Raw genomic sequence first — 57,671 nt, 5'->3', positions numbered from 1 at the left:
CCATCAACAGAACGAATTCCAATATGTCCTAGTGGTAGCATATCAGCATCAGGCCAAAATCCTTGACCACAATTTTTACTCCATTTATAGCATCGATCGAACATGTTATATAAAAGCTCCCAAAGGTCCCAAAAATCATCTGTCATTCTCCACATATTTGCATTTTCTTCTAATAAGCTTGCATGCTCTAATGGAGCAGGTCCGGGTGATAAACTTAACACCATTGGTCGCCCGCAACGATCGATTGCTTTTCTAATCATTTTTATTTCTTCTGTCTGTGCTCCGTAAAGTTTTGAATCGGCAATATCATCTACCTTAACAAAATCAACTTCCCACTCAGCATAAAGCTTAAACAGGGAATCATAGTATTCTTGCGCACCTTCTTTTGTTTCGTCTACACCATACATGTCTGTATTCCATGGACAAATAGAGTTAGGCTTTGCAATCTCTCTTGCTGTTTTATCACTTCCAAGTATTTTTGTATTTTGATGAACAGCTTGTCGAGGAATTCCTCTCATAATGTGGATACCAAATTTCAAACCAAGGTTGTGTATGTAATCTGCTAATGGCTTAAAGCCGTTTCCATTCTCAGCAGACGGAAACCGATTGATTGCGGGAACTAACCTTGAATATTCATCCATTTCTAACGGAACAAACGGACGATAAGCGGAAGAAACAGCTCCCGGCTCTGACCATTGAATGTCGACCACAACATACTCCCATCCATATTGAAGCAGATGCTTCGCCATGTAATCTGCGTTTCCTTTCACCTCATCTTCTCTTACTGTAGCACCGTAACAATCCCAACTATTCCAGCCCATTGGAGGTGTTAATGCATATTGATGATGCTTCAATTTCATCCATCCTTTCTAAAATATTTGCGATTAGTTGAAAAGGTATAACCTCTTGATGATGAGAAGTTATACCTTTCTAATATTTTAAAACAGCAGTTTTTTCGGTTATTTTTTTCTTTTTAAAAAGATAAATAGGCCAACGCCAAAAACTATAATTAATCCACCTATCATTACTAGATTTAATGAATTCATAGCAGTAAATGGTACATTCTCACCATCATTTTCTACTTGGCTTCCCCAAATAGAAACCCCCTCCGATGATTGTGCAGTAAACGTCATGCGGTAACTCTCTGATGTTGGCTCCCATTGACGCACAAATACTCCGTTATACGTTTTACCATCTAGTTTCAATACTGCCTCATGATCACCATCTAAAACCCATGTACCTTCAGCTCCACCAGTAATCGTGCCATCCTTATTTAGACTAACGGAAACCGATTCTTTTATTTCTGAACTAATATCCTTACCGTGGTTAATAAAGAGATAATCACCGTTTAGCTCTGATTTCTTTACTGTTTCTAACTCTTCCCCTGCATAACGATATGGTGAAACAACCGGCCAGCCTTGAGAATTTATATACATTTTGTGTACGCGCACCTCATGTTGTTCTCCTCTTTCTGGGAAACGGGTATGAAAAATTAAATATTGCTCACCTGTTTTTTCATTATAGTAGACAGAATTATGACCTGGTGAAACATATCCAGTTCCACCTTCATCTTCTTTACTTTCAAATAAAAAGTTTCCCATTAATTTCACACCGTAAGGCTCAATTGACGCATCATCAAATAATGGGAGTGATGGATCCGCTTTCACATGAATCATGTCATTGCCTTCTGCATCCACGTACGGTCCATCAGGGTTTTCAGACCTAACAACTCGCATGTTGTAGCCCCCTATTGCATCAAGGCCACCAAATGATAAATACATATAATAATAGTCAGTTTCTTTGTTGTATTGTATATATGAAGCTTCTATTCTACTGTGATTTCCTCCAAGGAGCTTCTTACCATATCCTTGATCTGGCAGAGGCTTACCTGTTTTCGGATCCATTTCTAGGATGAAAATTCCTCCTGAATAAGAGCCATAGGTCATCCACAGTTTTCCATCCTTATCAAAAAATGTATCCGGGTCAACTGCATTTGGATGAACAGTTGCATCGTAAATTGTTCCATCTTCACTTTCTTCATCCCACATACCTGATTTAAGAATAATGCCCTTGTCTTCATAAGGTCCTTCTACTGAATCAGCAACCGCCACTCCAAGTGCTGAGCGTGGCGAATCACCTTTACATGCATTGTAATACATGTAGAACTTACCATCCTCAAGCTGAATAACATCGGCAGCCCATAATGTATCTGATTGTGACCATTCAAACGTTTCTTTCAATTCTTCTACAACGTTTTCAAATAATGGATTTGCGGGATTCACTTCAGATGAGATTTGCTCCCATTTCATAAAGTCTTTTGTTTTTGCCGCAGCTAAATGAGATCCAAATATATAATAAGTGTCATCTACCTTTAAAACAGATGGATCATGTACAGAAACTTCTTCAAAAACAGGAACTTCGTTTGCCTGAACTTTATGACCTGAGGTAATGGCAGTTCCTGATATAACAAGACCAACTGCACAAAATAACACTAAAAATCTTTGATAAATTGACCTTTTCATTCTCCCCTTCTCCTCTCTCTCTTATGATGAAGTTACATCATCTTGTATGAACATGCTTAACTTTCTACCTTTCAAAACAATATAACTTTTTAATAGAAATTAGCTTAACAATCTTATATGTAAGCGTTTTTAACATTATTTTAATCATATTATACATATACGTACATGTCAATTAATTTTGTTAATTCGTATGTACAAGATGAACAAAAAAGAAACTTCAATCCTTATGTAAAGATTGAAGCTTCTTCTCATTAATTAAGTATAACTTCTGCCGGAAGAACGAGAGAATCCACTTCCATCATAGCAAAGCTTCAGTTCCCGCTTGATCAGCATCCATTTTGATTCCTTACTTTAATTCCTGCCATTTTTCGATCATCAGTTCTGCTTGATTTGTTAAAGTTGATTTTGCATTTGCAGTGATTTGATCTTTCTTCTTTCTATGATCTAGTTGTTTGACAAACTTCTCGATAAACTGAATACCTTTTTTATAAGATCCCTTCTCTGCATGATGCTGAGCTTGTTTTAACGAGTTTTTTAATTGTGATTTAACTGATCCAGTTATTTCTCCGTTTTCAATATAGAGATTCAATGTATAGTTCAGCTCATTTAGTTCACCTGGCACATTTATCTCTGGTACTGAAACATCTTCCCAGTTAGTGTCCGAAGCAAAATAATAGCTGGTATAAGATGGTTGATTATAACCAACGTTTTGCCACGCGATTCCAGTCCGATATTGTGGATCATGCATAAGTGTGTGTAGCTTACGATCTGTCACCTCTGTACTTAAGTAAATTCGAATTGACTGACTATCTTCTGTTCGAACTAGAAGTTCTTCTCTCCAGTCACCAAAAATATCAGCAACTAAAGATGGATTTCCTTTTGTGTGGTTGTTTGTTCTTGTACCAGAAGCTGTTAGCACTGTTCCCTTTTGCCAATCATCAATCGTAGGTGTTTGATCAATTGCCCCATTTATAATTTGAGTGGTCATATCAGCAGCCCATTTGATATTCATATTTGTTCCAGGAATCTTGTTACTCTCTATCTTTTCTCCTTTTGCTGTCCGTAAATCAACAGCCCAAGTTTCCAAACCTTTTTTAGTTGGATCTACATCGCCAACCATCCCTCGACCAGTATCTCGACCAGTATAGCCGCCATATATCACTTCACCTGTTTTAGCATCTCTTAACGCATAACCATATGGGGCGTATCGTCCACCTTCGTGCACCATAAAGATCTCCAGTCCGTCTCGGTTTGGATCAATATCCCCAACATGCAATGCATCACCATGACCTAACCCTGCTGTAACCCCGGGAGTTGCACTTTCTGGTGGCATGACATCACTTGAGCTATATAATAAAGAGCCATCATGATCAATCGTAGATGAACCATAGATAATTTCTTGTTTGCCATCACCGTCTACATCTGCTGTGCTTAATGAATGGGCACCTTGAGTTGTTAAGGAACCAAACTCCTCATTCGTGCCAAGACGTCCATGTGGCCCATCATTAAATGGATTTGTCATTGGTGTCCAACCACTATCAACATCCCATTCTTCTTTAAGGTGCTTTCCATCCCAAGTATAGGAAACCATTGTTGCTCTTGTATAGTAACCACGTGAGAAAATAGCAGCCGGATTCTCTCCATCCAAATAAGCAACACCTGCTAAAAAACGATCAACACGATTTCCTGGCTCGATGCGTGACATTGCATAATCGCCCCACATAAGTCCATCATCATGGCGTTCATATTTGTAACGGATGGTTTCCATCTCTTCTCCTGTTTCACCATTGAAAACACTTAAGTATTCAGGGCCTTTCACTATAAAGCCTTCAAAGTCTCTTAAATTATTACGACCGCTTCTACTAGGGGCATATTCGTCAATAAAGTAATCTGCTAAGCTTTCGGCATCCTCTGTAGAAAGTGGATAATCATATTGCTTTTCAATTCCAAAGCACTCCTCCAACGTTTTAGGCCAGTTACCATTTACAACTTCTTCATGATTATGCCAATTTTTAAACATCTCTACTACATGATCATAATAGTCTTCACTGCTCATTCTGTAATCGTCTGAGTTGCTGTAACCGGCCTTTTTATCTTCTTTAAGCACCGTAATAAATTTCTCTGATTTTATTTTTCCATTTTTATCATACTGAATCACTTTCGTACCTGGAGCTGTTTTAAACATTAATTCAGATTTACCGTCTCCATCAAAATCGTATACTAAGAATTGTGTGTAATGAGCTCCTGAACGAATGTTAACACCTAAATCGATGCGATAAAGCAAAGTGCCATCCATTGTATAACAATCTATATAGGTATTACCTGTATACCCCTTTTGCGATACATCCTTTGAGTTTGTTGGATCCCATTTCACAAAAAACTCGTATTGTCCGTCACCGTCAACATCGCCAACACTCATATCATTTGCCTTATATGAATAGGATTCTCCACTAGGAGTAACCCCGTCTGCTGGCTTTTGAAGTTTTAAATCAACATAGCCTTGGCTCCAAGGTGTTGCTTCTACGCTTTGATCAATTTCTTTTCCATCCTGAACAGCCTTTACATAATATTTAGAAGATGCTGAACCACCTTTATCTACAAAATTCGTACTATCCTCGACGGTTGCAATTTTCTTACCATCTCGGTAAACATTAAAATCCACTCCCGTTAGCCCCTTATCGGAACTTCCATCAACTTCTGTCCCTAACAGGCGCCAGCTTAAAAAGATTCCTTGTGATGTAGTTGCGGCAACAAGTCCTCTATCAAGATACTCTAGTTGAACGCCTTTACTCTGCTCAAACTGTTTATTTGTCTGTGAAGATGCAGCCGAGGCATCACTTTGTAATCCTGTTAAAAGTAGTGGTGTTGCTAGTGAAAGCGTTAATAGTTTATTCGTAATAGAACGTTTCCTCATTTTCTTCATCACCTTTCGATATTTTAATAGAATAAGTGTGTTGTAATTGAGGCAGGATGATTACGAAATAGTTAAGATGAATATGATAGGATGTTAAGATCATTACAACAAAAATTTTCTGCTCAGTGAGTAACTCTTAATGAAAGTTGTTACACGAAATTAACTAACCAATTCGTCAAAACCTACTTTACCATCACACCTCCTCACTATTAATGTAACCCCTTACATTTTTAATCAACCCAAGCTTTAAATCTCTTACAGTTTAATGCAAATGCTATAGAGAAAACATGTAAATAACAGGGTTAAACGTATAAAAAACAGTGATGATCACCATAGGGAATCTATGTTTTTTTATAAGTGATTCTTATGTACCTAGTAATTTTTTTAATGGGTAGAAATGGACTATGTGCCTACTCCCGCAGTTTGTCAGATTTTGTCCCCTTTCACAAAACAAAAAAGACGCTCACTTAAACATAAAAGTGAAACGCCTAATCTAATCCAATCAATGCTGATCTTTCTCTATCAGTTTACTACCCAGTACATTATCCATTAATTGCTTTGTTTTATTTGTTAGCAGCATGACCTTTTTTTCCTCAGGATCTGTTAGGTATTCCTTTTCCCAATTGTAGAATGATGGTCCATCACCAAACATTCTTATCGTTCTTTGAACTGTTTCTAACGTATATAGAGTTAATGACACGTTCGTTAAACAATCATTATCGTAAAATCCAACCCACTTCTCATTCATTGGCTTTTGCATGATGTTCATTGTTTCTTTGAGTTCTCCTATCGCCTGATGAATAAATAAATAAGCATGACTATACTCTTTTGCTCGAAACCTCTCAAATGCCTTAGAAAAATAGTAGAGTGCAAAGCAGCCATTTTTATGAAACTGCACTTGAATAAGGAATTGATCACTAATTCTTTTTTGTTCGATACAATCTACTTTTTTTACTAATTCCTTAACATTTTCAGTTAACGTCTCCCACTCAGAAAGTTTTGACTCGACTTTCTGCTTAAACCACTCAAATTGTTCTGTTATTTCAATTTCCCCTGTAGCCCACCATAAATTTTTACTGCTCTGTTTTCCATGAGAAACGATCCATTGATGAGCAAGGTTACGAATTGTAAAATGATAGAATTGCTCACCTGCCCGTTCATCTTCAGCAATTCCGTACTGAATAATAGCGTCGAAATAAGCCTTTATATAATGACTCATTTCATCACTAGAGGCAGGATAATATTTCGAAACATATTCGTTTAAAAATGCATCACTATCCACTCTACCTTTATTCCACATGCGGCTAACGAATTCGAGAAAATAGATATGAGGTCTAATATTCCCACAGTTTACAATTAAGAATTCACTCATATGATGATCAAAAGCTTCACCCAACTCACTATTAACAAAAGCTGTAGTGTTAGGCAGCATCGTTAAGTGGTTTGAAGCTTGCAGATCATAGAAGGTTACATGATAGTAAATACCATGTGGACCTACATCTTGATGCTCTGGTATAGAAGGGATCCTAGGATTATGGTTTCCTTGTCTTCTAGACACCATTTTCCCATACCCACTGTCAGCCCATATTTTGATCACTCCTGGGGGTAATTCTAGCAATCCTTTTTTATATAATTCTGTTATCTCACCGTATAAATTCACACAGCAAATTGGATCCTTTTGATAGTGTGCAATCAATTCGTATTGATCACTCATAATTTTAGAAATGAGTGACCCACGTTTGTCGTCTGTATCGAAAGTAGGATCATCAGCCCAAAATGGACGATCCCCCTGTCCTCTAAAGCCAATATTCCAGATGACCTTATCATTCTTCTGCTCAATGATTGCATCCTTCCATAATTCCTTAAATAAATCACCATTTTCACTATAAGAAGGATTTTTATCTGGATACACCCTAGAAAACATGTGAGCTCCAAGGGGCTCTGCATGGTGATGCGTGATCCAAAGCCCCATCTTCCTGGCAATATCTTTATAAAGAGGATTTTTAATGTCTGTTCCAGGAATGACCATATTTCCATTGCATCTTAACAATGCCTCAAAAACCATTTCCCATACGTACGTGTTGGAATGATGGTATTTCCACGTTGAAATAAGTACTTCATCATTGATAAACCAGCCCCTGAACTTAACCTCCGCCACATCTGATAAATAAGGAACAGCTTTTATCTTAACGTTTGCTTTTGGTTTAGGTTCACAATCATTCCAAAACCAGAACTTATCGACACCAAGATAAGCTTCACTTATATGAAGAATAGCATAGATCATTCCTAATTCATCTGCAGACATCACGTTCATTTGTGAAAAATCAGCAGAAAATTGAATGGAAAACTGCTCTGTAGTTAGGTTGTCATGATTCTTCTCATCTAGAATGAATATAATAGTTGTACTTTCATTCCCTGTTTCCTCTTGAAATACTTTGTTTTTATCTCGAATTAACACACTTAAAAAATACTCTATACTTTCTAGTTTTGGACCATTATACTCGATACAAGTTTCTTTACTGAAAAGAAAGAAAGGATCTTTAATCATTGGCTGTTCCACTCTAAATAGCCCACCCTGGTAAATATTTCATCGTGTTACTAAGCATCTCATTAAACAACTTTTCCGCTTCTTCGCGACTAATGGTCAGCAATGGCTCGTTTACAAATGTATTCAATGCCAACTGTTTATCTTTTGTTAAAGCAGCTTGCAAAATAGACTCTTGATTTAACACATGACGGTGAACCATATTGTGAATATCAGGTGGAAGCTTCCCTGCAAACACAGGTTGAACTGAGTCATAGCGGAATAATGCATTTGTTTCTACAATCGCTCCTAAAGGCAACCCTTCAATCTGGCCTTTATTAGGATAATTAACATTCGTGACAACCTCTTCAACACCTAACAACGCTAAAATAATCTTAACTCCTTCTTCTCCTGAAGAATTGATCTCAAACTTCTGATTTCCTGCAGCTAGCCCCTCATTCTCACTGATTCTCTTTTTCAAGTTCTCCTTACGAAAATCAACTGATGTTAAATGAAACTTCCAAGAAGAAACTGTTTCTGGATCTTTTAAATAAATAGGTGGCATAAACTCAGCTAAATGACGATCACCAGCAGCAGCTATAACCCCATATTTCCTAAACAAATCAAACTTCACTCGTTGACAGGAGGAAAAAACACTATGCTTCCAGCTTCCTTCTTCTTTTTCGAAGCCTGATTCAGCATACTTCTCTACAAACTGCTGATAATACGGGATTAAGTCAATATTTTGATAGCTTGCTTGATTAACCCATGTAAAATGATTGATTCCAAGAACGTTTACTTTAATGTCTGAACGCTGTGATACCTCTTCGTTTAAAAATTCCTTTACAACCTCTGCTAAAAGATTTTGGGTTTCAAATACTTCATGACAGCAACCAAATGCCTTAATCTCCGGAAACACCTCATATAGTGTCCGAGTACAAAGTGACATTGGGTTCGTATAATTAATTACCCATGCATCTGGTGAATGTTCCTTAATAGAATTTGCTATTTCAACGTACATTGGTATCGTTCGAAGTGCTCTGACGAAGCCACCAGGTCCGACTGTATCGCCAACAGATTGATAAATACCATATTTTTCAGGGGTATGAACATCGGATGCCATTTCCTCAAAAGAACCAGGTAAAATTGATATAATAACAAAATCACTTTCAGACAGTGCTTCTTCCATAGTCGCAACAGCTTCATATTTCCAATTACTTTTTGCTTCTTCAAGCTGTGAAATTTGATTTCCGATTTGTGCATTTTGAACAGCCGCCTCATAGTTTATATCATAGAGAGCTACTGTGCCTGATATTCTACTTTCTAAAGCAAGATCATTCATCAGACTACGTGCCCAGCTTTTTGAACCCCCACCGATATAAGCAATTTTAAGTGAATCTAGATTTGTCATTTTCCCTTTTCCCCTTTGCATGTATTTGTTAGAGTTGAATCACTTTGTGTTCATATGGACCGATGATGCATCTACCCTCGGAAACTATTCTTCCTGTGATAGCATCCTTTCCATCGTTTGGAAGGGTAACAGCCCCCCCCTTGCCGTCCATATTAACAATCACCCAAAGAATTTCACCCTTTTCCCCCACTCTTGGTGCTACAATTGTTCCCTCTGTAACGTCTGTTTTTACTAAAACATTAGCTTCTTCCGCATAATGAGTTACACATTTCTTCAGTAAAATATCTCCTTCATCACCAATTGGTAATGATCCAAGCATAACTATTTTTCCTTTGCCACGCTTATGTTCAGTTATAAAAGCATGACCTTCTGAGATTCCGTCTTGTATTCTCCCGACTATTTCTGCTTCCTTAGGTTCAAAAACTGAGCTCCATAAGCTTAACGGAGCTACCGATCCCATAAATTCTCCTTTAGACTCTGTCCCATCCATTGGATACGTATATAAAGTTTCAACACCTGCAAATTTCTCTAATGTGCCCAACGCTGCATTAGTATGAATTGTATGGTTGGCGGTTCTTCCCCCAGTAAGAGGGCCAACAATCCAAATACCTCCACTCTCAACAAATGCTTTTGCTTTCTTCAGATAGTTTTCTGATAGGTAGTGGATGAAGGGTGTGAATAATAGTTTATAACCTTGCAAACTGGCATTCTCAGGTAGAAGATCTCGATGGAAGCCTGCTGATAGTATTTTTTCATAAAAATCAATGACAAGTGACCGATAATCTAAACCAGCATGTGGCTCTGTTTTTAAGAAGGCTTTCGCGACATCTGAATAAGTTATGGCTACTTCTGCTTGTAAAGGTGTTGAAGTCAAAATAGTAGATTGAATTTCCTTCCTAGCTGCTTCAACCTCTTTAACATTTTCAAACCCAACAGTTGGTTTCCCCCAGGCACTGATTATCGATCCATGTGGTTGTTCACAGCCCGTTCGCTGCTGTCTCCAAAGCCAATAACAAAATGCTTCTCCTCCTAATGCATAAGCTGCAACTGCTTCAGCTTTTAAATAACCATTTTGATGCGGTGCTGCGTGACTTTCAAGTGATGCACTGTGTGAAGGACTTGTTTCCATAATCCAGTAATCTCGACCAGATTTAAAATTTCTCCATAAATCACAATTAAATAGATATGAATGGAAATTTTTTCTCTCTGCATACGTATCAAATGATGCAAAATCAAGGTTTTCATATAATCTCTCATTATTAACATGAAAAAATGTAGTGCTATTATGGGTGATTGGTGCTTGTGAATATCTTCGGATAATGGCAGCTTGTTCATCAGAAAATTCTGCTATTTTTTCATATGAAAATAGTTGATACATCGTTTTCAAAGATGAATTATGAAGAAACGGTGTTGTAACAGGTTGAGGAACTTGCTCAAATCGGTGATAATATTGACTCCAAATATGAGTACCCCAGGCTTCATTCAGATGATCAATTGTTCCATACCGCTCTTCCAACCATTGATGCCACAATCCTCTGCAAGTTTCACACATACACTCACTAACATGGCATTTAAACTCATTATCAAGCTGCCATGCTATTAAACCAGGAAGATGACTAACCGCCTTTGCGATTTCCTCCGTAATAATCGCTGCTTTTTCACGAAAGTAAGCATTATTTGTACAAATATGCTGCCGTGATCCATGTCCCATTACACGACCATTTTCATCAACAAACATCCGCTCCGGATGATTATGAGTTAACCAGATAGGTGGTGTCGGTGTTGGGGTACACATCACAGTCTCAATTCCATGTTCATTAAGTCTTTCGATGATTTCCACAAAAAAATCAAGCTCTATCTTTCCCTCTTCCTTTTCCATTGAAGACCAAGCAAATTCACCTATTCTAACAACATTAATGCCTGCTTCAACCATCAGCTTTAGATCTTCTTCAATCGCTTCTTCATTCCATAGTTCAGGGTAATACGCTGCACCATGATATAATTTTTTTCTCATTCTACCGAACTCCTACTATAAGAATTTTTTCTTCTTTCTTAGACTGGTGTGTTTTATTTCTTCTTAATCCATCATTTCTAAAAAGTAAAAACCACGAAAACGTGGTTTAAAATTATTGTTTTAAATGAGAAACAACAGGCAATTGAAGCTCCTTAATGCCTTCTATAACCAACTTCCCAATTTCTAGGGCTCCGACTTCGCTAAAATGGGTGTTATCTTCAATCCCATCTGGATAATTATGATGAACATTAGGTAGTAAAATTGTGAATAATCTTTTAGAATCCTCTATCCCTAACCGTTCGTATAGTTCTTTCGTTTTTGCCGACATATCGATTAAAGGTACATCTAACCTTGCTGCTAATTGCCTCATCGCATCTGGGTAATCTCCTAATGTATTCTCAATTTTTCCATCTGCGGAAAATTTCCTTCGTTGGACAGAAGTTAGTAAAATAGGAATCGCTTTCTTTTCCCGAGCACCGAGAATATAATGAGATAAATGTTCCTGATAAGAGGTATAAGGCTCTGTTCCATACGACTTTTGATCGTTATGGCCAAATTGAATAAATAAATAATCATCTGGCTGAATCTGTTCCAAAATAGCTTGAAATCTTCCTTCCTCTATAAAACTATTAGAACTTCTTCCTCCCATCGCTTCGTTGCGAATTCTAATGGTGTTCATGAAAAAGGTGTGAAACAATTGTCCCCAGCCAGCCATTGGTGCCTCTTGCTCAGGACAACTAGCAGAAGTAGAATCTCCTGCTATATAAATCGTTTGTTTATCAACAGTCACTTTTTCAGCCCTCCTCCCTGACATTTCATCTCATTAGCTATAGACCTTTTTATTACTTTTCACTAATTCGGCTAAAAAGACGAGTGTTAACCCTTGGCCCCAACCTTGAATACGTTTATACGGAACATTTTTATATCCGTCTGCATCATTCATAACGGCTGTTCCAGCTGAAACCTTTGAGACCTTTCCATCTTCTTCAATTTCGTTGACAATACCCTCGATCGATTTTTGAATATACTTATTATAAAGACTTCCTCTAGTAAGAAGAGCAGCTGCAATGGCTGATGAACCCGAGATTTCATAGTACGAAGAAGGATCATCAACAATTGTATGCCACAATCCATTTTCACCTTGAAGCCTCACTAACGCACTTAATTGATCTCGTAACGAGCAGTCAATAATCATGTAAGAAGGATCTTGAACATCAACTAACTCTAATGCTTTCGCCATCGTCAATGCTGCCCACCCATTACCACGAGCCCAATAGATTGATGACATATGATTTTTTGCAATATTGTCCCAGCCATGATAATAAAGATTTGTAACAGGATCTTGTAGAAAATCTTCATGGCCATGATATTGCTTCAGCCCATCCCTAAAGTAATCTTCACGGTCTAGCAATCTACCAACTTTTAGTAGAAATAAACCTGCCATCATCATCGTATCAACCCAAGCCTGTTCTGGAAAAACATGCTTTACTGAATTTACTGTATGTTGAAAGATTCCATCAGCAAAACGTGGCGCATCATGTTGAAGGTATTCTGCCATCTCTTTTATAACAGTTAAATATTTTTCATCTTCTGTTACATTGTACAAAGTAATAAGACAATGACCGATCGACACTCCGTTTATAGAAAGTTTCGGTAAACCATCTTCTAGCCACTCATCAACCCAATTCTTTAATAGATCAATATATTCTTGTTTTTCCGTTGCTTCATACGCTGCTGCTACACCATAAAAAGCAACACCTCCCGGCCAATCCCAGCTAAAATCCATTTCAAATGTACGTTTGACGACTCTATCTAGCAACTCAGTTATGTTTGCTTCCTCAAATTGTAGTTTTGGCATGTAAAACCCCTCCGTTAACTATTGATTAATTTGTAAGATTTCGTTAGCTTGCTTTCTAAATTTTTTTGCTCCTTCTTCAGGAGTTATCTTCCTAAATAAAATCTCATCAGAAATATCTTTCAACACCTTCATTACTTGTGAACTCCCTACCGGATCTGGTGGGTAAAATTCATCTGTCATTGCCTTTGCTTTCTCTACATAGTTGAGAATCTTCATTTCCCCCTCAGTAAGAACTGGTTTAATGGCTTCAGATACTTTTGATGAAACCGGCACTCCTCGTTCGCCCTTCATTAATTTATTCGCTTCAACATTAGAAACGAAATAATGAATAAACTTCGCTGCTTCTTCTTTATGTTTTGAACTTTTTGGAACGGAAAATAACATACTAGGTTTTAAGAATAATGCCTTATTTTCAAGGTGTTCAGGTGGCAAGTGCAGCGTTAACGGTGCATTTGTTAACGGATCAAAACTAGCATATTGATTGGAATAATTCCAGGTGATTGCTGTACTTCCGGTTACGATAAAATCTGTTTCCATCGTTCTTCCTGCAGCGACCACCTCATCAGGGGTAGGAAATGCACCTTCATCAATTAACCTTAGTTGTCTATTAAAATAATCAATAAACAATTGATCATCAGAATAAGCAAGAGCTGTTCCTTCAATATTGTAGAATTGCTCTCCTTTTGTTCTTAAATAATATGGAAAGAAAATATCTGGTGGGTGCATGCCATTAGAGCCATAAACTCCTGCTGTTTTCTTTATATCCACCGCAATCTGCTCCATATCATTCCATGTCCAACTATCTTCATCAATCGTAACGCCAGCTATATTCATTAAAATGTCATTAGAAATAACAGATAAAACATTAATCCCTATCGTAAATCCGAATAACTTATCACCTACCTTACCGCTGTTAACTATGCTTTCATCAATGGAAGAAACATCAATGATTCCCTTCTCGACATATGGAGATAAATCTTCTAGTAAGCCTTTCTCACCATATTGAGACAAAAACGCCATATCCATCTGAAGCACATCTGGAAGTTGATTCCCCGCAGCCATCGGTTCTAAATTATTCCAATAGTCATCCCAGTTTGCAAACTCTGGTTCAATATTAATGTTTGGGTGTTCAGCTTCAAACATTTCAATAATCTTGGTTGTATATTCATGTCTGGGCTGACCTCCCCACCATGCTACTTTAATCGTAATATCCTCTTCCTCCGTTACACCTCTTTGTGATTGCTCCTCTTTACTGCATGAAGTGAGGGTAAACATTACTATAAAAGCTAGGGTAAAAGATAAATATTTATTCACTAAGACCACCCTTTTTGTAAGTGTTTACAAAATATAGTTTAATTGGTTTTCTATCTACTTTTAATGTAATTTCTAGAGAAGAATGTTTAAAAAACAGAGTAATATGAAGAAAACCTATTATCATTGTAAGCATTTACATTAAGTAGGTCTACTTGAAAAGAACCAATTATTCCTAATTGACAAGATCCTGCCTCTTCCCATTTTGTGCTATACGTTCTTGTTGCTTGACATTAATTTTCTGAAAAGCATTCATTGCAGGCTTTGTCATAAGAAGAGCTAACAAATTCCCACTGCAAATAAGAAGTAATGGGGGAGCAAAAGACAGCAAGATCACCAAACCGACTCCACACACTAGCATCATCAAAGTTGATAATGGATTCATAATCATAACAAAAAAAGAGTTTTTTATAATTTGCAGGACCTTCATCTCATAATGTACGTACATAGGAAAAACATAAAGCAACATACATAAAAATAAAATAGAAAGAATTAAAAAAGGAACGGATAATAGCTGTTGAATTGTTAAGGAAGCCTGCTTCAGATAGTACACATCTATTATGAGTACAATACCTATCAATGTGAGAATCATCCCAAGAATATTACTTTTTATAAACTCTTTTTTATATGCCTTCCAAAAGGTTGAAAAGATGGAAAAGTCCATTTCTCTTAATGACCACCTTCTCACAACCGAAAACATAGCAGCCGTTGCTGGAAAAAAACCAAAAATCCCTAATCCAAGGATAGAAAAGAAGATCCATAAAATATTTAATAGCGCTAATCTTGAAATCCATTCTAATACATTATGAACACCACCTAAAAATCCATGAGTCTCCATTCTAAATCGCTCCATTCCTTTTTTAATACTTTCATAAAAAGTGTTAGAGGGTTAGCTACTTTAGCTTAACCCTTTAATCCACTTGTACTGATCCCTTCCACAACATGTCTTTGGAATAAGAAGAAAACAACGAATACGGGTACTAATGTGACAATAGACATCGCAAACATGGCACCCCAGTTTGAAACAGTTTCATTACTTAAAAACATATTTAATGCCATGGAAACTGTATATTTATCAGGGCTGTTTAAATATAAAACCGGTCCTAATAAATTATCCCAAGTCCAATAAAACGAGAAGATTGCTGCTGTAGCCAAAGCTGGTCTAATTAATGGAAGGATAATCTTATAAAAGATTTTAAATGTACTACACCCATCAATTGTCGCTGCTTCATCAAGCTCTCTTGGGATAGTCCTGATAAATTGGACTAGTAGAAAAATGAAAAACGGATGTCCGAAATAGGCAGGTACTGCAATCGGCTTAATTGAATCAAGCCATCCTAATTTAGAAAAAATAATGTATTGCGGAATCATAACAACCTCATAAGGTAGCATTAATGTGACCATCATAATCGCAAACCAAAACTTCTTCCCTACAAACTCTAATCTCGCGAAGCCAAACGCGATAAAGGCAGATGATATGACTTGACCAATCATCGTTAAAATAACAAGTACTACTGTGTTTTTAATAAAAACGCCAAATGAATTACCACCGATTCCTTCCCAGCCTTGACTAAAGTTAGTTAAGATCCAAGGATCAGGTATTAAAGATTGTGCTGTTACAAAGATTGTTTCACTTGGTTTAAAGGAGCTCATTAACAGCCAAATCACAGGATAAAGCATTAACAAAGCAAATCCGCCAACCAGGATATGATAAATCCACCATTTTGGTTTTTTCATCTTAGGAACAGAAACCCCTTTTGTTTGAGGGACTGTTTTTACATTCGTATTTGTTTCCATAAAAGTTATTTCCCTCCCTCAGATTCATAGTGAACCCAATACTTCGATGAGAAAAATATGAGTGCAGTTAATAGTCCAACAATAATTAACATCACCCAGGCCATTGCAGATGCATATCCCATATTAAAAAATTCGAAGCCTTGAATGAAAAGATAGAGTGAGTAAAGAAGTGTACCATCTAACGGACCACCTGTACCCTTTGAAATAATAAAGGCAGGTACAAATGTCATAAATGCAGCAATTGTTTGCATAATTGTGTTAAACAATATAACTGGACTTAGCATAGGCAGTGTTATTTTTGTAAACTTTTGCCAATGGCTTGCACCATCTACGCTTGCAGCCTCGTAATATGTTACTGGAATGCTTTTCAATCCAGCTAAGAAAATTAGCATCGATGATCCAAACTGCCATACAGATAATAAAATCAACATCCAAAGTGCAGCTGTAGGATCGCCAAACCAACGAACATCGGGAATACCTAAAAACCCTAAAAGTAAGTTAACAATTCCCTCATCACCAAATATATTTCGCCACATGATTGCTACCGCTACACTACCACCTATTAAAGAGGGTAAATAAAACAACGAGCGATATAAACCAACTGCTCTTGATGCTGTATTTAAGATCATAGCGATCATAAGAGCGAATCCTAAACGTAGCGGAACACCTGCAAATACATAGATAAGAGTAACTTTAAGAGATTGCCAGTATCTTGGATCCGCTGTAAACATTTTTTTATAGTTTTCAAGCCCAATCCAAGTTGGGGGAGCAAACAGATTATATTTTGTAAAAGAAAAATATAATGAGGTTAAGATTGGGATAAACGTAAACGCTAAAAACCCAATGATAAAGGGACTGATAAATAAATAGCCTTTTACACTTTGCTTCATAGCGCGTGCACTCATAGAATCATTTCCTTTCTCCAGAACTGAATTGGCAGTAAGACTGATAGCTGATCGTACAATTGATCAGCTATCCAGTCATTAAGCACTATTTATTTTGAGCTAAAATGCTTTCTGCTTGCTGTCTAAATTGTTTAGCTGCATCTTCTACTTTTAACTGACCATAATTCATTTGTTCTGATAAACTGTCTAGCATCTCAATAATTTCACCTGCTCCAACTGGATCTGGACCATCAAATGCCGAGCTGTTTTGTTCAGCCCACTCAACACTATCAAACACTTGAACTTGTTCAGGAGAAAGTACTGGTTTAAGAGCTTCTTTCACCACAGATGAACCAGGGATACCACGGTCACCTAAGATTAATTTGTTTGCTTCCTCATTGTTTACAAAGAAATCGATAAATTTAGCTGCTGCTTCTTTATGCTCGGAGTTTTCAGCAACAGACCAGAACATACTTGGTTTCAAATATAAACCGTCACTTGTGTTAGGCCCCGGCATGTTTTGAATTTTCAAAGGTCTGTTTGCAACTTGTTGTAATCCTACGAATTGATTTGACCATTGCCAAATACCAATTGCTTCTTGTTTTACAACAGGATCATCTTCAAGACCTTTTAACTGAGCTAAGTAGTCAGGAGTAGGTGCTGCACCATCTTTCACGATATCAGATGTCATCGTAAAGAAATCAACGAACATTTGATCATCATCATACCCTAAAGATGCGCCATCTTTACCGAATAATGATTTTCCTTGCGTTCTTAAATAGTAGTTAAAGAATACGTCTGCTTTCATCGTTGTATCTACAAATATTCCAGCATCTTTTGCTTTTGCTGCTAATTCCTTGTAATCATCCCAAGTCCAATCTTCAGCTAAAGAATCTACTCCAGCTTTCTTTAATAATTCTTCATCATAATGGAAACCAACAACGTTAACCCCTAAGTTAAAGCCGTATAACTTGTCATCAAGTTTTCCACCATTGATATAATTGTCCGTAAAATTCGTTGTATCAATTTGATTTCCAACATAAGGCGATAAATCAGCTAACTGACCGTTTTCAGCGTACTGTGAAAAGTACGAAAGATCCATCTGAATAATATCAGGTAATTGTTGAGCAGATGCCTGAGGTGCTAACTTCTTCCAATAATCATCCCAGCTTGCATATTCTGCTTGAATTTTGATACCTGGATTTTCCTTTTCAAACATTTCGATTACTTTTAGAGTGTAATCGTGTCGTGGTTCGGAGCCCCACCAAGCAATACGAAGTGTTACTTCCTCATCTTTACCACCTTCAGATTTCGTACCTGAGTCTGAAGAAGATTCACCAGAAGTACTACCGCTACAAGCAGCTAATGTAAATACCATAAAAACCGACATAAAAATTGCTAACCACTTCTTCATTTAACATCCCCCTTGTATTCATTCTTTGAAATCTTTGTTAACGCTTACAACCTTTATTTTATAGGGTTTACAAAGCTATTAAAATGTAAAAAACAGATAAGAGTGTTTAAAAAACAGTGAACTCTTACTACTTTTTTAAACAAAAAAGGACTGTCTACTCAAAGAGACAGCCCTTTTACCCAAATCTATTAATTTACTTTTTTATATTCAGACGGAGAATATCCAGTAAACTTCTTAAACACCTGACTAAAGTATTGGGGATTTTCACCGAATCCGATCATCTCAGCAATTGCAAATACCTTTACATCATCCATTAATTGAATTTGTTCAATCGCCTTCTTAATTCGTTCTTGTGTAACATAGCTTGAAAACTTCTGCCCTGTTTCTTGCTTAAACAGTTTACCTAAATAGTCCGCATTCATATAAACCTTATTTGCCACCCACTTTAGGGACAGCTCTGGATTTCCAATATTCTCTTCTACAAGATCAATCATCTTATGAATAACAGCTGAATGATTTGATTTATGTCTTTCATAGTGACCTTGTGTAATTTCTTTTGCTGTAGAAAGAAAGAAATGTTTCATTTGCTGGATTGTATCCATATCTACTAACACAGACATTTTATCCATATATTTTTGCATGCTCACTGAGTCTGATTGTTGAATCATCACTAAAAAAATCTGCATCACATAAGAACGCACTAAACTAATTGATAATCTACTTTCTGTTAGCTCATTGAAAAATTGAGAAATTTCACTTTCCACTTTTTCTAAATTGCCCGATTTTATAAACAAACATAAACTTTGACCATCATATTCATAGTCATTTATTCGATTTTCATGTGTTATGTCATTTTTCGTAATGATGCTTCCTTCACCTAAATAAAATCTATGCCCTAGACATTCAAGTGCTTCTAAATAAAGCCTTCTTACTTGTGTAATACAATCGACTTCACTTATTGCTACCGTCATATCCATTTTATAAATATCAAAAAAATGATCTCTTAATTGCTCAATTTTTTCCTGAAGATTATGAAAATCTTGCTCGTTTACAAGAAAGAGAACATTTTCTCCTATACTCGTTGATAGGACTGATTCTGAAAAAAGATCTTCACCCAGGTTTTCAATAACAAACATATGCTCATAATGATAATCACCTTCTATACGAAAGATAATTAACCTTATAAAATCTTCTTCGAAATTCACTCTTAATAGCTTTTCATAAAAATGTATTCCTCTATTGCTGTCAAACTTGCTTGTGATAAACTCTTTTAATAATTGCTTTTTTACATAAGGCTGTACTTGATCGAGACGACTTTTTGTTTCTAATAGAAATTGCTCTCTCTTTGCATCTCTTTTCAGTTCATCAATCACTTTGTTCAAAGCATCCATAATACTATTTTCATTACATGGTTTTAATAAGTAATGCTTGACTCCATATTCCATTGCTTGTTTGGCATAGTTAAATTCATTAAAGCCTGACAAGATAATAAACTTTATGGAAGGTTTCTCTACTGCCATTTTTTCTACTAATTGAAGTCCGTTCATTCCTGGCATTTTAATGTCACATATCACGATGTCAGGTTGTTCTTTCATGATAAAGTCATAGGCTTCCAAACCATTTCTGGCTGTACCAATTAAACTTGTTCCCAATTCCCCCCAGTTGATGATCCTTGAAATTCCCTCCAAAATAATTCTCTCATCATCAACTAATAACACCCTATACATAATCCCACCTCGTTTGATATGGAATAACGATGCATACCTTTGTCCCTTTGTTTACCTCACTGTCAATTTGCAGACCATACTCCGAGCCAAAAACAAATTTAATTCTGGAGTCTATATTACGTAAGCCGATTCCATTTCCTCTAGTCTTTATTTCACCTTTTTTAACTAATTCGAGCTGCTGCTCATCCATACCAGGTCCATTATCCTCAACGACCAGACGGAGCTTATCTCCTTCTTTGAATGCTAACAAACGAATTTCACATGGCTCTATCATCATTTCCAGCGCATAATGAATGGCATTTTCAACAAGTGGCTGCAAAATCAACTTTGGTAGCTTAGCATTTTTCACTTTATCGTCCATTACTAATGAAAATTCCAATCGCTCTTCAAAACGAAACTTTTGAATTGTCACATAGTGTTCGACCATCTCTACTTCTTGCTCAACTGTAATCACATCATCTTTTAAGCTAATAGCATTTCTTAATAAATAGCCTAAAGATTCAACCATTTTGGATATTTGCTGCTGCTGATTTACCTTTGCCAGCCAGTTAATAGATTCTAGTGTGTTATACAAAAAATGAGGATTGATCTGTGATTGCAATGCTTTAAATTCTGTATCTTTTATTAATAACTGTTTTTCATAATTTTCATTAATTAACTGGTTAATCCGTTCAATCATAACAAAGAAATTTCGATGTAACATTCCAACTTCATCCTGATATTGTGAGGGCTTAAAGTTTTCAGTAAGTTTAAAATCCCCTTTTTGAACAAACTTCATCGCTGAAACTAAGTTTTCAATTGGATTCGTAATTCTTTTAGAAAAACCAATTATTAAATATATAGAAGAAATAGAAATAGCTAAGAATAAAAAGATAACAAGAAACTTAATCATCGTAACCTTTGCAAACATTGTTCCAAAGGGTAGGACATTCCAATATGTCCAATTTGCATATGGAGATTCTGAATACGTAACAAAAAAGCTTCTTCCATAAATATTTTGTATTTGATATCCTTGTTTATTGCTGGCTGTAAAATCCAACTTATCAACATTAGTAGAATTTCCTTCTGAAAAGAAAATATCGTCTCCTTCTGAGATGGCAATATAACCTTCTTGATCTTCCCACTCTTTTGGTAGCTCTTTAACAATCTCGTGTAACTTAACATCAATTACTAATGTTCCGACCTTTTCAAGACTTAGATTTTCATAGGATTTTAGCTGTCTTACAGAAAAAATAGAATTTTTTGAGCTTTTTAGTGAAATCCATACATTACTTCCATTTCCTTTTGCAGCCTTTTCAATCATTTCATCTTTATGATCATACAAGTTTGCGGAGGGTACTCCTCCTGCACGATATTCCTTCCCAAAACGGTCAAAAAGATGAATGGATTGAATATATTTTTCGGAGCCAATATAGCTAGTAAGGGTTTCCCAAATTTCCTTTTCTATTTGATATTGATCATACTTTGTTAGGCTCTCGTCCTTTGAACGAAGCAATGCGTTTTGAATAACATCATCGCCCATTATTTTATAAGTAACTTCTTCAATATTCTTTAGCTCATCTTCTATTCTATTAGAAGACATAATTAAAACTTGTGAAGATTTACGATAAATTTGTTCATCATAACTATTAAATGCATATTGAAATCCAATGATAATAAACGTTAAACAAACAATTAATAAAATAGAAATAAAGACGATTAATTTATACTTAATTCTTAAATTCTTATATCTTGTTGAAATTCTTCGGTTTAAGTTCCTCATATATTAGAACTCCAATATCATCATTTTAATAGTAACCGCTTTCAATTCATTTCAAAGGATATCCCATTGTAGACATTAGCGCCAATCCTGGTTGAGTTGAATCTAATCGACTATACTGAACAATTATTGGCAGATCACTTTCCACTTCAATTGAATAAGGAACCCCTGTTGGAATAGTTTCCCCATTGTGCTCCAATTCTGTCGTACGTAAATGTTTACTTCTCTTCCCCTGAATAATGACAGGAATTTTCTCGATTGGATCACGGTCCTCAAAATAAATCGTAACTTCAAGTTTTGCATCTTGACCATTGCAATTTAAAATACAAATAGATTCATGGCTAATAAGTTCTCCTGAGCTTAATGGTGGTATATATCCATCTGGTATGATCCAATGTTTCTCGCCTTTTTGATTATTCAATAATATAACCTCCTGTAAGTTAGTATACTTTTAATATTTTTTCTAAAAACTTTAGGATGCGTTTGTCTCAACTTTCTTAACTACTATATTGCGCCATTTTCCTTGTCTCCACCTAAAAAGCATGAGAACTCCACGTAACCATTCATCAACAATAAAGGCAATCCAAATTCCAACAAGTCCTAAACCAACATGTATTCCTAACATATAAGCTAATGGAACACTTATCCCCCACATTGAAAGAACTCCAATAAAAACAGGAAAATTCACATCACCTGCTGCTCGTAAAGAGTTGATGACTACAGCATTAAAAGCACGACCAGGCTCGACTAGAGCAGTCAATAAAAGAAGGATACTCCCTAATTCAATAATATCATGATTGGTACTAAATAAGTGTAGGATCTTGCTACTAAATACATAAATGATAAGCCCTACTACTGACGTGATGCTAATAGCGATAATTAAACTATCTATACAACGCTTATAAGCATCATCATATTGTCTTGCACCAACTAGGTGTCCGACAATAATTTGTGTTCCTTGCCCGATAGCAAGTGAAAAAAGCAAGATAAGCATTCCTATATTCTGTACATAAACCTTTGTTGTCATAGCTTCTGTTCCAATCATCACAATAAATGCTGTGATTACAAGTTGAGAACCATTAAAGGAAAGATGTTCTCCAGCAGATGGAACACCGACCTTGAGTAATTTTTTTAATTCATCACTTGGGAATTTTCTAAACATAGTAATTGGGTATAGATCTTTACTCAATCGTTTATGAAATAGGAATAAAAGAATGAATAAGCCAATTGTTCTGCTAATAACAGTAGATATGGCCACACCTGTTACACCAAGCACTGGAAAACCAAAAATACCGAATATAAAAAGAGAATTCCCTATTATATTCACAAAATTAATTCCAAGTGTGACAAGCATAACATCTTTCGTAAAACGATAACTTCGCAATATTGCTCCGATTGTCATCATACCCGATTGCAAAAAAATTCCTCCGCCTACAATTTGTAAATAAAGAGTGGCATCATGAAGAATATTTTTTGAAACACCCATATACATTAACAGTTTACTGCCAAAGAAAATGAGAATAAAGCTAATCATAACTCCTAATAAGACATTGAAAAAGAGCGATACAACTGCAATTCGACGTGCGTCTTTTGGAATTTTTGCACCAAGAAACTGAGCAATTAATACACTTGTTCCTGTTACAATGAAGCCAAACATAACAATCATAATAGATAGAATTTGATTTGATACTCCAACAGCTGCAACTGCTTCATCTGAATACTGACTAAGCATGAGTGTGTCTGCATTTCCCATCAGCATATGCATGGTGGTTTCTACTAGAATAGGCCAAGTAATTGCAAACAGAGAGAGCTTTTGCAGTGAGTTATCCTTATTCTTCATGCAGATCATCCTTTGAAAAATTATTGCACCATTCTTCTCCTGTTTGCTTAAACAATTGTAATGTTTAGTTATGTTTCATTATAATAGAAGCACTTTCATTAAAACATTTAATTTTCCGACGATAATGATTAGAAAACAGTGTTCATGATAAATAAAATCAAAAAAAATCTCCTCCAAAAGAGAAGACTTCCAACTTATAAAACAAATGCAAAATAGGCAATAAAAATAAGTGCTAAAACATAGACAATTGGACTGATTTCCTTCTGCTTTTTCATTGCAATCATTGTAATCGGGTACATGATAAAACCAAGACCGATACCAGTTGCTACACCGTAAGTTAGTGGCATCATGATGATCGTGACAAAAGCTGGAATCGCAATCTCAAAACGCTCCCATTTAATATGACGTACTTCACTTGCCATTAATGCACCAACAATAATCAAAGCAGGTGCTGTTACCTCTGACGTAACAATAGAGAGTAGAGGCGCGAAAAATAGTGCAATAGCAAACATGCCTGAAATCACAATAGATGTAAAGCCAGTTCTTCCACCGGCTGCTATCCCTGCAGATGATTCAATGAATGATGCTGTTGTTGATGTACCTAGAACTGACCCTGCAACAGATGCTGAGGCATCTGCTAATAGTGCTCGTCCAGCATTCGGAATTTTGTTGTCTTTTACTAATCCCGCTTGGTTAGCAATCGCAATCAATGTACCTGCTGTATCAAAAAATGCTACAAATAAAAACGTAAACACAACAGCTACTAACTCAATTGAGAAAATATCTCCTAGCTGCATGAAAACAACCCCGAATGTTGGCTCCAAGCTAGGGATCCCACCAATAATAGCTTTTGGCTTATCAATGATCCCAAAAAACATTCCTAAAATAGATGTAATCACCATTCCGTAAAAGATGGCTCCGCGTACATTTTTCACCATTAGAATAACGGTAATAATAAAGCCAACAACCGCTAATAAAGTTGGACCAGAGTGAATATTTCCTAACATAACAAAAGTTGCTGAATTTGCGACTACAATCCCTGAATTTTTTAAACCAATAAACGCAATAAAAAATCCAATACCGCTTCCGATTGCATATTTTAAATCCTGAGGAATCACTTCAATGATTTTTTCGCGAATTTTAAAAATACTTAGCAAAACAAACAGAACACCTGATATAAATACACCTGTTAAAGCTGTTTGCCAAGGAATGCCCATCCCGATGACAACTGAATAGGTAAAAAATGAATTAAGCCCCATACTAGGTGCTATCCCTATCGGATAGTTTGCTAAAATCCCAATTAATAACGTACCGATAATCGCTGAAACAGCTGTTGCTGTAAAAACAGCCCCTTTGTCCATACCTGCTTCTGATAGTACAATTGGGTTTACAACTAATATATAAGCCATTGATAAAAAGGTTGTAATACCAGCAAGAAACTCTTGGCGATAAGTTGTTTGTCGATTTGAAAACTGAAAGAACTGCTTCATGTTGACCTCCTGAATTATGCTAAAAAAGCTTTAGAGTTGGATTACCCTAAAGCACACATAACAAGAATTACATATCGACAATTCATATGTAATCCTTGTAGTCATGCTATTTAAGGTAGCTTGGTAGAAACGTTTAGGCCATATCCCTAAACATATACAAGGTTGATATATTATATTAATATAAGTTGATATTATAGAGAAAAATAGCAGATGCGTCAATGTAAATATTTTGTATTACACGTCAACTAGAGCTACGTGACTTTGACTTTGAACAATAACAAAAACCTCAGACGAGCCAAAACTCATCTGAGGTTTTTCAGTTTTTTATTTATTTTATTAACAGAGTATAAATCAACAATGAACACTAAAACCAACTATTTCTTCCTGTTTCTTTACTCACACAACCTTGCTAATCTCAAAGTGACGTTCTAGTTTACGTTTTACACGTTGAAGAGCATTGTCAATTGATTTAACATGTGTATTCAATTCTTCTGATATTTCCATATATGATTGTCCGTCCATATATAGAGTCAATACTCTTCTTTCCAAATCACTTAGCAATTCATCAATCTTCCGTTCTATTTCGTTCACTTTTTCCTTATTAATAAGCAAAGATTCAGGATTTGTTACTTTTTCCCCTGCAATCATATCCAGCAACGTATAGTTAGAATCTTCATTAGTAAGAGGCTTGTCCAAGGAAATAGATGAATTTAATGGACCATGCTTTTGGCGAGAAGCAGTTTTAATTGCAGTTATAATTTGTCTAGAAATACAAAGCTCAGCAAATGCATAAAAAGAAGCCATTTTGTCTTCACGATAATCACGAATCGCCTTATATAACCCGATCATTCCTTCTTGAACAAGATCTTCTTTATCGGCTCCTATTAAGAAATACGGCCTAACCTTCGAGCGCACAAAATGCTGATACTTGTTAATTAAAAAGGACAATGACTCGCTGTCACCATTATGAGCCATCTCGACCAACACTTTATCCTCTAATCCAGCATAATCGACAATTGGTTCTAATACAGTGTTCATTGATTTGATTTCCCTCCATACTCTTCTTATTTTAAGCCCAGTTCGAGCTTTATTATTTTAAATTTTTAATAGTTTATAAGTTAACAAGAAATATATCTATACTAAATAATTTCTATACTATTTTTCCACAGACAAATGTGATGTAGATATAAGTATAAGGGGTCAAAAATAAAAACGTTGTCGAAATATAAACACTAACTACAATTTTTATAAATTTTTTGATTAGATCTATCATTCAATAGGTTTATTTTCAATTTGTTGCATTTTCATGTAAAGAAATGAAATGAAAACACTCGAAAAAATCAAATATATTGTCATTTAGAAGGAAGATAATTGTTCTAGTAATCATCTAACATTATTTTTCGGGAAATAATGACAAGAAATAAAATAAGCTCTCACCATTTTAGAGAGAGCTTACGATATACTATTTCAACAACTCTACTTTAAATAAAACACTTCCCTCATCGGTTTAATTGGTTCTGCCTCATTAAAATCAAAAGAACCTTCCACCATTTGTGATGTAATGGCATTCCACTTGTTACATACTTCACTTTGAGCGATATATTCAAAAGCAGCCTCTACATCATCACATTCAAAACAGTAGAAAAATTGATTACCATTTTGAAAGATGGAATAATTTTTAATACCTGCCTTACTATGCTCCTCCATCATTTCAGACCAAGGATTAAGATGTAGTTCTACATACTCTTCTAGGTCTTCTTCTTTGATTTTCCAAGTCCATGCAAACTTATTACTGTTCTTCATCGTCATATCTCCCCCTATATTTTTTTAATTGAAAAAACTAAGCCAAAATTTGAATGGCTTAGTTTTAAAGTATCATGAATCAATTAATAAACATCTTTCCATTCAGCGATGTTTTCAGCATCAAATTTAAATGGGTCGCCAAGCATAATTTGTGTGCCTTCTCCATCTTCTACTACTTCCTGGCTTCCTTGATCACCTGCTTCGAATGATTCTCCAACTTCTCCTTTAATTGTCCCTTCAACTAATGCATGTGCAGTATAACCCGCTACTTCTCCTACATCAATTGGATTCCATAAGTACATCCATGGTGAAACACCGCTTTCAATATAGCTAACCATTTCACTTGGAAGTCCTAATCCGGTCAGTTTCACTTTTCCTTGTAATCCTTTATCTGTTAATACTTTACCTGCAGCAGCGATTCCAACTGTTGTTGGAGCAATAATCGCTTTTAAATCAGGATAAGACTTTAATAAAGCTTCAGTTTCAGACACACTTTTATCTCTTAAGTCATCTCCATAAGCGACTTTTACTAACTCCATTTTGCTATACTCAGGCTTTTCAAGTTCTTTTTTCATCCATTCAATCCAAAGGTTTTGATTTGTTGCTTGTGATGTTGCACTTAAAATGGCAATCTGTCCTTCTCCACCAATCATTTCACTTACTGCTTCAATTTGAATACGACCAATTCTCTCTGGGTTTGCTTGATTCACATGAATATGACGGCTGTTTGCATTAACAGCAGAGTCTACTGAAAGAACTTTAATGCCTTGGTCCATTGCTTTCTTTAATACGGGCTCTAATGCATCTTGATCATTACCAGCAATGGCGATTGCAGCTACTTTTTGCGTAATTAATTGTTCAATAATTTGGATTTGCCCTTCAGCTGTTGGCTGATCTGGTGAACGTAGGATTACTTCTCCACCAAGCTCCTCTACAGCAGCCTTAAAACCATCCATCATTTTTTCCCCGTAAGGATTCCCAGTATTTTTAAATACAAATGCGTACTTATTTGAACCACTACCTTCTTCTGCTCCACCTTCACTTGATGCCCCCCACTAGAAGGTGCTCCTTGACTACAACCTACAAGGATAGAAGCAAGTAATACAACTGATAAAATCATTGATAAAAACTTTTTCATTTTATCTCTCCCCTTTTTGTCTTTTCATTTATACATAACAGTTAATAACTGCGTATAACGTGGTTATTTTCTTTTCATAAAGCTTGGTAACTTAATTTTTGGAACGGCCACAGCTAAGATAAGCAACGCTCCAACAACAATTAATAATGTTTGAGCAGGGATATTAATAAGCCCTAGTCCGTATTGAAGGTATCCAATAATAAATACCGCAATAACAGTACCAATTATTTTCCCCTTTCCACCTGCTGTACTAATACCACCTAATGCAGCCATAGCAATAACATCCAGTTCATACATGTTTGCTACATTAGGTCTCGTACTTCCCATTCTTGAAGCTAAAAATAATGCTGTTAATCCAGCCATAAGACCTGCCAGTGTAAATACAATCATTTTCATTCGGTCAACTTTGACACCAGAGAATCTGCTTGCCGTTGGGTTTTTACCCATTGCAAAGATTTGTCGGCCAAACGTTGTTTTATGAAGAAGAATTCCAAACAGGATAGCCATGATGATAAACAAGATTAAAATAAATGGAATTCCGAAAACATAGCCCCAGCCAAAAAATCCAAACCATTCTGGAAAAGTACCTGATGATTGATCTTCCAATATCACGTAAGCGATTCCACGATACAAGATCATTGTTCCTAAGGTAACAATTACAGCAGATAACTCTTTAAATTTCACAATTAATAGACCATTTATGAATCCACATAGCGCACCCACCGCTAAACAGATGACTACAGCAAGTTCCATAGGTACTCCTAAGCTGTTATACATTGTTGCCATCACAACAGATGACAGGGCAACCGTTGAACCAACAGAGATGTCAATATCACGCAAAATCATAATCATTGCCATCGGAAAAACAATAAACGCTTTGTCTAGAAAAATCATTGTGCCGTCTCGTAAACTAGCATAATTCAAAAAATACGGTGATAGATTTGAGTTGATAATCATAACTGCGAATAAAATGATGACTAACATCCATTCCCATTGTAAGAAAAATCTCTTAAGGCTAAAGTCTTTTTTATCAAGAAGATCTCGATGTATATAACCTTGCTGATCAAGTGATGTTCTTTGTTCCATGGCTTATATTTTCCTCCTCATCAGATTATTTCGATCAACACCTCTTTTAACTAGGGTGTTTATGATAACAGCAACGAGGATGATGAGACCTTGAATACCTGTTTGCCAAAATGGTGATACATTTAATAATGGCAATGCATTATTTAAGATTCCTAAAAGAATGGATCCTAGAATAATTCCAGAAATCTTTCCTGATCCCCCAGCAATACTAACTCCACCAAGGATACAAGCCGCAATAACCGTTAGCTCGTAACCGGATGCTGTATCACCTTGTGCAGATGCAAATTTTGAAACCCAAAGCACACCTGAAAGTCCTGCAAATCCACCCATAATGGTATAAACAAGTAATAATATTCGATCTTCCTTTATACCGCTTACTTTTGCTGAATCAGGGTTACTACCAACTGCATAAATTTGTCGTCCTGTTCTTGTGTGGTTAATGATATAAAAGAATAAAAGGTAAATAACGATAGCTATAAAAATTAAATTATTAATACCAAATGTTGTACCTGTTGCAATAGAGACAAAGCTTTCTGGCATTTGGTAAGAACTAATCCATTCTCCCCCGCTAATTTTAAATGTGATTCCTCTAAAAATATTCATCATCGCCAATGTAGCAATGATCGGGAGTAATCCGATTTTCGCAATTAACACCCCATTGATAGCTCCACATACCATCCCAATGACAATTCCTAACAAAATAACAAGAAAAGGATGTAAACTTTGATACGTACTCACTGTCTGAGCAGCAATCATTCCAGAAAGTGCTATCGTTGATCCAATTGATAAATCAATACCTCTCGTTACAAGTACAAGCATCATTCCGAGTGCTAAAATACTAAGAATGGCTGTATTTGTCATCATGTCATTAATATTCTCTCCACTTAGAAAACTGGAGTTTCGTAGCTGAACAGCTATTGATAGGATTATAATGAAAGCAAGTAAACCAAGTTCCCTGAATTTATATATGTTTGCTAGCTTCGACGTCTTTTCTGCATGCGGCTGTATACTTGTTGAGTCTTGTATGACATTTTCAGGCATACTCTTCACCTCTTTTTCTATATCAATCTTTAACCAACTTCTTTTTCTTTCCCTTCGCTCATTGCCGCTTCTAAGATGACCTCTTGTGTGGCATCCTTTTTGTCTAATACTTTCGTTATTCTTCCTTCTCTCATAACAACAATTCTGTCACTCATCCCTAATATTTCCGGCATCTCAGATGAAATCATAATAATCCCGTAGCCTTGAGCTGCTAAATCATTAATAATGTCATAGATCGCTGATTTTGCTCCAACATCAACACCTTTTGTTGGTTCATCGAGAATAATGATGTCTAAGTCAGCTGTAAGTAGTTTTGCTACAGCTACCTTTTGTTGATTTCCTCCTGACAAAGAGCTTACTAAGTCAAAAATACTTGTTGCTTTTACATGTACTTTTTCAGCCAATTTTTTTGCAAGTGTTGATTCTTTCTTTTCATTCAACCAACCTTTATTTGAAAGTTCCTTCAAAGCAGGCAAAGTAATATTTCTTCCAATTCCCCAATCCAAGACAAGACCCTGTAATTGACGATCTTCTGGTAAATAACCAATACCTAAATTCATGGCACTCTTAGGGTTTTTAATCGAAATCTGTTGACCTTTTAAATAGACTTCTCCACGGTCATAGCTTGTAATGCCAAACAATGATTGACAAACCTCAGTACGCCCAGCTCCAACTAAGCCTGTTAAGCCAAGAATTTCTCCTTTGTGAAGGGTAAAGGAAATATCTGCATAATAGCCCATTTTCCCTAAGTTTCTCACTTCAAGTAGTTTTTCACCGATTTTGTTTTTCTTTGTTGGATAAACTTGAGTAATTTCACGTCCAACCATAGCTACAATGAGTTGATCATTGGTGATTTCGTTAACTCCCCAAGAACCGATATATTTAGAATCTCGAAAAACAGTCACTTGACTTGCCAGACGATACATATCTTCAAAACGATGTGAGATAAAGATGATCGATGCTCCTTGGTCTCTTAACCGCTCCGTAATTTTATATAACTCTTCGCTTTCCCTTGCTGTTAAAGCAGCTGTCGGTTCATCCATAATGATAATTTTTGCATTTGTAGAAATCGCTTTTGCAATCTCAACAATTTGCTGCTGCGCCACACTAAGTGAACCCATTTCAGATTTTGGATCAATTGAAGAACCTAAATCTTGTAAAATAGCTCGAGCCTCTTTATGCATTTCTTTCCAAAGCAGGCGCTTCGTTCCTTTTTGAATCTTTTCGTGTCCCATAAAAATATTTTCTGTTACACTCAAATCCGGATAATTAGTTACATGTTGATAAATGGCGGCAATTCCCTTTTTCTGTGCATCCTTTGGATTTGTAAATGACACCTTTTCGCCATTTAAGAACATATCTCCTTCGTTAGGTGCGTGAACACCTGTGATGACTTTAATAAATGTTGATTTACCAGCACCATTTTCCCCCATTAGGGCATGTATTTCTCCTGCTTTGAGCTTAAAATGGACATTATCAAGTGCCTTTACACCAGGAAACTCCTTTGTAATTCCATTTAGCTCAAGAACATAGTCAGACATAGTTTCACTCCTAACCAGATGATATCGCTTATAATATCGTTAATTGCTAAACACTTTAGCTTGTAATTTTCTTTAATTGTTATCGCTTACATACATCTTAATAAACATTGAATTGTTGTAGTAGGAGACGATTTTCGGTTTAGGGGGTTAACTTTCTGATGTTTTTAAAAACAATAAAAAAACTCCCTTTTCATAGGGAGTCAGCTTTGGTCCAAAAAGACCTTCTCTTTATATTTTGATGGTGTTTCACCGTAATGCTTTTTAAATAGCTTACTAAAATATTTCGTGTCTGAATATCCAACTTTCTCTGAAATATCATAAATTTTAAGGTTTGTGTTTACTAGAAGATCTCGTGCTTTTTCAATTCGTGCTCTTGTTACAAAGTCTAGTACCGTTTCCCCGGTTTGATTTTTAAAGTATTCACAAAAATACGTTGGATTCATATAGACTTGACTTGCAATTTTTTGGATCGTGATGTTCTGTTCTAGATGTTTTATAATCCATTTTTTTGCTACATCAATGTGTTCAACATGTTGTACTTCATTATTCCGTATGATAATACCAAGAACCTTTTTAATCCAATGGTACACTTCATTTCTTAACTCTAGAAGGTTCCCGGTTTTCTTAATTAACCCGAACAACTCATCCAGCAAAGGTATTTCATCGTTTTCTTGAGAATGCTTCATAATATAATTGATCATTCGGATTCCAAACACTTGTAGTGATTGCTCAATTTCTTCAGGAGAGCTTAGTGTTTGAAACATATTTAAGAAATTGGAAATTTCGTGGTTTATTTTGCTTTGGTCTTTACTATCCAACGATAAAAGGATTTTATTTATCCTATTTTCAATTTCTTTACTATTAGATCCCTTTTTATTACTTTTACACTCTTCAATGGTCGCACTTGTAATGACCTGGTTATGCCCAAGAAGCAAACGAAATTGAATATAAGTAAGCAATTCTTCCTTCAAACTGGCCAGTAATGTGAGATCATTTATTTTTCTACTAACTGCAATTGAACATGTAAATGGCGTGTACTTCTTAATATTTTGTTTTACCTTATCCGCAAACTGAATTGTCTCACGCACAAAGGATTCTTCTTGGATAGAATCTTGACCATGTAGGAGCATCCAAAAGGATAAATCTTCTCCCTTCCATCTCCATATAATATTAAAAGAAGAACTTAAGTTCTCTGTCATTTCTTCACAAATATTATCTAAGGCAAAGCTCCACGCTTTCCAATCTTCCTTTTGAAATAACTTTGACTTACTTGATAGATTATCCATGCTTATATACATTAGCAGGTATTGCCCATTCGGAAAATCCTTTGTCCATTCAAGTTGAGACAAGTCCTGCTTCCAGGTCATTTCACTTAATAACTGCAATTGCTTCACATGAGTTAGTTGTGATGCTTTAAGCTGTACTTCCTCTAGATACTGTGAGTCATGCCAGTTGGAAACAATTTTGTTTTTTATCTTTTCTAATTGTTTGTTAAAATCATCGCGATCAATTGGTTTAATTAGATAATCACTTGCCCCTTCCCGAATGGCTGTTTGAAGAAATTGAAAATCATCAAAACCGCTAATGACCATAGCATGAAAGGAGGCTATTTGCTTTAGCTCTTTAATTAGAGTTAACCCATCAATCCCAGGCATCTTTACATCAGTTATTAACAAATCAAAGTGAAGGTTTTGCTCTTGAACAAGCTTCAAGCACTCGTCACCACTGCTAAAGCTTCCAACTATCTCCCAATCTTCACCTTGAGCTTTAACCAATCTTTCAACGCCACGTCTAAGTCGGGCTTCATCATCAACAAGTATTGTTTTAATACTTCTAGGCAATATCCTCACCTCCCGTCATGTCTAGCACTTCTCCTTCTGTTACCATCGGTAATTTTAAAATAACCTCTGTTCCTTCATATGTTCTACTATTTACTTCCAGCCCGTATGGTTCACCGAAAATCATCGAGATTCTTGCATGAACATTAATTAATCCAAAGCTAGAGTCTCGTCCTGCCATTGGGTCTTTTCGAAGAGAAGTATTCAACTTTTCTAATACCTTTTCATTAATTCCAGGTCCATTATCTTTTATTCTTATTACGATTTCATTATCTGAGGTTTTATCAATCGTGATGATAATGATGCATGTCTCATGTTGATCAAGACCATATTTAATCGAATTTTCTATGATGGGTTGCATAATAAATTTTGGAATATAAAACTGATTGGTATTAACGTTTTCATTAATTTCAAACGAAATTCGATCTTCAAATCTAAATTTTTGGATCGTTAAGTAATTGGTTGTATGAGTTAATTCAAATGAAATCGGAACAACTTTGTCCTTGTTATTAAGGGAATATCGTAACATTTTCCCTAATAACGTTACCATTTTTATAACAGACTCTGTTTCTTCTTCCTCAACTGCATATCCAATTGTTTCAAGCGTATTGTACATAAAATGTGGATTAATTTGTGATTGTAAGGCATATAGCTCTGCATTCTTCTGCCGCAGTTCAATTTTGTAATTCTTTTTAATCAATGTGTTGATTTCGGTAATCATCGAATTAAAGCTTTTTGCTAGGGTTCCAATCTCATCTCTTGAATGAATTGAAAGGTCCACATTAAAATTACCTTTTTCAACCTGCTTCATTAATTTTGTTAGTTTTTTTAAAGGATTTGACACATTCCAAGCAAGAATAATTGAAATAACAATGCTCAAGAAAACAACAATTATAAACGCAATGATTGTTCCATATCGAACCGCGTCTGTCTCCTTTGTTAGATCTTTTAATGCGATACTATGGAATACTCTCCAATCATATTGGTGAAAACCCTCCGTACTTATTAAATGATTTTCATCTAATAACGTCGTTTTAAAGCTTCCATTAATATTCGGATAGCTCTCATTTTTTTGATCATATTCTCCAATTAATGTAGGGTTTGTATGGTAAATAATTCTCCCATCAGGATCTGTTATCCAAATGTTTGAGTTCTTATCTTCCTTTAAATTGTTAAGAGCTTTTTCGAAAAAAGACAAATCTATTGCAATAAGAATCGTTCCGAGATTCTCCTGATTCTCATAATCTCTCAATTGTCGCATCAGCACAATGAAAGGTGGATTACCTTTAAATTCTAAATTTGTTTGATAAGGAAGAATGATTTCTTCCCTCCCATTTAGTTCAATATCCTGTCCGTAAGGTAAAGAAGAAGATTCTAGTCCTAATCCGGTAAACGATGTTTTTGTACTCGTAAATAATCTGTTTTTGGATAAAAGAAAGACACCGAGTATATCACTGTTTCCCCCATTAATATATGTTCTTGAAAGATAACTATTTACTAAGAATTCATCTTTTAAAATAGTAGACTTATTTTGAAAAGAATCCTTACGAAGAACCTCTATAACTTGAGAAGAATTATATAGTGCATCCGGCAGCTGTCTTACTTCATTTAATTGATTTTCAATATTTTCATTTGCTTGTTCTAATAATTTTGGGATATATTCTCCAACTTGCTTCTCGATTGACTTTGTATACTGGCTATAAGCGATATAACCTATTATCGAGATTGGAATAACGGTTAGAATCATATACGTAATCATTAGCTTTGTCATTAATTTATAGTTTCTTAAACTAAGATGTTTAAAAATCATATTGATCAACATTTTCCTTTGTAAAATCGATTGGTTCTCCCATTATGACAACATCGTCAATTCTTCTAATTTTTCCAACACCAGGAATCTCCTGATTATCATAAGGATAAGAACCCGTTACAATGTTCTTACTAAGTGCAACTGTTAAATAACCTAGCTTTTTCGGGCTCCATAATGTAATAATTTGAGCAGAGCCATCTTTTAAATATTCGTTCATTGGATTTGGAGGCGACAAACCTACTACCGCTATTGAACCCGCTTTTCCGGTCTCTTTTACTGCTTGTGCCGCAGCCGGCGGTCCAACCGATGAGTTGCCAATAATTCCTTTTAGGTTAGGATAATCTTTTATCAGCTGCTTAGCGATTAAGTATGCCTTATTAGGGTCATCATCTGTAGCAGCAATTTCCACTAATTTCATATTAGGATAGTATTCTTTTTGATGCTGCTTAATCCACTTCAACCATTCATTAAGATTTGAGGCTGAATTTGCTCCTGTCATTATTGCAAATTCCCCTTGTTCATCCACATTCCATGCGAGTGTATCCATTAAATGTCTTCCTAAAGTTTCAGGATTAACCATATTGATGAAAAAATCTCTTGCTTCCGGCATCGTATCTGCATCCCATGTAATGACCTTAATTTGATGATTTTGTGCTTTTTTTAAGACAGGAACTAGCTTTTCTGGATCATTAGCAGATACAGCAATAACATCTACTTCCTCATTTTGTATAAGTTCATCAATGATTTTTATTTGATGCTCGGAATCTGCGATGGTTGGACCTTTATAAATGACCTTTACTCCTAAGTCCTTCCCTGCCTCCATTGCTCCTTCTTCAACCGCATTAAAATATGGTATATTTATGACTTTTGGTATAATGGCAACTGTATAATCAGAAGGCTGCTGCTTTTCATCGTCCTGTTGTGATGGTTCATTTGTATACAAAACCTTATATTCATTTTTGTTAGCCGCACCAAAGTTGCAACCGCTTACAAATAACAACAATAAAACTTGAAAGGAAAAAAGCTTTTTAACCATCATTGTCCCCCTTATGAGACTTATTATCTATATATTATACTATTTCTTTTTATTTAAAGAATACCATATGTTTGATTTCTTTTGAATATTCTATGATTTTATTTGTTATGAATGATTTTTTATATGAGTCTTTCCAGCTATTAGTAAAGTAAATTATTCAAAATCGAAAAAGCACAACGCAATATCATTTTTGTTGTGCTTTACTCAATTTGTCTATTTAATTATCTTTGCGACAGAACTTCCTTTTCGTACTTTTTCACATCTTCCAACCAAGTTTCCTTTACAGGAACACCCATTTGCTCACAATAGTAATCCCAAATTGCTCCAAATGGATATGTTTTAAACTCTTCCATTAAAGCTAATCTTTCCGTAAAGTTTCCTTCTTCTTGAAGCTGTTTTAAGTGATTGTTTGGTACAAGCATTGCGTATAGTAAAGATTTAATCATATTACGAGTTCCGATCGTCCATGCTGCTACACGGTTAATGCTTGCATCGAAGAAATCAAGACCAATCATCACTTTGTCTAATGCATCATTACGAACGATTTCAAGTGAGATTTCTTTTAGCTCGTCATCAAGTGTAACAACATGGTCACTGTCCCAACGAACTGGTCTTGAAACATGCAATGCTAGTTTATCGCTGTATAAAAGCATAGAAGAGATCTTGTTAGATACCATTTCAGTTGGGTGATAGTGTCCAGTATCTAATAAGCATAGCTTGTTATTTTTTAATGCGTAACCCATGTAAAATTCGTGAGATCCAACAACATATGCCTCTGAACCAATGCCAAATAATTTACTTTCTACAGCATCGATATTGTATTGCTCATCAATTTCAACTTCAAAAATTTTATCTAGAGACTCTTTTAATCGAACTCTTGGTGTTAGACGATCGCTTGGTACATCTTTATAACCATCAGGAATCCAAACATTCGTCAAAGCTGGTGTTCCTAATTCTTTCCCAAAGTATTCAGCAATTTTTCGGCTAGCAATGCAGTGATTAATCCAAAATTCACGGATTTCTGGGTCTGGATGTGATAGTGTTAGGCCATCAGCAGATTTTTCATGTGAAAATAATGTTGGGTTAAAATCAAGTCCTAGTCCGTGTTCTTTTGCCCAGTTCACCCAGTTTTCAAAGTGTTTAGGCTCTAATCTGTCACGCTCTACAGCTTCACCATTTGTTTCAGCATAAATAGCATGAAGATTTACACGGTGTTTTCCTGGAATTAATGATAAAGCCTTTTCTAAGTCACTTCTTAATTCTTCAGGTGTTCTAGCTTTGCCAGGGTAATTTCCTGTAACGTCAATTCCTCCAGATAACTCCCCTTTGTTTACTTCAAAGCCACCAACATCATCGCCCTGCCAGCAATGAATTGAGATTGGTACTTGTTGTAGTTGTTGAAGCACTTCATCAACATTAATTCCCCATTTTTCATATTCTTTCTTTGCTAATTCATAGCTTTCTTTAACTGACATATTGATCATCCTCTCACGTATTGTTGTTTATATGTTTTTACTTCGAATGAATCTTTAATTAATGCTCTAGCTTGTTGAATATCTTCCACTTCTTCTAACGCCATTAGTTGTGCCACAATGTTTCCAATAGCTGTTGCTTCCACTGGACCAGCACATACTTCTTTATTTGTTACATTTGCAAGTAATTGATTAAGCATTTCGTTTTGACAGCCACCACCAATTACATTCACTCTTGGAAAACTTTTCTCAAAAATTTCCTCTATTTCACTGATCGCACGTTTATAGCTATCTGCTAAACTATCATACACACATTTTGCAATCTGTCCTGGTGTTTGTGGGATGTGTTGATTTGTTTCCTTACAATATTTTTGAATTTCACTTACCATATTTTCAGGCTTTAAGAAGCGATCATCATCCACATTTACGATAGATTGAAAATCCTCTTCTTTTTCAGCCAACTCTACAAATTCAGCAAAAGAAATTTCATCATGATAGTTACGTTTTACTTCTTGAATCATCCAAAGTCCCATAATATTTTTCAAGAAACGATAGCGATAGTCGATACCGCCTTCGTTTGTAAAATTATATTGAAGTGCCTTTGGAACACAAATTGGAAAACGATTTTCCACTCCAATTAATGACCATGTTCCAGAGCTTAAATAAATCGTATCCTCTAATTCAGGAACTGAGATTACAGCAGAACCAGTATCATGTGTTGCAGGTAAAACTACGTTCATATCAAAACCAAATTCACATACTAGCTCTTCTGACAATGTTCCTAAAACGGTTTTAGGAGGCAGTATTTCATGAAACATTTCTTTGTTAATACCTAATTTATCAAGCATTTCATGATCCCACTGCTTAGTAAATGCATTTACTAATTGTGTTGAAGTAGCATTTGTATATTCGTTAGCCTTTTTACCAGTTAGTAAAAAGTTAAGATACTCAGGGATCATTAAAAATGATTTTGCCTTTTTCAGCACATCAGGTGATTTTTGTTTTAATGCATATAATTGATAAATTGTATTAAACTTTTGAAATTGAATACCAGTCTCAAAGTATAGTTTTTCTTTTGGAATGATAGTAAATACTTCCTCCATCATGCCATCTGTACGAGGATCGCGATAGGCTACGGCATCTGTTAATAAATTGTCATGTTCATCTAATAGAACAAAGTCAACCGCCCATGTATCAATGCCAATACTGTCTGGCTTTATATTAAGGTCATGACACTTTTTAATTCCTGTTTTGATTTCAGAAAATAAGGTTTCAATATCCCAACAAAAGTGATCATTCTTTTTCACGATATTGTTTTCAAAACGGTGTATTTCATTTAGTTGTAATTTGCCATCTTCAATATGGCCAAGAATTAATCTTCCGCTTGAAGCCCCAATATCTACCGCTAAGCTATATTTTGTCATTTTCTTCACCTCTTCATTGAAAACGCTTGCTTTATTACATAATAAACTAGTTTTTAAATGTTTCCTATATCGTGATTAAACATTTTTATTGTCCTTATTTGCCAAAATCTTTAAAAACAAAAAAGCTATATCCCCTACTAATACCTAGTAGTGATATAGCTATCCTTTTGTTAATTGTTCGCGAAACTGCTTTGGTGTATATCCGTATTTGCTTTTGAACACTCGATAAAAATAACTAATATTTTCATATCCAACCTCTTCAATAATCGAGGTAATAGCTAGTGATGTATTTTCTAATAGGTCCCTTGCCACGCTTAATCTTTTTTCTTGTACAAGTTCCTTAAATGTATAACTAGTCGCTTTTTTTATTTCTTTACTCAATGAGTAATGAGGCTGCTGAAGTTTTTCTGATAACTCATATAAGGAGGCGTCTTTGTATTTTTCTTCTATATATTTTAATGATTCAACAATCAGTTGATGTCGATGAGTATCGTCTTTATATTTTACTTTATCAGAATTCTTTATAAGCTCAACCATAAGTAAACCCATATACAATTTTATCGTTGATTCCGACATCATCGAAGGATTCATAATTTCAACGATAATTTTTCCTATCAATTCTTGGATACTCTCTATTTCCGATACAGCGAAATAAAGATATTGTCCGTTTTGCGTGTGATCGAATAAACTATTAATTAAAAAATTCGTTATTAAATTCTCAGTCGTTAAATAAGAAAAAACAAACGAGAAAAATTCAGGCTTAATAATAAAATTAATAATAATGTCTTCTTCTCCACAAGCTTCGAGTTCATGTTCAATATGCTGGTTGAGAAACAAAATATCACCTTTTCTAAGCTCTAACCTTTCGTTCCCGACCGTTTGATTCAATGAGCCGTTAAACACATAATTCACTTCAATATAATTGTGCTTATGCTTTGGAAAATGTATAAATCTCGTATGCTTCCTTACCATAATCATCGTATTATTGTTTAGAAATTTCTCACCTTCAACAACGAAGCTTTCTTGGCTCGTGTAGAGCTCCTTTTGAACTTCGTGTTTTTGCTGAAGAATCAGTTTTTCTTCATCATTAAGTTGGATGAGCTCTTGTAAAAGATTGGATTTCATCTTAATCCCTCGTTTTTGAGATATATGTGGTTCTGGTACTGTTTTTGTCTCGATTCCGGTACTATCGGGACAGATAATCGCTCTTTGGTACTGTTTTTGTCTCGATTCTCGCACTATCGGGACTGATGATACCTCTTCGGGACTGTTTTTGTCTCGATTCTGGTACTATCGGGACAGATGGTATCTCTTCGGGACTGTTTCTGTCTCGATTCTGGCACTATCGGGACAGATGTTACCTCTTCGGGACTGTTTTTGTCTCGATTCTGGTACTATCGGGACAGATGGTATCTCTTCGGGACTGTTTCTGTCTCGATTCTGGCACTATCGGGACAGATGATACCTCTTCGGGGCTGTTTTTGTCTCGATTCCGGTACTATCGGGACAGATGGTATCTCTTCGGGACTGTTTCTGTCTCGATTCTGGCACTTTCGAGACAGATGATACCTCTTCGGGACTGTTTTTGTCTCGATTCTGGTACTATCGAGACAGATCCTCACTCTTCGAAACTGTTTTTGTCCCAATTCCGGTACTATCGGGACAGATGATCGATCTTCGGGACTGTTTTTGTCTCGATTCTCGCACTATCGGGACAGATGATACCTCTTCGGGACTGTTTTTGTCCCGATTCTGGCACTATCGGGACAGATGCCCACTCTTCAGTACTGTTTTTGTCTCGATTCTCGCACTATCGGGACAGATGCTACCTCTTCAGAACTTTTTTCGTCCCGATTCTCGCACTATCGGGACAGATGCCCACTCTTCGAAACTGTTTTTGTCCCGATTCTCGCACTATCGAGACAGATGATCGCTCTTTGGTACTGTTTTTGTCTCGATTCTCGCACTATCGGGACAGATGATCGCTCTTTGGTACTGTTTTTGTCTCGATTCTCGCACTATCGAGACAGATTCCCGATCTTCAACTCTTTTCTTGTCCCGATTCCAACACTATCGAGACAGAGACAGATTCCCGATCTCCCGCTCTTTTCTTGTCCCGATTCCTGCATTATCAAGACAACTGCTCGCTCTTCTTCTCACTATTTCCCCAGTTCATTCCACTAAAGAAAAACTCAACCAGCACTCACCTCAAACATAGCTTTTAATGATCCTAAAAACTCATTAAAAGAGTAAAAAGCCCTTCATCGCTATCAGTAATGAAGGACAAACTTCCCCTATATAAATTCGCTTAAAATAGAGGTGATTTTAAAGTGAAATCCAGATAACATGTAAAATGTGTTATCCGTTTACCATCACTGTATTAAACTGTACACCTTTTTCCTCTAACCCACTGATATAGCTTTCTTTGATTAGTGAGTCAGTGATTACATAGCTGATTTTCTGGATTTCTGTAATTTGTGCAAATGTTCGTACTCCAAACTTCGTAGAATCAGCCATTAAAATCGTTTGATCTGATATTGACATCATTTGTCTTTTTAAAAGAGCCTGCCATTCGTTTGAGTCGCTTAATCCTGCTTCAATATGAACACCTTTACACGAAATAAATGCTTTATTTACGTGATACATATTAAGTGATCTTTCTGCTAATGGCCCAACATAGGATAGTGACTTTGGCTGAAGCATTCCACCAGTGGAAATTACACGAACTTGTTCTTTTTTACTAAGTTCTACTGCTACTTTTATAGAATTTGTTAACACAGTTAATGGAACGTCCGGCATTTCTTTTGCCATATACCATGCTGTTGTGCTTGCATCTAGCACGATCTGATCACCAGGCTGAATGAGCTTTACCGCTTCTACAGCAATTGCTCTCTTTTCAGCGGCATTCGTAATTTCTCTTTCGGTATAAGAAACTTCTGTTTGTTCGTCTTGTATACTAACTGCACCGCCATGACTTCGGCGTAGTAGATTTTCTTTTTCTAATTTCTCCAAATCGCGTCTGATTGTTTCCTCTGTTACCTTAAAAAGCTTACTTAATTCAGTAACTCGGACACTTAATTTTTCATTTACAACATCGACGATTTTCCGATGTCTTTCTGCTACAAGCATCTCGGTTTGCCTCCTAAAACTCACACTGAAAAATTTTAATTATGAGATGAGCTTACTTGCTTAAAGAGTCAGCTCTTACGCTTGTAGGCTCTAGATATTATTATGACATAGAATAGGGTAGAACGCATTGTTTTTAGTGCTTATGCGCTTACATTATTGTCTATAAAACAAGGTGTAAGAGAAACAATCTTCTTTTACACCTTGTTTGTTTTTTTTATCTAGTAAATGCTGCTGGAACTCCACCATCAACTGTTAGCATACATCCAGTTGTTCTGTCTGATTTAGATGAGGCAAAGAATAAAATGGATTGTGCAATATCTTTAGGATAGATGTTCACTAGTAATGTTGTACGTTTACGATAGTGCTCTTCTAGTTGATCCGGGTGAATACCATATGCTGCTGCACGTTCTTCCCTCCAGCTTGATCCCCAAATTGCTGATCCTTGAAGCACTGCATCTGGAAGAACTGAGTTTACACGGATACCAAATTCTCCACCTTCAGCTGCAATACATCTTGCAAGATGAGTTTCCATTGCTTTAACAGAGCTGTATGCTGCTGCATTTTTACCAGCATATACAGAGTTTTTCGAACCGATAAACACCATGTTTCCGCCAGTACCTTGTGATTTCATTTGTTTGAACGCCTCACGTGCTACTAAGAAATAACCAGTTCCTAGAACGTTCATGTTTAGGTTCCATTCTTTTAATGATGTTTCATCGAACGGGCTTGAAGTTGCTAAACCTGCATTGTTTACGATAATATCTACACCACCGTATGTTAAAGCAGATTGCTTGAATGCTTCTTGTACCGCTTCTTCACTCGTAACATCCATTTTCACAGCTAAAGCGCGGCCTTCTCCGTATTGCTCATTGATTTCTGTCGCTACCTTTTGAGCACCTTCAAGGTTAAGGTCTGCGATCACAACATGAGCACCCTCTGCTACAAATTGTCGGCAAGTTTCGCTACCAATCCCACCAGCACCACCTGTTACAAATGCTACCTGTCTTGAAAACTCAGCTTCTGCTGGAGCTAAAGATAATTTATAAAGCTCTAATGGCCAGTATTCTACATTAAATGATTCATTTTCACTTAAAGAAACAAAGTTTCCTAAAGTTGTAGAACGTTTCATAACTGCGATTGCACGGTGATATAAAGCACCACTTACGTTAGCCATAGCTACGTTTTTACCCGTGTTCACCATTCCAATACCAGGAATTAAAATAACACGTGGAGCTGTTTCAGAAATTTTGTCACCTTCGTTTTTGTTTCTTTCGAAGTATGCTTTGTATTCTTCTTTAAAGCTATCGATTCCAGCTTTTACTTTTTCTACTAAGCTAGCAACATCCTCAGATTGTGGATTCCAGTCAATGAATAATGGTGTCATTTTTGTATGAACTAAGTGATCTGGACATGCTGCACCAACTTGAGATAATTCTGGAGCATTATGGCTGTTTACAAATTGAAGAACATCTTCTGCATCATCATAAGTTAAAAGCATTTTCTTCTCTTCGCTAACTGCACCACGAATTACTGGCATAACTTGTGCTAAAGCGTTTTTACGATCTTCTTCAGAAAGTGCTTCGAATTTTTGTCCACCAAATACATTTTCTTCTACTAATCTAGCTTGAATATATTGCTCTGCCTCGTTAATAACAGAAATTGTTTTTTCATAGCTTTCTTCAGCTGTTTCTCCCCAAACAACAAGACCGTGTTTTTCCATTAAGACTAATTCTGCGTTTGGATTGTTTTTAACACCTTCTGCGATCATTTTTGAAAGTGTGAATCCTGGGCGTACATATGGCACCCACACGAAACGATCTCCGTAAATTTCTTCAGCAATTTGGCGGCCATTGTCTGCACAGCAAAGACCGATGATTGCGTCTGGGTGTGTATGGTCAACATGCTTGAACGGTAAGAATGCATGTAATAGAGTTTCGATGGATGCACGTGGATGCTTGCTATCGATCATGCAATGTGCAAGGTAAGCAACCATCTCTTCGTCTGGCATTTCGTCACGTTCGATTAATGGACGAATATCTTCCATTCTTAAGCCAGTAAAGTTGTGTGCTTTCATCGTCGCTAAATCTGATCCACTACCTTTTACGTACATCACTTCTACGTCACGGCCACGGAAATCTTTTTCAATTGTTTTCATTGAAGTGTTTCCACCACCCCAGTTACATACAGCACGATCTGAACCAATTAAATTAGAACGATATACAAGCTCTTCTACTCCTTGAGATATTGAAGCTGCTTTCTCTTTATTCCATAAACTTTGTACCACTGTATTTCCTCCTCTATTGTTTCGTATCTGTTTTTGTTTGTTTATCTGTTTTTTATTATATACTATGTTTGTTTATTTTTGAATAAGTTTTTTGTTTATTTTTGAATTTATTTATCCCATTCTTAACGGGCAGTAACCCCCCACCTAAAGATTCTAGAGAAGCAATGAAGATAGGTGGGGGATAACTGCCCGTTAAGATCCGATAAGTCTCGCTAACCATGAATGGGGATAACCCCCCCACTCATGGGAGTCTCGCTGTATCATCAACAAGAATATATGTTGCTTTAATTGGTCCATGAACCCCAACGATAAGGTTCAATTCAATGTCAGCACTATTACTTGGACCTGTAATAAAATCAATACAAGATGAGATGTTTTTGCCTTCCTTTACTTGTTTGTTAATATAAGCAGTTGCTTGTGTCATTCTAGGAACTAAAGTACTTTTAGGAACAATAGCAATATATGTTTTAGGTAATAAGCTAACAGATCTCCCTTTATTTTTGCTACTGAATAATACAACTGTACCTGATTCTGCTAGAGTAATATCACTAAAGGTAATCCCAACATCTGCTTTTTCTGCTGCTTCAATATTTTTCTCTTTAAGAACAGGATCCCAAATATGAACGTCAATATTTTCTTGAGGAAGTTTGTCTAATAGATTCTCTTCTAACCCAAACTCTTTATGACGTTCATCTTTCCATGTAACAACACTGGCTACTTCGTACTGTTCAAAAACCTCACGAATTTTCTCTGTTAGTTTGTCCAAGCTCGTTTCAATAAACTGAGTATGAATTACTTCACAATGCTTCTTAAGTACTTCCACTAATTCATCCTGTGAAGCATCTTTCAATACATCATACTGAGGGGTTGTTGTCCATTGTGGTTTTGTGACTGTTTTTCTCCTTTCTCTTCCTAGCTTTTCAGCAACCGTACTAAGAAAGAAATCTCGATGATGAATTTGTCCTTCTGCCATCTTATTTCCCTCCCTTTTCTCTCTTTTTATACCAGTCTCGGAATCTTTCTTTACTTGGAGCTGGAAAATCACGTACATCTGTCCATGGCTTCATTGGGCCAGGTCCTTTTTGGATATTATTTTCCTTTGTAAAAGGTGCCATAACGGAAGAAGCTGATTTAGTTCCTGTTTTATAAAGACTTGGTGAACTCGCCGCAAGCTGAAAACCTTTCATTGCTAGCTTTTCTCCAAATGGTGATTTCTTTTCATCTTCTACAATTTTTCTACGATGCTTAATTAATAGTTCATGAAGAGGTATTTTTACAGGGCAGGCATCTGTACAGGCTGCACATAATGATGATGCATAAGGCAGTTCCTTGTAATCCTCATATCCACCAAGCAACGGTGATAATACCGCACCAATTGGACCTGCATAAATTGAGCCATATGAATGTCCACCAACATGGCGATAAACAGGGCATACATTCACACAAGCTGCACAACGAATACAATGTAAAGCACTTTGGAATTCTGTTCCTAAAATATTTGAACGTCCATTATCGACGATAACGAGATGGAATTCTTCAGGTCCATCAACGTCACCCTCATCTTTTGGTCCAGTTAGTCCTGTAATGTAGCTAGTTAATTTTTGTCCAACAGAGCTTCTGCAAAGTAGACTTACCATGATATCAAGTTCTTCCCATGTTGGAACGATCCGCTCCATTCCCATAACGGTAATTTGCGCTTTGGGTAAAGCGGTTACAAGACCAGCATTTCCTTCATTCGTTACGAGACTAATAGAACCAGATTCTGCAACTGCAAAGTTACACCCTGTAATGCCTAGATCCGCACTTAAAAATTCTTGTCTTAACTGTTCTCTAGCAAAAAGAGCAAGTTCTTCTGGAATTTCTGATTTATCATAGCCTCGTTTTTCTTTAAACGTGTCACGAATTTGTTCTTTGTTTTTATGAAGAGCAGGTACAACAATATGTGATGGTGGATCATGATCATCAAGCTGCAGAATGTATTCACCTAAATCTGTTTCAACCACTTCACAGCCAGCCTTTTCTAAAGCACTGTTTAAATGAATTTCCTCTGTTACCATTGACTTTGACTTAACCACTTTTTTGGCTTGCTTCTCTTTCGCTACCTTTGTAATGTACTCATTTGCTTCTTCCTTTGTTGAAGCAAAAAATACATGACCTCCACGTTTTACAACGTTTTCACTAAGTTGTTCTAAATAGTAGTCGAGATTTTCTAGTGTATGAGTTCTAATTTCTTCCCCGAGCTTTCGCCATTCTTCCCAATTCCCAAGCTCTTCTGTTGCAGCTAGCCGTTTTCCTTGCATTCTTTCTTGAGCGGATGCAACAGCACTGCGCATAAATGTATTGTTAACACCTTTTTCAACACGATCAAAGAATTTATCATCGCTAATTTTCATGGCCACCTTACTTCACCTCGCTATTCAATACTTCGGCTATATGCATCACCTTAATAGGCTTACCTTTACGATTAATTCTACCTCCGATATTCATTAAGCAGCCACAATCAGCCCCAATGAGTACTTCAGCACCTGTTTCTTCAACATGTCGGACCTTTTCATCTACCATTTGCTCTGAAATAGGGACCATTTTCACTGAGAATGTTCCCCCAAATCCGCAGCAATCATGACTATTAGGAAGAGGTTTTATATCCAATCCTTCCACCTGTTCTAAAAGCTTTCCTGGAGCATCTTTTACTCCGAGTAAGCGTGTCATATGGCAGGATTTATGATACGTTGCACATGCTGGTAAACTAGCATTCACGCTTTCTACTTTTAAAACATCAACGATAAATTGAGTTAATTCGTAAGATTTATCCGCTAGTTTTTCTGCTTTTTCTTTCCAAACGGGCTCATCTTTAAATAAATGACTGTATTCATGAAGCATCGCTACACAAGATCCAGAAGGACCTACAACATAATCTGATTTTTCAAACGTCCGAATCATATGCTTAGCCACTTCTTTTGTTTCCTTATGATATCCGCTATTATAGGCAGGCTGTCCACAGCATGTTTGTTGCTCTGGAAAATCCACTTCACAACCGAGTTTTTCTAAAAGCTCTACAGTATGCTTACCAACATTGGAATAAAACACATCGGCAAGACATGTAATAAAAAGAGAGACCTTCATTCAAATAACCCCCACTCTTATTAAACCAATCCTTTTGGTTTCTTTATTATCGATTATACTACTTATTGTTTTGTTTTAATACCGTTTATTTTTGTTTATATTAAATTTTACTGGTTTTATGTTGTTTTAATTTTGTTATCGACAAAATTTATTGTTTTCAATACTATTTGAATGACATCAAAATCGCAAATAAAAAGGGTAGAAGCATTCCCATACCTCTACCCTTAAAAATTATTATTTAATTTTCATTCATTTGTGGTCGCTCACTCATAATTGGAATCTCCACGCCTAGTTCTTCCAGCTGAGCTTGAGCTTCTTCTTGAGTTATTTCACCTGATCTTTGTTTTTCCATAATTGCTTCCACTTTTTCTCTTGTTTCTTCATCCATGTCTGCAAACATGTCGCCTCTATTGCCCATTTGCGGTCTTTCTCCTGTTCCACCAGCACCTCCACCAAAGCCACCTGGACCTCCCGAACTTTGTGCAGTTGTCACTCCTGATTCATTTAACCAAGTTACTGTATCAGTAATCGTGAAATCAACTATTTTTGTTCCGGCTTCGTATATGCCATTTGTGTATAGTCCATCTACTTCTTCCCCTGTAGCTTTTCCTCCTGAATAAAGAGAATATGAGCTTTCCTTCATTAATTGTGGTGAACTAATGAAAACCGCTTGATAGTCTTTAGCTGGAGCAAAATTTAGAATACTGTTCCCTTCGCTATCTTCCAGGTGAATAAGTGTATCAGCTGCTTGTGTTTCTGGATATGTCATTAAGATTCCGTTTTGTGAAGACTCTTCTGCAATAGCTTGGAGCATTCCAGAGCTTCCAGCTGCTACTAAAAACCCACCACTCATCGTAAAACTTCCACCATAGTCAAGTGATCCGTTCCCATTTCCGGTTGGACCATCTACAAGAACAGTTCCATCTGTCATTTCAATATATCCATTCGAATCGAGGCCATCACCTTCTGCATTTACTACAATATGACCACCATTAATTTGTAACAAGTTATTTTCAGATGCTGCATGCATATCCATACCAGAACCATCATTACCTCCACCAACATTAATGCCGTCATCACTTGTTGTGAGGTTTATGTCTCCACCATTGATTGTAATTAGCTGGCTTTCCATGCCTTCATAACTTTTCGTAACTTTAATCTTTCCACCTGATGTGACAAGTGAAGTATCTGCGTGGATTCCATCATCACCAGAGGCTACCGATAAGTCCCCACTAGCTATGGTTATTGTATTATTACTGTGTACAGCATCATCTTTTGAATCAATTGTAAATATTCCTCCACCAACCACTATATTCGTAACAGCTTTTAATCCCTTGTAACTTTCGGATTCAGTGGTAGTAGTTGTTGTTACTTCACCTTGTTCACCCATTTTTCCCATCATATCGTTAGCAACTGTTATTGTTTCAGGACTTCCGCCACCAGTCGTTATGTTAAAAGTACCATCTGATATTAATAATGAAGCAACAGCTTGTACTCCATCATTTTCTGATACAATATCGTAAGTGCCTCCTTCAATGACAATAGATCCTTTTAAATCATCTTCATCATTAGTAGACCTTATTCCATCTCCTCCTGCATCAATTGTTACTGTTCCTTCCTTTACAGCAACAAGGTCTCGTCCAATTATTCCATCATCAACAGCATCAATCTGAATATTTCCACCTGTAATCTTTAGTTTATCGTTACTAGAAATTCCATTATTATAATTTCCATGCACGATAAGTTTACCTGTTCCATTTATCGTAAGATCATCTTTACTATAAATGGCTGAATTTGGCTCGTCTTCAGAGGAATTTTCATAAACATATTCTGAAGCATCTGTTATGACGTTTTCTGTGCCTTCAACTAGTGAGATGGTTGTTTTTTCAGCGTTAAGTACATATATAGCAGAGCTTGTTGTGGAACTGATCGTAACTCCGTTTAGCACAAGCCTTACCGTATTTTTATCCTCCGCATCCACAACGATTTGACCGTTTTCCAAATTTCCGCTTAACACGTAAGTACCACCTGTTTTAATTGTTAAGGTATTTTCTGAATAGAGAACCGATGCATTAGCATCAAAAGAGACATCAGAACCATTTAATTCGATGTACGTTGGATTTTCTTCTTCATAGTTCGTATAGTAGTCATCGTCCTTATAAGAAACAGATTCACTAATTAAAGTGTTAAGTTTTTCTATATCCGCACTTGCTGTTTCAGTTGTTGTGCCTGTTGTGGATGTTGAATTATTTGCACATGCAAATAATAGTGCTGATGACATTAGAATGGAGGCTACTTTTAAAAGCTTCATATTTTGATCTCCTTTTTTCTTTTATTAAGATTCCAGAAGGGCTTAAACAGAATCTGTTTTCCCGGTGATTAACATTATCTTTTATGAACCTTAACAAAACCTTAAAAAACTTAATAATATTTACATTTTCTAATTTTTTAAATTTGATTATAGATTGGGGATGGTCAAAATGTTATTTGACCTCATTCGAGTATGAATTTTTTACGTATGAACGACATTCACCTTCTGTTTCTTACTTGGTTTGTCGTTCATCAACGCTATGAACGACATTTCCCTTCTGTTTCCTGCTTGGTTTGTCGTTCATCAAATGGATCCACTTAGTTTTGCCCTGCAGATCCACCTACCAAATGTGGAAAGCATAAAAAAACATTTTGCATTTTCATTCATTACCTCTATAATCAAATCTATTCAAGGATGTCATTAGAAGAAAAATAATAGAAGGTGAACACGAATATGAAGTTATTAATTATAGAGGATGATCACTACTTATCCCAAACAATAAAAGAAACAACGCAGGAAATGTTTGAAACAGAACAGGCTTTTGATGGTGAAGAAGGATTATTTTTCGCAGAGCAAAATATTTTTGACTGCATTATTTTAGATATTATGATGCCAAATATGAACGGGTACGAAGTTTTACAGGAATTAAGAAAAAAGCAAATCACCACACCTGTCATTATACTTACTGCTAAGGATGCTATTGATGATAAAATTAAAGGATTTAAGGTTGGAGCAGATGATTATCTTGTCAAACCGTTTCATCGGGAAGAGCTGCTCCTAAGATTAGAAGCTATTGTTAGAAGATCTGGCGGAGATTTAAAAGAAAATGTCATTTCCTTCAAAGAATTAAAAATAAACCTAAAATATAAAACAGCTTCTATAGGCGAAGAACTTGTTAAGTTAAACGGCAAGCAGTTTGATTTACTTGAATACTTCATCAATAATAAAAACACGATATTAACAAAAGAACAGATTTTCGACCGAATTTGGGGATTTGAATCCGATACTTCAACAACAGTTGTTGAGGTTTATGCAAGCAACTTAAGAAAAACATTAAAAAAATATAACTATGATCAATACATTAAAACTTTTCGTGGATTAGGCTACATGTTATCCGACAGTGGTGATGATCTTGGGTAAACAAAAGGTTTTTAGAAAAGAACAGCTAAAGTTCATGATTTTTAGCTTCATTTCATTCACGGTGATTTTCACTATTTTTGGTGTTATTATTTTTAGTCAGGTAAAAAGCACCCTTTTTACAAAAACAGACGAGGAACTTTTAGCATTTAAAGAAAAAGTGAGCGATGATCTTCCAAATGAAGAAGCACGCCCCCCTCGCTTTGAGGATGATGATGGTCCACAAAATCCTAATGATAGAAAGGGTCCCAATAATCCAAACCCAAGAATTATGATGCTACATTGGAATAATGAGGGTGAGATCGTAAATCAAAATGAAATTGGAACAACCATTTATGAAAGTTATTTTCAGGAGTATGAGCTTGATAAAGAAAATGTAAATGTAATCACAAATATGACCATTAATGATCTTTACAACTTTCGATCTATTGTTTTTGAAGATCAGACTGAGGGTGACGATGTTGAGTATGTACAGCTCTTAATTAATACAGATCCAGAACAAACTATTTTAGCCAATTTTGGGAACTTAATTATTATTTGTTCTTCTATTTTCATCATTCTATCAATCTCAGCTAGTTATATTCTTTCAAAAAGAATGATGAAGCCAATAATTAAGTCCTGGAACAAGCAAGCAGAGTTTGTTGAGAATGCATCACATGAGTTAAGAACACCACTTACAATTATTCAAAACAAACTAGAGCTATTGCTTACAGCCCCACATGAAAAAATTATGAATAAGTTTGAAAACATAGCCCTTAGTCTTTCAGAGACTAGAAGATTATCAAAGCTAACATCTGATCTTCTAACATTAGCAAGAGCTGATTCAGCAGAATCACAGCTTAATAAGCATTCTGTTAGCATAGACAATTTTATTAAAAAGGTCTGCAATCCTTATATGGACATTGCTGAGTCTCAAGAAAAACATGTGTGGCTAAAGTTAAATAGTAAAATTGAAATAGAAGCAGATGAGCAACGCCTTCATCAGCTCTTAGTTATCTTACTTGATAATGCACTAAAATACACTTCTGAGAGGGATAGCATTGGAGTAAAAACCTATAATGAGGATCACAAAGTCGTAATTGAGGTGACTGACACAGGTATCGGAATTGATAAACAAAACATGAAATATATATTTGATCGTTTTTATCGTGAAGACCGAGCACGATCGAGGGAAACTGGCGGCTCCGGACTCGGTCTTTCCATTGCTCAATGGATTGTCACACAACATAACGGCACAATTAGTGTTAGTGAAAACCAGCATAACGGTACAACTTTTATCGTGAAATTACCCAAAAAGTAAACAAAGTATTTTAACAGGCTATCATTATCTTGATAGCCTGTTTTATTTTTCTAAGCCCTGTCAGATAAGACCAGACACCTGTCTAATTCTCAAACTTCATATATTTAAAAAACATTTTTTATAAAATTTAAAGCTTTTAAGGTTTGTTTAAGGTTCGTCCTTAATAATGGGTTTCAAGGAAGTTGAGAAAAGGAGACATGAATCATGAAGGCTATGAACTTAAACGGAACAAAAGGCCGAAGAGAACTAAAGCATGAAATGACCCAAATGGAATGCTACCTGCTTCGGAATAAACTTAAACATTATATGGAAGTAGATCCTCACGCTAATCGTGATGGAAAATATTTAATACGAAGTGTTTATTTTGATAACTTCGAAAATAAAGTGTTAAATCAGAAAAAAGAAGGTTACTACGAACGTGATAAATTTCGCGTTAGATTATACGACTTTAATATAAGCTACTTGAATTTAGAAAAAAAAAGCAAACGTAACAACCTTACTTTCAAACAAAAATGCCGAATAACGGCTGAGGAATATGAACAAATACGGTTTGGAGACATTAGTTGGATGGAACATGATTCAAGATCACTCATACAAGAGTTATACCATCAAATGAATCTATTTCAGTTAAAACCAGTAACCGTTGTTGATTATGAAAGGGAGGTGTTCATTTATAAACATGGAAATGTTCGCATTACCTTTGATAGCTCTATTCGAACGAGCTTTCGAAACAATGATGTTCTTAACCCAGATTTGGCGATGATCGATACAAATCCTGATATTGTCGTTCTCGAAGTCAAATTTGATGAATATTTGCCAAGTATGATCAAACATTTGCTTCAAGTAAGCAACTTAAGAGCAGGCGCTTACTCGAAATATCAAATTTGTAGAATGTACGGCTGAAATAGATAAATAAATTAAAAAGAAGAATTGCACCTTGGAGGAAATATAAAATGGAAAACTTAAACTTTAATGATATCTTCAAATCTAGCATTTTAGAAAAAACAAGCAGTTTCTCAGTAGTAGATTCACTGATCGGGTTACTTGTGGCATTTGCTGTAGGACTCTTTATATATTGGGTGTATAAGAAAACATTCTCTGGTGTTATTTACTCACACACATTTAATATTTCGCTAATTGTTATGTCGATGGCTACAGCTTTAATTATCATGGGGATTTCATCAAACGTTCTATTATCTCTTGGTATGGTTGGTGCGTTATCGATTGTACGTTTTAGAACACCTATTAAAGATCCTATGGATATTGTGTATATTTTCTGGGCAATTGTTGCTGGTATCCTATGTGGCGCAGGCTTTATTCCTCTAGTTATTATTGGCTCGATCTTAATTGGAGCTGTATTACTTATTTTTGTTAATAAAATTAAAATTGAAAATCCTTACCTTTTAATCGTGAAATATAATGATATATCTATTGAAAATTCAATTGAACATGTCGTGGCAGAAAGCTCACAAAAGCATACCATTAAATCTAAATCTGTTATGCCTGGTGATGACTTTGAAATTACGTACGAAATTCGCGTGAAAGAGTCTGATTTAGGATTTATTAATAATATTTCTGATATGGAATCAGTTAAATCGGCAGTTATGCTAAGTTATGATGGCAATTTCACTGCTTAAGTGTATATACGAGCTTAGACTCCAAGTCTTTGCTCGTATTCTTTTAAGATAGGTGCGATTTTTTTGAAATTCATCTGGTCAGGTAATTAGGTTGAGTTAATTTATTCATCATTCTTTGTTTTCCTCAAAACTTGTTTTCCCTTAATTATTCATTTCAAGGTAATTCTCCTTATAGATTTAGAACTTTACCGAAAAAGCTAAAAGGGCTAAATCATCAAGATACTTACACTACACAAAATATCCTATAAGACATCTAATGGTATTACACCGAAAGGAGGAATTAAGATCATGCTAGCAAAACCGTATAAATGGGCTAAATTAAACTCGAAATCATGTCAGTCAACAAACAATGATTCTTACCAAGAGGTGTTAGATGTAAATAATTTCTTCGTTGAAGACGATAAAACAGGTTCTCAAGGTAGTAATCAAATAAATGAAACAGAACAAATCTCTTCTGAAGCAATTATTATAAGAGACTCTTGTGAGATTGAAGTATCTTCAACTGATACTCAAGTTGCTGCTTCTTTACAGGTTGCTATTCAAGCTGCTATCGCTCTAGTTGTTAACCTAACAATTGCTGATAGCGACCAAGCAGAAAAGATCACTCACCAACTACTGCAGGAAGCTGATATTAAGCAATTAAATAAACAAAACCTAGTTATTAAAAACTCTAGAAATGTAAATATTACAACTACTGATACAGATGTTGCAGTCTCTCTTCAAGCTCTATTACAAGTCCTTGTTGCTTTAGTTGCTGACATTGACATTCTTTAAATAGTTAATATAAAAATACGCAGCCCTTTCAATTACCCCCGAATAGTAGACACTATAAGTTGACTATTCGGGGGTTGTTTTTGGCTTGTTGACTTATTTAGTCTTCTACTTCTCAATTTCAAATCTTCAATTTTTCCACCACTTAATTCTATAAAAAAAGACCAGTATCTCTACTGATCTTCTTCCTATTACTTGGCGACGTCCTACTCTCACAGGGGGAAACCCCCAACTACCATCGGCGCAAGAGCTTACCTTCCGCGTTCGGACTATCAGCTTGCGATAAGCGGCGAATCTCCGCGTCAGCTTGTTCGTTCAGATCCTCATGTGCCAAGACCGCACACTCCGGTCTTCATTCCCTGCGCTTCCTTGAACTTCTTGCTTCTCCCAAGCCTCTGGCTAGTAGTCTTATTTAGTCTTTCACTTCTCATATTCAAATCTTCGATTTTCCCACCTTTTTATTATACAAAAAAAGACCAGCATCTCTACTGATCTTTTTTCCATCTTACTTGGCGACGTCCTACTCTCACAGGGGGAAACCCCCAACTACCATCGGCGCTGAAGAGCTTAACTTCCGTGTTCGGCATGGGAACGGGTGTGACCTCTTCGCCATCATCACCAAATAATATTTAGTTTGAAGGATGTTCCTTCAAAACTAGATAACGATTCACAATTCAATTCACTAAGCTTACGCTTTTATTAGGTTAAGTCCTCGATCGATTAGTATCAGTCAGCTCCACGTGTCACCACGCTTCCACCTCTGACCTATCAACCTGATCATCTTTCAGGGATCTTACTAGCTAATGCTATGGGAAATCTCATCTTGAGGGGGGCTTCATGCTTAGATGCTTTCAGCACTTATCCCTTCCGCACATAGCTACCCAGCTATGCCTTTGGCAAGACAACTGGTACACCAGCGGTGCGTCCATCCCGGTCCTCTCGTACTAAGGACAGCTCCTCTCAAATTTCCTACGCCCACGACGGATAGGGACCGAACTGTCTCACGACGTTCTGAACCCAGCTCGCGTACCGCTTTAATGGGCGAACAGCCCAACCCTTGGGACCGACTACAGCCCCAGGATGCGATGAGCCGACATCGAGGTGCCAAACCTCCCCGTCGATGTGGACTCTTGGGGGAGATAAGCCTGTTATCCCCGGGGTAGCTTTTATCCGTTGAGCGATGGCCCTTCCATGCGGAACCACCGGATCACTAAGCCCGACTTTCGTCCCTGCTCGACTTGTAGGTCTCGCAGTCAAGCTCCCTTGTGCCTTTACACTCTACGAATGATTTCCAACCATTCTGAGGGAACCTTTGGGCGCCTCCGTTACATTTTAGGAGGCGACCGCCCCAGTCAAACTGCCCACCTGACACTGTCTCCCAGCCCGATCAGGGCTGTGGGTTAGAATTTCAATACAGCCAGGGTAGTATCCCACCGACGCCTCCACCGAAGCTAGTGCTCCGGCTTCTCAGGCTCCTACCTATCCTGTACAAGCTGTACCAAAATTCAATATCAGGCTACAGTAAAGCTCCACGGGGTCTTTCCGTCCTGTCGCGGGTAACCTGCATCTTCACAGGTACTATAATTTCACCGAGTCTCTCGTTGAGACAGTGCCCAGATCGTTACGCCTTTCGTGCGGGTCGGAACTTACCCGACAAGGAATTTCGCTACCTTAGGACCGTTATAGTTACGGCCGCCGTTTACTGGGGCTTCGGTTCAAAGCTTTGCTTGCGCTAACCTCTCCCCTTAACCTTCCAGCACCGGGCAGGCGTCAGCCCCTATACTTCGCCTTGCGGCTTCGCAGAGACCTGTGTTTTTGCTAAACAGTCGCCTGGGCCTATTCACTGCGGCTTTTCCGGGCTATTCACCCTAAAAAGCACCCCTTCTCCCGAAGTTACGGGGTCATTTTGCCGAGTTCCTTAACGAGAGTTCTCTCGCTCACCTTAGGATTCTCTCCTCGCCTACCTGTGTCGGTTTGCGGTACGGGCACCTCTCACCTCGCTAGAGGCTTTTCTTGGCAGTGTGGAATCAGGAACTTCGGTACTATAATTCCCTCGCCATCACAGCTCAGCCTTCACGACAACGGGATTTGCCTCATTGTCAGCCTAACTGCTTGGACGCGCATATCCAACAGCGCGCTTACCCTATCCTTCTGCGTCCCCCCATTGCTCAAACGGTGAGGAGGTGGTACAGGAATTTCAACCTGTTGTCCATCGCCTACGCCTTTCGGCCTCGGCTTAGGTCCCGACTTACCCTGAGCGGACGAGCCTTCCTCAGGAAACCTTAGGCATTCGGTGGAGGGGATTCTCACCCCTCTTTCGCTACT

Annotated in this window: 42 protein-coding genes, 2 rRNA genes and 1 riboswitch (2 of these 45 cut by a window edge); of the genes, 5 read left to right on the top strand and 39 right to left on the bottom strand. The window is 36.5% G+C overall.

The genetic code is table 11. The annotated features are described in order from the left end of the window. The 37 genes from D9842_RS00720 to D9842_RS00545 all read right to left on the bottom strand — a co-directional run. Window positions 1–854 carry the 5' portion of a glycoside hydrolase family 27 protein gene (locus tag D9842_RS00720; protein ID WP_121660826.1) on the bottom strand. It extends 427 nt beyond the left edge of the window, so the window shows 854 of its 1,281 coding nt (coding positions 1–854); the start codon lies at window positions 852–854; its stop codon lies off the left edge, out of view. Window positions 855–959: 105 nt separating this feature from the next. After that, window positions 960–2,522 (bottom strand): arabinan endo-1,5-alpha-L-arabinosidase AbnB, encoded by a 1,563-nt coding sequence (locus tag D9842_RS00715; RefSeq protein ID WP_121660825.1) that lies wholly within the window; start codon window positions 2,520–2,522, stop codon window positions 960–962. A 346-nt stretch (window positions 2,523–2,868) separates the two neighbouring features. After that, window positions 2,869–5,445, bottom strand: a complete 2,577-nt coding sequence (locus D9842_RS00710; RefSeq protein ID WP_121660824.1) for a rhamnogalacturonan lyase — start codon at window positions 5,443–5,445, stop codon at window positions 2,869–2,871. 493 nt (window positions 5,446–5,938) lie between these two features. Further along, entirely contained in the window at window positions 5,939–7,996 is a 2,058-nt protein-coding gene (locus tag D9842_RS00705) for a glycosyl hydrolase 115 family protein (protein WP_121660823.1), read from the bottom strand. 1 nt (window position 7,997) lies between these two features. Further along, window positions 7,998–9,371, bottom strand: a complete 1,374-nt coding sequence (locus D9842_RS00700) for a family 4 glycosyl hydrolase (protein ID WP_218975598.1) — start codon at window positions 9,369–9,371, stop codon at window positions 7,998–8,000. A gap of 28 nt (window positions 9,372–9,399) precedes the next feature. Next, window positions 9,400–11,385 carry a beta-galactosidase gene (locus D9842_RS00695; protein WP_121660821.1) on the bottom strand — a complete coding sequence of 662 codons (1,986 nt, stop codon included), beginning with the start codon at window positions 11,383–11,385 and terminating at the stop codon, window positions 9,400–9,402. A gap of 112 nt (window positions 11,386–11,497) precedes the next feature. After that, window positions 11,498–12,175 (bottom strand): rhamnogalacturonan acetylesterase, encoded by a 678-nt coding sequence (locus tag D9842_RS00690; RefSeq protein WP_257535964.1) that lies wholly within the window; start codon window positions 12,173–12,175, stop codon window positions 11,498–11,500. 33 nt (window positions 12,176–12,208) lie between these two features. Then, complete coding sequence (locus D9842_RS00685; RefSeq protein WP_121660819.1) at window positions 12,209–13,243, bottom strand: glycoside hydrolase family 88/105 protein; 1,035 nt, start codon at window positions 13,241–13,243, stop codon at window positions 12,209–12,211. Between the two features lie 18 nt (window positions 13,244–13,261). Further along, window positions 13,262–14,557, bottom strand: a complete 1,296-nt coding sequence (locus tag D9842_RS00680; protein ID WP_373995087.1) for an ABC transporter substrate-binding protein — start codon at window positions 14,555–14,557, stop codon at window positions 13,262–13,264. A 172-nt stretch (window positions 14,558–14,729) separates the two neighbouring features. Further along, window positions 14,730–15,392, bottom strand: coding sequence for a YesL family protein (locus D9842_RS00675; protein ID WP_162987257.1), 663 nt, complete (start codon window positions 15,390–15,392; stop codon window positions 14,730–14,732). A 65-nt stretch (window positions 15,393–15,457) separates the two neighbouring features. Beyond that, the gene (locus D9842_RS00670; protein ID WP_121664894.1) at window positions 15,458–16,291 is read right to left on the bottom strand and encodes a carbohydrate ABC transporter permease; all 834 of its coding nucleotides are present in this window, start codon (window positions 16,289–16,291) and stop codon (window positions 15,458–15,460) included. A 65-nt stretch (window positions 16,292–16,356) separates the two neighbouring features. Next, complete coding sequence (locus D9842_RS00665) at window positions 16,357–17,256, bottom strand: carbohydrate ABC transporter permease (protein ID WP_121660817.1); 900 nt, start codon at window positions 17,254–17,256, stop codon at window positions 16,357–16,359. 85 nt (window positions 17,257–17,341) lie between these two features. Then, on the bottom strand, window positions 17,342–18,649 hold the full coding sequence (locus D9842_RS00660) for an ABC transporter substrate-binding protein (RefSeq protein WP_121660816.1): 1,308 nt from the start codon (window positions 18,647–18,649) through the stop codon (window positions 17,342–17,344). A 188-nt stretch (window positions 18,650–18,837) separates the two neighbouring features. Continuing rightward, window positions 18,838–20,376 (bottom strand): response regulator transcription factor, encoded by a 1,539-nt coding sequence (locus tag D9842_RS26465; protein ID WP_162987256.1) that lies wholly within the window; start codon window positions 20,374–20,376, stop codon window positions 18,838–18,840. Continuing rightward, complete coding sequence (locus tag D9842_RS00650) at window positions 20,369–22,138, bottom strand: cache domain-containing sensor histidine kinase (protein ID WP_121660814.1); 1,770 nt, start codon at window positions 22,136–22,138, stop codon at window positions 20,369–20,371. Before D9842_RS00650 ends, D9842_RS26465 begins: the two co-directional genes overlap by 8 nt. A 46-nt stretch (window positions 22,139–22,184) precedes the next feature. Continuing rightward, on the bottom strand, window positions 22,185–22,556 hold the full coding sequence (locus D9842_RS00645; RefSeq protein ID WP_121660813.1) for a sensory rhodopsin transducer: 372 nt from the start codon (window positions 22,554–22,556) through the stop codon (window positions 22,185–22,187). A gap of 51 nt (window positions 22,557–22,607) precedes the next feature. Then, a complete protein-coding gene (locus D9842_RS00640) occupies window positions 22,608–23,975 on the bottom strand; it encodes an MATE family efflux transporter (protein WP_121660812.1) in 1,368 nt (455 codons plus the stop codon). 194 nt (window positions 23,976–24,169) lie between these two features. After that, complete coding sequence (locus D9842_RS00635) at window positions 24,170–25,465, bottom strand: NCS2 family permease (protein WP_121660811.1); 1,296 nt, start codon at window positions 25,463–25,465, stop codon at window positions 24,170–24,172. A gap of 78 nt (window positions 25,466–25,543) precedes the next feature. Next, window positions 25,544–25,645: riboswitch (purine riboswitch) on the bottom strand. A gap of 216 nt (window positions 25,646–25,861) precedes the next feature. Beyond that, window positions 25,862–26,503 carry an RNA polymerase sporulation sigma factor SigH gene (sigH, locus tag D9842_RS00630; RefSeq protein WP_121660810.1) on the bottom strand — a complete coding sequence of 214 codons (642 nt, stop codon included), beginning with the start codon at window positions 26,501–26,503 and terminating at the stop codon, window positions 25,862–25,864. Between the two features lie 438 nt (window positions 26,504–26,941). Beyond that, entirely contained in the window at window positions 26,942–27,268 is a 327-nt protein-coding gene (locus D9842_RS00625; protein WP_121660809.1) for an L-rhamnose mutarotase, read from the bottom strand. Window positions 27,269–27,351: 83 nt separating this feature from the next. Beyond that, entirely contained in the window at window positions 27,352–28,224 is an 873-nt protein-coding gene (rhaS, locus tag D9842_RS00620; RefSeq protein ID WP_257535963.1) for a rhamnose ABC transporter substrate-binding protein, read from the bottom strand. Continuing rightward, on the bottom strand, window positions 28,224–28,406 hold the full coding sequence (locus D9842_RS26135; RefSeq protein WP_257535962.1) for a hypothetical protein: 183 nt from the start codon (window positions 28,404–28,406) through the stop codon (window positions 28,224–28,226). Before D9842_RS26135 ends, rhaS begins: the two co-directional genes overlap by 1 nt. Before the next feature lie 63 nt (window positions 28,407–28,469). Further along, window positions 28,470–29,492 (bottom strand): ABC transporter permease, encoded by a 1,023-nt coding sequence (locus D9842_RS00615; RefSeq protein ID WP_121660808.1) that lies wholly within the window; start codon window positions 29,490–29,492, stop codon window positions 28,470–28,472. 3 nt (window positions 29,493–29,495) lie between these two features. Next, window positions 29,496–30,533 carry an ABC transporter permease gene (locus tag D9842_RS00610; protein ID WP_121660807.1) on the bottom strand — a complete coding sequence of 346 codons (1,038 nt, stop codon included), beginning with the start codon at window positions 30,531–30,533 and terminating at the stop codon, window positions 29,496–29,498. 29 nt (window positions 30,534–30,562) lie between these two features. Beyond that, window positions 30,563–32,074 (bottom strand): sugar ABC transporter ATP-binding protein, encoded by a 1,512-nt coding sequence (locus tag D9842_RS00605; RefSeq protein WP_121660806.1) that lies wholly within the window; start codon window positions 32,072–32,074, stop codon window positions 30,563–30,565. Window positions 32,075–32,274: 200 nt separating this feature from the next. Next, complete coding sequence (locus D9842_RS00600; protein WP_162987255.1) at window positions 32,275–33,915, bottom strand: response regulator; 1,641 nt, start codon at window positions 33,913–33,915, stop codon at window positions 32,275–32,277. Further along, complete coding sequence (locus D9842_RS00595; protein ID WP_162987254.1) at window positions 33,908–35,722, bottom strand: cache domain-containing sensor histidine kinase; 1,815 nt, start codon at window positions 35,720–35,722, stop codon at window positions 33,908–33,910. The genes D9842_RS00600 and D9842_RS00595 overlap by 8 nt, the downstream gene beginning before the upstream one ends. After that, window positions 35,712–36,758 carry an autoinducer 2 ABC transporter substrate-binding protein gene (locus D9842_RS00590; protein ID WP_121660803.1) on the bottom strand — a complete coding sequence of 349 codons (1,047 nt, stop codon included), beginning with the start codon at window positions 36,756–36,758 and terminating at the stop codon, window positions 35,712–35,714. The genes D9842_RS00595 and D9842_RS00590 overlap by 11 nt, the downstream gene beginning before the upstream one ends. A gap of 221 nt (window positions 36,759–36,979) precedes the next feature. After that, window positions 36,980–38,233: an L-rhamnose isomerase gene (gene rhaA / locus D9842_RS00585; RefSeq protein ID WP_121660802.1), complete on the bottom strand. Its 1,254-nt coding sequence runs from the start codon at window positions 38,231–38,233 to the stop codon at window positions 36,980–36,982. Between the two features lie 5 nt (window positions 38,234–38,238). After that, window positions 38,239–39,654 (bottom strand): rhamnulokinase, encoded by a 1,416-nt coding sequence (gene rhaB, locus D9842_RS00580; RefSeq protein WP_121660801.1) that lies wholly within the window; start codon window positions 39,652–39,654, stop codon window positions 38,239–38,241. Window positions 39,655–39,813: 159 nt separating this feature from the next. After that, a complete protein-coding gene (locus D9842_RS00575) occupies window positions 39,814–40,779 on the bottom strand; it encodes an AraC family transcriptional regulator (RefSeq protein ID WP_121660800.1) in 966 nt (321 codons plus the stop codon). 1,233 nt (window positions 40,780–42,012) lie between these two features. Then, window positions 42,013–42,783 carry a DeoR/GlpR family DNA-binding transcription regulator gene (locus D9842_RS00570; RefSeq protein WP_121660799.1) on the bottom strand — a complete coding sequence of 257 codons (771 nt, stop codon included), beginning with the start codon at window positions 42,781–42,783 and terminating at the stop codon, window positions 42,013–42,015. Between the two features lie 214 nt (window positions 42,784–42,997). Beyond that, window positions 42,998–45,067, bottom strand: coding sequence for a bifunctional aldolase/short-chain dehydrogenase (locus D9842_RS00565; RefSeq protein ID WP_121660798.1), 2,070 nt, complete (start codon window positions 45,065–45,067; stop codon window positions 42,998–43,000). 241 nt (window positions 45,068–45,308) lie between these two features. Then, window positions 45,309–46,040 (bottom strand): LutC/YkgG family protein, encoded by a 732-nt coding sequence (locus tag D9842_RS00560; RefSeq protein WP_121660797.1) that lies wholly within the window; start codon window positions 46,038–46,040, stop codon window positions 45,309–45,311. A 1-nt stretch (window position 46,041) separates the two neighbouring features. Next, window positions 46,042–47,466, bottom strand: a complete 1,425-nt coding sequence (locus D9842_RS00555; protein WP_121660796.1) for a LutB/LldF family L-lactate oxidation iron-sulfur protein — start codon at window positions 47,464–47,466, stop codon at window positions 46,042–46,044. Window position 47,467: 1 nt separating this feature from the next. Beyond that, window positions 47,468–48,190 carry a (Fe-S)-binding protein gene (locus tag D9842_RS00550; protein ID WP_121660795.1) on the bottom strand — a complete coding sequence of 241 codons (723 nt, stop codon included), beginning with the start codon at window positions 48,188–48,190 and terminating at the stop codon, window positions 47,468–47,470. Between the two features lie 238 nt (window positions 48,191–48,428). Beyond that, window positions 48,429–50,501 carry a carbohydrate-binding domain-containing protein gene (locus D9842_RS00545; RefSeq protein ID WP_121660794.1) on the bottom strand — a complete coding sequence of 691 codons (2,073 nt, stop codon included), beginning with the start codon at window positions 50,499–50,501 and terminating at the stop codon, window positions 48,429–48,431. Window positions 50,502–50,954: 453 nt separating this feature from the next. Here D9842_RS00545 and D9842_RS00540 point away from each other — a divergent pair, with 453 nt between their 5' ends. From D9842_RS00540 to D9842_RS00520, 5 genes are all read left to right on the top strand, one after another. Beyond that, window positions 50,955–51,641, top strand: a complete 687-nt coding sequence (locus D9842_RS00540; RefSeq protein WP_121660793.1) for a response regulator transcription factor — start codon at window positions 50,955–50,957, stop codon at window positions 51,639–51,641. Continuing rightward, entirely contained in the window at window positions 51,634–52,938 is a 1,305-nt protein-coding gene (locus tag D9842_RS00535; protein ID WP_121660792.1) for a sensor histidine kinase, read from the top strand. The genes D9842_RS00540 and D9842_RS00535 overlap by 8 nt, the downstream gene beginning before the upstream one ends. Before the next feature lie 204 nt (window positions 52,939–53,142). Then, window positions 53,143–53,841 (top strand): polyphosphate polymerase domain-containing protein, encoded by a 699-nt coding sequence (locus tag D9842_RS00530; RefSeq protein ID WP_121660791.1) that lies wholly within the window; start codon window positions 53,143–53,145, stop codon window positions 53,839–53,841. 50 nt (window positions 53,842–53,891) lie between these two features. Further along, window positions 53,892–54,575 carry a DUF4956 domain-containing protein gene (locus D9842_RS00525; protein WP_121660790.1) on the top strand — a complete coding sequence of 228 codons (684 nt, stop codon included), beginning with the start codon at window positions 53,892–53,894 and terminating at the stop codon, window positions 54,573–54,575. 288 nt (window positions 54,576–54,863) lie between these two features. Continuing rightward, on the top strand, window positions 54,864–55,349 hold the full coding sequence (locus D9842_RS00520) for a spore coat protein (protein WP_121660789.1): 486 nt from the start codon (window positions 54,864–54,866) through the stop codon (window positions 55,347–55,349). 504 nt (window positions 55,350–55,853) lie between these two features. Here the strand turns inward: D9842_RS00520 and rrf are convergent. After that, window positions 55,854–55,969 (bottom strand): 5S ribosomal RNA (rrf, locus tag D9842_RS00515). A gap of 77 nt (window positions 55,970–56,046) precedes the next feature. Beyond that, window positions 56,047–57,671: ribosomal RNA gene (locus tag D9842_RS00510) — 23S ribosomal RNA — on the bottom strand (it continues 1,326 nt past the right edge of the window).

Origin of the sequence: Metabacillus litoralis (assembly GCF_003667825.1) — a bacterium.
Lineage (GTDB): Bacteria > Bacillota > Bacilli > Bacillales > Bacillaceae > Metabacillus > Metabacillus litoralis_B.
Note: the sequence above shows the minus strand (reverse complement) of the source record. Positions and strands in the feature narration are given on the sequence as shown.

Bases quoted from the DNA above. Each gene is read 5' to 3' on its own strand.
- D9842_RS00715 (WP_121660825.1), bottom strand. From the start codon at position 2,522: ATGAAAAGGTCAATTTATCAAAGATTTTTAGTGTTATTTTGTGCAGTT.
- D9842_RS00710 (WP_121660824.1), bottom strand. From the start codon at position 5,445: ATGAAGAAAATGAGGAAACGTTCTATTACGAATAAACTATTAACGCTT.
- D9842_RS00700 (WP_218975598.1), bottom strand. From the start codon at position 9,371: ATGACAAATCTAGATTCACTTAAAATTGCTTATATCGGTGGGGGTTCA.
- D9842_RS00695 (WP_121660821.1), bottom strand. From the start codon at position 11,385: ATGAGAAAAAAATTATATCATGGTGCAGCGTATTACCCTGAACTATGG.
- D9842_RS00685 (WP_121660819.1), bottom strand. From the start codon at position 13,243: ATGCCAAAACTACAATTTGAGGAAGCAAACATAACTGAGTTGCTAGAT.
- D9842_RS00675 (WP_162987257.1), bottom strand. From the start codon at position 15,392: ATGGAGACTCATGGATTTTTAGGTGGTGTTCATAATGTATTAGAATGG.
- D9842_RS00670 (WP_121664894.1), bottom strand. From the start codon at position 16,291: ATGAAAAAACCAAAATGGTGGATTTATCATATCCTGGTTGGCGGATTT.
- D9842_RS00665 (WP_121660817.1), bottom strand. From the start codon at position 17,256: ATGAGTGCACGCGCTATGAAGCAAAGTGTAAAAGGCTATTTATTTATC.
- D9842_RS00660 (WP_121660816.1), bottom strand. From the start codon at position 18,649: ATGAAGAAGTGGTTAGCAATTTTTATGTCGGTTTTTATGGTATTTACA.
- D9842_RS26465 (WP_162987256.1), bottom strand. From the start codon at position 20,376: ATGTATAGGGTGTTATTAGTTGATGATGAGAGAATTATTTTGGAGGGA.
- D9842_RS00650 (WP_121660814.1), bottom strand. From the start codon at position 22,138: ATGAGGAACTTAAACCGAAGAATTTCAACAAGATATAAGAATTTAAGA.
- D9842_RS00640 (WP_121660812.1), bottom strand. From the start codon at position 23,975: ATGAAGAATAAGGATAACTCACTGCAAAAGCTCTCTCTGTTTGCAATT.
- D9842_RS00635 (WP_121660811.1), bottom strand. From the start codon at position 25,465: ATGAAGCAGTTCTTTCAGTTTTCAAATCGACAAACAACTTATCGCCAA.
- sigH (WP_121660810.1), bottom strand. From the start codon at position 26,503: ATGAACACTGTATTAGAACCAATTGTCGATTATGCTGGATTAGAGGAT.
- D9842_RS00625 (WP_121660809.1), bottom strand. From the start codon at position 27,268: ATGAAGAACAGTAATAAGTTTGCATGGACTTGGAAAATCAAAGAAGAA.
- rhaS (WP_257535963.1), bottom strand. From the start codon at position 28,224: ATGGATGGTTTTAAGGCTGCTGTAGAGGAGCTTGGTGGAGAAGTAATC.
- D9842_RS26135 (WP_257535962.1), bottom strand. From the start codon at position 28,406: ATGAAAAAGTTTTTATCAATGATTTTATCAGTTGTATTACTTGCTTCT.
- D9842_RS00615 (WP_121660808.1), bottom strand. From the start codon at position 29,492: ATGGAACAAAGAACATCACTTGATCAGCAAGGTTATATACATCGAGAT.
- D9842_RS00610 (WP_121660807.1), bottom strand. From the start codon at position 30,533: ATGCCTGAAAATGTCATACAAGACTCAACAAGTATACAGCCGCATGCA.
- D9842_RS00605 (WP_121660806.1), bottom strand. From the start codon at position 32,074: ATGTCTGACTATGTTCTTGAGCTAAATGGAATTACAAAGGAGTTTCCT.
- D9842_RS00595 (WP_162987254.1), bottom strand. From the start codon at position 35,722: ATGATTTTTAAACATCTTAGTTTAAGAAACTATAAATTAATGACAAAG.
- D9842_RS00590 (WP_121660803.1), bottom strand. From the start codon at position 36,758: ATGGTTAAAAAGCTTTTTTCCTTTCAAGTTTTATTGTTGTTATTTGTA.
- rhaA (WP_121660802.1), bottom strand. From the start codon at position 38,233: ATGTCAGTTAAAGAAAGCTATGAATTAGCAAAGAAAGAATATGAAAAA.
- rhaB (WP_121660801.1), bottom strand. From the start codon at position 39,654: ATGACAAAATATAGCTTAGCGGTAGATATTGGGGCTTCAAGCGGAAGA.
- D9842_RS00575 (WP_121660800.1), bottom strand. From the start codon at position 40,779: ATGAAATCCAATCTTTTACAAGAGCTCATCCAACTTAATGATGAAGAA.
- D9842_RS00570 (WP_121660799.1), bottom strand. From the start codon at position 42,783: ATGCTTGTAGCAGAAAGACATCGGAAAATCGTCGATGTTGTAAATGAA.
- D9842_RS00560 (WP_121660797.1), bottom strand. From the start codon at position 46,040: ATGGCAGAAGGACAAATTCATCATCGAGATTTCTTTCTTAGTACGGTT.
- D9842_RS00550 (WP_121660795.1), bottom strand. From the start codon at position 48,190: ATGAAGGTCTCTCTTTTTATTACATGTCTTGCCGATGTGTTTTATTCC.
- D9842_RS00545 (WP_121660794.1), bottom strand. From the start codon at position 50,501: ATGAAGCTTTTAAAAGTAGCCTCCATTCTAATGTCATCAGCACTATTA.
- D9842_RS00540 (WP_121660793.1), top strand. From the start codon at position 50,955: ATGAAGTTATTAATTATAGAGGATGATCACTACTTATCCCAAACAATA.
- D9842_RS00530 (WP_121660791.1), top strand. From the start codon at position 53,143: ATGAAGGCTATGAACTTAAACGGAACAAAAGGCCGAAGAGAACTAAAG.
- D9842_RS00525 (WP_121660790.1), top strand. From the start codon at position 53,892: ATGGAAAACTTAAACTTTAATGATATCTTCAAATCTAGCATTTTAGAA.
- D9842_RS00520 (WP_121660789.1), top strand. From the start codon at position 54,864: ATGCTAGCAAAACCGTATAAATGGGCTAAATTAAACTCGAAATCATGT.